The organism is Buttiauxella sp. WJP83 (genome assembly GCF_027594725.1).
Taxonomy (GTDB): domain Bacteria; phylum Pseudomonadota; class Gammaproteobacteria; order Enterobacterales; family Enterobacteriaceae; genus Buttiauxella; species Buttiauxella selenatireducens.
On record NZ_CP110080.1, the window covers coordinates 3,453,014 to 3,510,684 of the forward strand.

A 57,671-nucleotide genomic window follows, 5' to 3' on the forward strand; every position below is an offset into this window, starting at 1 on the left:
CCGCTTTCGTTCCACTGCCTGCAACCCATGCTGGTGCGCTGCCATTCGAGGGCTTGTGCATTAACACCCAATGAGAATAAGTGTAACCATTTGACATCAATTCATATTTTGCATCGGTGTATAAAAAAAATGAAAATAAATGAAACAAGATGTTTATTCGCACTGAAAAATATCTTATTGTTCGCAATACATGCAGCGTGCCGTGCCGTATAGCCCGCCAGTGGAGGCGTAGAATGATCTTTTTAGGTGAATTTCACGCTAAGTTTGTAAATTTAATGTAATAAACAAATATTCATTTTCAGAAAGCGCCATTTATTCAAGTAATCGGGGGTTTCGTATGGTGATGTCAGGCATGGTTCAAAATCTTAATACGCAGATGAATCTGGAGTTTTCTGCGTCTAATCTTTATCTACACTTAAGCGACTGGTGTTCAGAAAACAAACTGATTGGAGCTGCAAATTTTTTACGAGCACAGGCGCAGATCAATGTAACACATGTCATTAAATTGTTTGATTATATTAAAAAATCAGGTGACCACCCAATAGTGAGCGGCACACAGTTTGGTGATGAACCCTGCTCAACCCTTGAAGATTTGTTTCAGAAAATCCTGGGAGAACACCTGAAACTCTCTGCGACTCTTGTTGAATTTACCAGAGTAGCCAAGTCTCTGAACGACGACAGCACCGCACACTTTCTTTTCATCATGAAAAAAGAACACCAACAGAATGGTCTGCTGCTGCAAAACCTCCTGGATGAAGTACGAATTTCACACAAAGCGGGGTTATGCATGCAACAAACCGATCGGCGCTTGATGAACATGGTCAACAAGCAACTACATTAAGAACCCCTCCCAAAAAAGAAGAGTTAATGTTCCGTCACAAAATTAGCGTAGGTGGAACAATCGCTGCTGCTTACCGGATCACTCAGCAGAACCGGTAAATAAACAGTCGTGAAGTGTGCGGGTGGTTGGCAAATGACTGCAATTGAATGGTGGCGTTCCCTTTCAGGATGAAAGGGTGCGTATATTCTCTATCTAAAACACAGCGTTACACATAAGCAGTTATATCGTGCAATAAATTTCGGAAAATACAGGATTTCTACGTTGAAAAAGTATTTTGGGAAACTTTTTGGAGTGCTGAAACCTCTTATATGGCTGCTTATTCGATCGTTTATAATGTCTGTTTTTATCCTTCCAGCACTTAGCATGATACTTTTCATTATCATAGCGGTGCTAAACTGGATGGGGTTTCACGAAATAAGAACCGCAATGACAAGTCATATACTCCAGGTGTGTTGGGCTGGAATAATCATTTATTTATTTTTGTGGCGACTGCTCGAATATATAAAAGAACAGCGCCACCAGGATCAATAATATCTATTATATAATAACGGCAGGTCTAACAAATGAGACTGTATTTAAAATCATGCACTTGACCGAATAATAAGTTTAACGGGTAACAGCTCATTCTCACCTTCTGACATTGCCACCAGCATTTCGACAGCTCGTTTCCCAAGGGTGACTCTGTCAATCGCAAGCGTTGTGAGAGCCGGTGTGACATGCCTGGCGAGTTCAATATCATCAAAACCGACGATACCCAAATCTTCCGGTACCCGAATCCCTTTTGACTGACAGTAGTTCAGCGCCACAATGGCCGCGGAGTCGTTGTAACAAAACAGAGCATCGGGTGGCTCAGGCAGCGCCATCAGCTCATCGAGTGCATATTCCAAAGACTGGGTGAGCTCGGTGAGTGATGGAGCCGTCACTTCGTACTGCGGAGACATCAGCATACCCGCTTCAAATAACGCCTGCCGGTAGCCGCGTTCCCGCTGCCGGATGCTGTAGTGCGCAAGGCTGCTCGCCAGAAAAGCAATTCGCTGGTAACCCCGTTCAATGAGGTGTTTTGTGAGCAACATACTGCCCTGGTAATTGTCCGGGTTAATGCTTTGCATACCCGGGATTGCATGATCAACCAGGACAAGGGGCAAAGGCATTTGTCTTATCTCTGCCAATATCTCTGGTTCAATAAAACCAACGCACAGCAGCGCATCAGGGGCGTGCTGTAACACTTGCTGCGAGATGTTATCGGTCGGCCCAATGACGAGAAAACTCAGTGCGATGCTACGTTCGCTGCAGGCGTTTTCGACAGAGAGCAGGAGCGGAGAATAAAAACTCATCGCATTTGCCGTGTTGTGCTGCCGGTGGAGAATGAAAAGGATTTTTTTAATCTTGCTGTCCTGGAGTCGGGTAAAATCATAGCCGAGCTCTTTTGCCGTTTGTATCACGCGTTGCCTGGTTTCATCGCTCAGACCAGGACGGTTATTCAGCGCGCGTGAGACAGCCCCAGCCGATACACCTGACTTTTGAGCAATGTCCCTGACTCTCACAGCCTTCAGCATGCTTCTCCTGCCCTTCTTAATATTCAAAAATAAACGGTAATGTCACATTTTAACCCAGTCTGCGGGCCGCATCACGTCCTAACCAGGCCGCACCCCGCACACCGCTGCTGTCCCCGTGCATCGCAGGTACGATTGGTGTTGAACAAGATGTATTGAATATATACCTGCCCACGTCCTCTGTCAGATGGCTGAACAGAGCCGGGTAGCGTGATACTCCCCCGCCGATAACAATAATATTCGGGTCACAAATGTTTATGACAGAGGCCAGCGCACGGGCGAGTTGGTCCCGGAAAGTCTGGTAAAGCGCAACTGCCGCCTTGTTTTCTTGTTCGATGAGGGCGAAAACACCTTTTGCATCGATGGCTTCCCGCTGAAGCAGCCCATACTGACGCGCCAGCCCCGTTCCCGAAATAAATGACTCAGTGCAATTAAATTTACCGCAGTAGCACTGAACTGCCGGTCCATCGTCACGCTCGTTGTAAAGCGGGAGTGGATTATGCCCCCATTCTCCGGCATTACTGTTGTGGCCACGCCAGAGAACCTTATCCATAGAAAGCCCACCGCCGCACCCTGTCCCTAAGATTGCGCCAAATACGCTCCTCGCTTCTGCCCCCGCTCCATCGGTGGCTTCTGACAACGTGAAACAATTCGCGTCATTATCCCAGGCTACCGGTTGTTCCAGTAAACGCTCAAGATCATGGATCAACGGGTTCTGGTTGAGGACCACAATGTTTGAATTTTTGATGAGCTTTGTTCCGACATCTTCGGTCCCTGGCAGGCAAATACCAATGCTGACAGGCTCCGCGACTGATTTGCGCATCTCCTGAATAAAGCTGACCAGCGACGTCAAAAATCCTGTGTAGCACGTCTTAACTGTAGGGATTCGCTTCGTCACCAGTGCGTTCCCGAGAGAGTCCAGAATGACCGCTTCCGTTTTCGTCCCACCAATATCCAGCCCCATGCTTAGCACGTAATACCTCCACTATTCCATTGAGTAAACAGCCGTTTCTGCTCGCTATCCTAATCGTAAACGTTGCGATTAAAACCGGAACATTTGTTGATAGTGACAGTAATCACATAAACAAAATAACTAAATACAACTCGTTTACTAAACAAAAACAAAAGCCATATGATTGGCTGCGTTACTGGAATTCACAATGCTCATCAAAGAGATAAGCACTGAACTTATCGAAACTTATAAACAACGAAGCAACAGGGAAGCCGCATGAAACTCAAAACTGAATTTTTATCCTTTCCGGAAGATTTCTGGTGGGGAAGTGCATGGTCTGCCGAACAGGCTGAAGGCAGGGGCAATACGGGTAAAGGGCGTACTCAGTGGGATATGTCCTGGGATGCGCACCCAAATCGCTTCTATCATGCCGTGAATACCGACGTGACGACGGACTTTTTCAATCGCTATGTCGATGATATTCAGTTGATGAAGCAAACCGGTCATAACTCATTCCGCTTGTCTATCTCCTGGGCTCGTCTGTTCCCCCAGGGCGCTGGCGATGTTTGCGCTGAAGCCGTGACGTTCTACCGGGCCATGCTGAGTGAAATGGTGGCTCAAGGCATCAAGCCCTTTGCGAACCTGTACCATTTCGATATGCCAGAAGAGATGATGAAGATTGGCGGATGGGAAAACCGAGCCGTTGTCGATGCTTACGTCAATTTCTGCGCCACCTGCTTCCGTGAATTCGGCGATCTGGTCTTCCATTGGTTTACGTTTAACGAACCACTGGGGCCGGTGCTGGGTGGGTACATGGAAGATTTCCATTATCCAAACGTTATCGACTTCAAACGCGGCGTGCAGGTAGGCTTCAACACGATTCTCGCCAGTGCCCTGGCAATCAAAGCGTTCAAAGAACATCAGACTATTCATCCGGATCGCAGCAGCAAAATCGGCATCATTCTTAATCTGAGTCCGACCTACCCACGCTCTGAAAATCCACTTGATGTTGAGGCCGCGGTATATGCAGATCTGTTCTACAACCGTAGTTTCCTCGATCCGTCAGTTAAAGGGACTTTCCCGGAAAAACTGGTTGAAACTCTGCGTCTGCATGATCTGATCCCTTCTCACACCGAACAAGATCTCTGCGATATTCGCGACAATACGGTTCAGATTTTAGGTCTCAACTACTACGAGCCACGCCGGGTGAAAGCGCGTACTCACGCCGTCAACCCTCGCTCCCCGTTTATGCCGGAATGGTACTTCGAAAGCTATGTCATGCCTGGCCGTAAGTTCAACCCGCATCGAGGATGGGAGATCTACGAGCAAGGGATTTACGATCTGTGCATCGATATCCGGGACAACTACGGCAACATCGAATCCTTTATCTCTGAAAGCGGTATGGGCGTATCAAACGAAGAGCGCTTCATGCGCGACGGTCAGGTACAAGACGACTATCGCATCGGTTTTATCCAGAACCATCTGGCTTACCTTCACCAGGCGATTACCGACGGGTGCAACATTAAAGGCTATCACCTGTGGACATTTATTGACTGCTGGTCATGGATTAACGCCTACAAAAACCGCTATGGATTAGTCAGCCTTGATCTGGCCACGCAGCAACGCACCATCAAGAAAAGCGGCGAGTTTTATCAGGCATTGAGCCGGGATAATGGTTTTTCTTTCAACGGGCTGTATGTTGATTTTTGAGGCGAATAAGCAATGAAATTACTTGATCAAGCGGTTAACGTCGCCCAGCGCATCGGCGGGCAGGTCCATTTGCGCTCATTGCGCGATGCATTTGCCACCTTAATGCCATTCTTTGTACTGGCAGGCCTGATGGTGCTTCTCAACAACACCCTGATTAAACCAGAAGGGATCCTCTCCGGCATTATCAGCAACGCGACGCTCACCCATTGGCAACAGGTGGGGAATTCCATCGTTAATGGCTCGCTTAACTTTATTTCGGTGCTGATTGCTGGGGCGATTGCCTATCACCTTTGCCAGAACAAAGGGTATGCGGATCCTATTGCACCGGTATTGCTGTCCATTGCGACTGTCGTCATTTTCATGCCGGAAAGCATTCATTTGACCGACGTACTGACGCAGAAAAGCGTGACCGTAACGGGCGGGATTTCATTCGCTTCGACGGGATCGGCCGGGATGTTTGTCGGGATCCTGACGGGCCTGGTGGTAACTTCGCTGTTCATCCGCTTAGCGAATGCAAAACGATTGCAGGTCAATATCAGCGGCGGGGCCATTCCACCGGCGGTTGTGCGTTCATTCAATACGCTCATTCCCATTATGCTGACGATGATTATCTTTGCCCTGTTCTCCTTTGCAGTGAAAAGTCTCAGCGGAATGGACGTCAACACGCTAATCGCAACGTTGATACAGCAACCCTTAAAATCCGTAACGACCAGCCTGCCGGGATTCCTGCTGATTACCACTGTGGCTAACCTCTTCTTCTCAGTGGGCATTCATCAGGGCGTTATCTCTGGCGCATTGCTGGATCCCTTCTTGCTAAACAACATGCAGGAAAACACCCTCGCGTTTGCTCAACACCAGGATATTCCCAACATCATCTGTATGGCGTTTAAAGACACCTTTGGGGTGATGGGCGGTTCGGGGAATACCATTGCGCTGCTTATTGCTATTTACCTGTTCAGCCGGAAAGCGGATTACCGTGACATTGCGAAGCTCTCCACTGCCCCCTGTCTTTTTAATATCAGTGAGCCGATTATTTTTGGGCTGCCGATAGTCTTTAACCCGGTGCTTATCATCCCGTTCGTCCTGGCTCCCGTCATCAGTTTAACGACAGCTTATTACGCGACGGCCTGGGGCTGGATTAACCATGTGACGGTTCAGATCCCCTGGACTACGCCACCGATTATCTCCGGATTTCTGGCAACAGGTGGTGACTGGCGCGCGTCTGTCCTGCAGGTTTTTCTGATTGCAATCACCGTTTGCTTCTATCTCCCGTTCCTCAAATTTGCTGAGCGCGTCGCGATGGCGCAGGCTGCATCATCCCAAGGATAAAATCATGATTAAAATAATGCTCGTTTGTAACGCCGGTATGTCCACCAGCATGCTGATGAATAAAATGGTTGAGGCGGCTAAGCAACAAGAAATCGACGCTGAAATCTGGGCCATTCCTGACGCTAAGCTCAATGAGGAGTGGAAAAAAGCTGACGTTATCCTGCTGGGACCGCAGGTGAGTTATCTTAAATCGCGTGTTGAGACGATAACCGCGGGTAGCGTTCCTGTAGAGGCGATTCCTATGCTGGATTATGGCCGTATGAACGGGCCGGGTGTGCTTGCTATGGCCATCAAAATGAAAAAATAACGCCTGATTAGTCGTCCTTCATATACAGGGAGTCTCGGCTCCCTTCTCAACTCCCCTTCATCCCTTCTCTCATCTTTCAGATATCCAACATCGCTTCCAATTCTCCGCTATAAAATCTGTAAAAGTAGACATTCGACGTTTTTTCGTCTAAAAGTTCTGCGGTTGGCATTAGACAAAACCAGCTATCTCATAATAATTGCTGAATGTTAAAGAGCGGAAAGTCAGATAACCGCCGGGCATTTCACGACTCATAAAAACAACGACACACTTTATTTTGGAGAATTTATGCATTCCTCGGTTAACAAAAACGAGAGCCGAACCTTCTTCGGTCACCCTTATCCGCTAGGCTCACTCTTCTTCACTGAGATGTGGGAGCGTTTCTCATTTTATGGGATCCGTCCCTTACTCATTCTGTTCATGGCGGCGACGGTTTACGACGGCGGCATGGGCCTTGCTCGTGAAAACGCGTCGGCAATCGTCGGTATCTTTGCAGGCTGTATGTACCTGGCCGCATTGCCAGGTGGTTGGCTGGCGGATAACTGGCTTGGGCAGCAGAAAGCGGTCTGGTACGGTTCGATTCTCATTGCCCTCGGCCACCTGTCGATAGCGTTGTCCGCCGTGTTTGGCAACAACCTGTTCTTTATCGGCCTGATGTTTATTGTTCTTGGCTCTGGCCTGTTCAAGACCTGCATCTCGGTCATGGTGGGAACGCTGTATAAGAAAGGTGATGCGCGCCGTGACGGCGGTTTCTCACTGTTCTATATGGGCATCAATATTGGTTCGTTTATCGCGCCGCTGGTTTCCGGCTGGCTGATAAAAACCCACGGTTGGCATTGGGGCTTTGGTATCGGTGGTATCGGTATGCTGGTCGCGCTGATTATCTTCCGCGTCTATGCCGTTCCGGCGATGAAACGTTACGACAGCGAAGTAGGCCTGGATTCCACCTGGAACAATCCCGTTTCGAAGAAAAACGGTGTGGGTGCCTGGTTGCTGGTACTGGCAGCCGGTGTGGCCATTGTCGTTACACTGATAGCTCAAGGCGTTATCGTCATTAACCCTGTCGCGGTTGCCAGCGTGCTGGTGTACGTGATTGCGGCCTCCGTTGCCTGCTATTTTATCTACTTGTTTATGTTTGCAGGCCTTAACCGGAAAGAGCGCGCCAGACTGCTGGTTTGCTTCATTCTGTTGGTTTCTGCGGCCTTCTTCTGGTCCGCATTTGAGCAGAAACCGACCTCGTTCAACCTGTTCGCTAACGACTATACCGACCGCATGATCGGCGATTTTGAAATCCCGGCAGTGTGGTTCCAGTCAATCAATGCGCTGTTTATCATTTTACTGGCGCCGGTATTTAGCTGGGCATGGCCGATGATGGCGCGGAAAAACATCCGCCCAAGCAGCATCACTAAATTTATCATCGGTATTCTGTGTGCGGCTGCGGGCTTTGGTCTGATGATGATGGCGGCACAAAATGTTCTGAACAGCGGCGGAGCTGGCGTATCGCCATTCTGGCTGGTGGGAAGCATTCTGATGCTGACACTCGGCGAACTGTGCCTGAGCCCAATTGGGCTGGCGACCATGACGCTGTTGGCTCCGGAAAGAATGCGTGGACAGATGATGGGGCTATGGTTCTGTGCCAGTGCGCTGGGCAACCTGGCGGCAGGTCTGATTGGCGGTCACGTGAAAGCTGATCAGCTGGATATGCTGCCTAACCTCTTCGCACGTTGTTCCATTGCGTTGCTGATCTGCGCGGCTGTACTGTTCGTGTTGATTATTCCAGTACGTAAAATGCTGGAAAATGCCCAGGTGAAGACGGAAAACAAACCGGTAAACCCGGCTTAATCAGTAATAAGGCCGATCGAGAGATCGGCCTTATTGTTTAAAACAGTGATGAGCTGCCATCGAGCATCACAAAACGAGATAACACCACCAAAACCACGATATTCAACACCACACTGATAATGAAGTAAGTTTTGAATGGCTGCTTTTGCGTTTTATGGCGAAAGAGCTGCTGGCCCAAAATGGCGCAAGGCCACCCTCCGACAAAACCAAACATCAGCAAAGTCGACTCCGGCACTCGGCGCCAGGCTTTTCGTGCAGCCATTTTATCCGCACCGTAAATCACCAACGTCAGAATGTTGGCCAGTAAGAACCAAATCACAATGGGGTAAGGCAAAAACAGGCTTCCTATTGCTGCGAAGGCCAAAAGCAAATAACAGAAACGATTGAGGTTCATACCGTTAACCACAGGGTTCTCAGCTAAAAAAGATGCGCGATTATAACCGATTAAGAAAGCGGTGAGTCATCTCCCTGCATTGACATCCGCCTGGTCAAAGGCTTCACTATTCCGTTGTTGTCAATAAAACCTGCCCGGCGTTTCAGCAGGCGAGTTCGCGTTTGAATAATCAGAACAACATGACGTTATTAAAGGGATGAATCATGAATAAATGGAAAGACAGACGGAAAGTTTTCAATAAGCGCAGCCCTGGGCTTGTTATCGCAGGACTGTTATTAGCCGTATCACAAGGAGCAGTTTCAGCATCTTCGTCAGAATCGTTAAGTTTCACGCATAAAGACTGGGATCTGGTTTGTGATAACACCCTAACCTGCCGTGCGGCTGGCTACTCAGCAAACGATGTTGATCCTGCGGCAACGGTCCTGATAACGCGAACCGCAGGGCCATCGACGCCGGTGACCAACCAGGTAATGCTTGGAGATTATGACGGCGAAGCGGCAACCAAAACGCCCGGGGCACCACAACTGCTGATAGATAAGCACTCTCTTGGCTCGCTTTTAGCGATCGATGGTGATGCCTGGAAAATGAGTGAAACGCAATTCACCGCCTTTAAGCAGGCACTGCGCCGCGACAGCAAAATCAGCTTTAAAAACAATCTGCATGAATACCCTTTCTCCGGCGCGGGCTCCAGCGCGGTATTGCTGAAAATGGATGATGCTCAGGGCCGCGTGGGCACGACCGGTGCGCTGATAAAGCAAGGGAGCAACAGCGAATCTAATGTCAAAATGGCTGTTCCGCAGCCAGTGATAGTGAAAGCCCCGGTGCGCGACATAAAAAGCCGTGACATGACTCCTCAGGAAACCGCGCTGATTAAACCGGCGTTGCTCGATCTTGTCGGTAAAATTAGTGACTGCGATGACCAGCGACTCAATGAAACATGGCAAATCGCGGGCCTCAATGAAAAGCAATCACTGGTCATTGCACCTTGCTGGATGGCGGCATACAACTCTGGCGATGTGTATTTTGTCATCAGTAATGATATGTCGAGCCCCCCTGTACTGGTGACAGACAGCGCAACCTCCTATGAGGATGGCATTGTTGGATTTTTCATGAAAGGCCGGGGATTGGGTGACTGTCTGAGTCTGCAAGAATGGGCATGGGATGGCGAACGTTTCGTACCCAGTGCGGCACAGGATACCGGACGTTGCCGGCTGATCCGACCGGGTGGCGCATGGGAGTTACCGACACTGACCACCAGAGTCGTCACACGCTGAGCCATAAAAAAGCCCCCTGGCTTTCAAGAGCGAGGGGGCTTTTATCTTTACTGGGACTTACTTCTGCGGACGCATCGCCGGGAACAGGATAACGTCGCGGATAGTGTGGCTGTTGGTAAACAGCATCACCATACGGTCGATACCGATACCCAGACCCGCCGTTGGCGGCAGGCCATATTCCAGCGCGGTCACGTAGTCTTCGTCATAGAACATCGCTTCGTCGTCACCAATCGCTTTCGCGTTCACCTGCTCGAGGAAGCGTTCAGCCTGATCTTCAGCATCATTGAGCTCGCTAAAGCCATTACCGATTTCACGTCCACCGATGAAGAACTCAAAGCGGTCAGTGACTTCCGGGTTCACGTCATTACGGCGCGCCAGCGGAGACACCTCAGCCGGATACTCGGTGATAAAGGTCGGCTGAATCAGGTGCGCTTCTGCCACTTCGTCAAAGATTTCAGTGACGATGCGGCCCAGGCCCCAGCTCTTCTCAACGTGAATACCGATAGATTCGGCGATGGCTTTCGCTGCATCGAAGTTATCCAGATCCGCCATGTCAGTTTCCGGGCGGTATTTCTTGATAGCTTCGCGCATGGTCATTTTTTCAAACGGCTTGCCGAAATCAAATGTCCGATCGCCATAAGGCACTTCTGTTTTACCCAACACGGTCAGCGCCAGAGTACGGAACAACGATTCAGTTAGTTCGATCAGATCTTTGTAGTCCGCATACGCCATATAGAGTTCCATCATAGTGAACTCTGGGTTATGACGAACGGAGATCCCTTCATTACGGAAGTTACGGTTGATCTCAAATACACGCTCGAAGCCGCCCACCACCAGACGTTTCAGATACAGTTCCGGCGCGATGCGCAGATACATATCCATATCCAGCGCGTTGTGATGGGTGATGAACGGACGTGCAGATGCGCCGCCTGGGATCACCTGCATCATTGGGGTTTCGACTTCCATAAAGCCGCGTTCCACCATGAACTGACGCATCGTGGCGAGGATTTTCGAACGCACTTTAAAGGTGTGACGCGATTCGTCGTTGGCGATCAAATCCAGATAACGCTGACGGTAACGCGCTTCTTGATCCTGCAAACCGTGGAATTTATCCGGCAACGGGCGCAGCGATTTGGTCAGCAGACGCAACTCGGTGCAATGAATAGAGAGCTCACCGGTTTGGGTTTTGAACAGCGTACCGCGCGCGGCAATAATGTCGCCAAGGTCCCATTTTTTAAACTGTTCGTTGTAGAGCCCTTCCGGCAGAGCATCGCGGGCGACATATAGCTGAATACGGCCCCCCATATCCTGCAAGGTAACGAAAGAAGCTTTCCCCATGATGCGACGGGTCATCATACGACCAGCAACAGAGACCTCAACGTTCAGGGAGACGAGTTCTTCGTTATCCTTGCCATCGAATTCAGTGTGCAATTGGTCAGAAGTATGGTCACGACGAAAATCATTCGGGAATGGGATACCCTGCTCACGAAGTTGAGCCAGCTTTTCACGGCGGGTTTTCAGTTCATTATTAAGGTCAATTGCCTCATCGGCACGTTGTGCTTGTTGTTCAGACATGTTGGTTCCTCATAACCCTGCTTTCATACTTGATTTCAGCCTGATATCACTCAGACGTAAACAAACTAAAGTTATTTCATCGACTTTCTACACTATTACCAGAATATCCTCCTCCTAACTATGACGCAGTGCAAGAAGCAGGCTTACACCTGCTCTCTGTATGGGTAAAAATTAATCGCCTCGGGATTCATGCAAACACGGGACCGGTGGAGAAAACATCAGCCGGGCTGCGATAACCAACAGCACAATCACCGCCACGCAGCCAATCGTCCACTCGCCCATTTGCGAGAAAAAGTGCTGGTACGCGGCAATTGCGGTTTCACTGATATGTGACTCGGTAGTCTGTTGCGCCACCAGGCCCGCCAGCCAGTTCGCGACGGCCCCGGTCGCCAGCATATAGATTCCGGTCAACATGCCAGTCACGCCCGGCATATTCAGACGGGTGATCTGCGCCATGGCCACTGGGTCAATAAACAGTTCGGCAAAGCCCATCAGCGCAAGCCCCCCCACCATCAACCCCATTGAAGCGTGACCATCGACAGTGCCATGACGGGCATTGAGCGCCAGCAGCATAAATCCGCAGCCCATCATCAGCAGGCCAAAGGCAAATTTCAGCCACACGCGAAGTACGGAACGGGTCTTTCCTTCCGGGCGAATCAGCCACGCCAGCACCACGCCTCCCGCCATGACGGCAACAGCGTTAACCGACTGGAACAGCGCCGTCGGCACTTCAATATTGAGCAAGCGGCGGCTAACAAAGTTGTCGATAAACAGGCTGATAGAGCTTCCGCCCTGCTGGGCCAGCACCCAGAACAGTGTGCCCGTCAGCATCAGCAGAACGATTTGCCACAGCGCGCGACGGTGTTGCGGCGATGACACCATGATCCGCGCCACCATCTGGGCCGCAAAGATACACACGATTGCCAGCAGATAACCGGCCCCGTTATTTTCGAGTAGCAGCGTGAAAAACACCGGTGCCACACACAGCATCACCACCAACCAACCCCAGGTTGGCAGCACAAATTTCACCGCGCGCAACGCCTGTTTGTCGACACCACGGGTGTGGCTGAAATGGCGATGTCCGCTCAAAAAAATCAGCAGGCCGATAAACATGCCGATGCCCGCCAGTGCAAAACCGATATGCCAGCCATACCACTGCGCCGTCAGTCCACAGGCGATCGGGGCGGCAATCGATCCTACGTTCCCCGCCGCGTAAAGCAGCGAAAAACCGCCGTCGCGACGATGGTCGTCAGCGGCGTACAGTTCGCCGAGCAGGCAGCTGATATTGGATTTGAACAGACCATAGCCACAAATAATGATCGCCAGCGCGAGGTATAAGCTCCAGATTGAATCAGATTCAAAGCCCAGCACCACATGGCCGAGCGTCATCAGCAGCGCGCCGGCAATGACCGCCGTGCGATTGCCGAGCAAGCGGTCGGCAAGCCAGCCGCCAAGAATGGGTGTTACGTAAACCAGAGAAGCGTAAGCGCTGAAAAGACTGATGGCGTGGCTGTCATCAAAGCCAAGCTGATGGGTGAGATAAAGGATGAGTAAGGCACGCATGCCGTAAAAGCTGAAGTATTCCCAGATTTGAATCGCGACGATGTAATAGATCGCGCGCGGCTGTGAGGGTGTTTTCATGAGGTCTCCCTGGTGCGTGAAAAAAGGGAAGTGGCAAGCCACTTCCCCTGGAGCTTCAATTACTTGTTGTTTTCTTCTTTCAGCACTTTAACGGTATAACGACCATCCGCCTGGCGATATGCGCCATGGATATCGGTTTCGAAGCCCGGATAATGAGCGCCGATTTCGCACAGCATCTGCAAGAATTCCAGCACCGGACGGCTCTCTTCGGTGATCATTTCACCTGGCATGACCAATGGAACACCTGGAGGATACGGCAGGATCATGTTGGCATTAACGCGACCGACCATCTCATCGAGATACACTTCTTCGGTTTGGCCATGCAGCTCTTTCTGGAAAGCAACGAACGGAGTCACCATCATGCTTGGCAGCACTTCGAAGGCGCGGAACATCAGATCCGGCAGGTTGTGATGCGCAATCAGTTTGTGAATGTTCTGTGCCAGTTCCTGAATACGCATGTTTTCATAGAATTCAGGATCTTCACGGTACAGAGATGGCAGCATGTTTTTCACACGCAAGTTCAGGTCGAACGAACGTTTGAAATCGGTCAGCGCACGCAGCAGGCTCAGTGCTTTAGTTTTGTCGATACCGATGCTGAACAGGAACAGCAGATTGTACGGACCGGTTTTCTCAACAATGATGCCGTGTTCGTCGAGGTATTTAGACACGATGCTTGCCGGAATACCGAACTCATCCATGGTGCCGTCTTTCTTCATGCCCGGAGTCAACATAGTGACTTTGATCGGGTCAAGGTACATGTGTTCGTTATCGATGTTTTTGAAACCGTGCCATGCGCTGTCAGAGCGCAGCGGCCAGCATTCTGCACCATCGATATGTTCTGGCTGCCAGACGTCGAAGAACCAGCCTTCAGATTCCCCTTTCAGGCGTTTGATCTCTTTACGGAACTTGATAGAACGTTCAATAGAGCCATCAATCAGACGCTTACCGGAATTGCCTTTCATCATCGCAGCGGCAGTTTCGGTAGAAGCAACAACACCGTAATGTGGAGAAGTGGTGGTGTGCATCATGTAGGCTTCGTTGAAGGTTTCTTCGTTGATATCGCCTTTCACGTGGATCATGGAAGCCTGAGAGAACGCAGCTAACAGTTTGTGCGTAGACTGGGTTTCATAAATCACCTTCCCTTCCACACGGCCACCGCTCATCCCGCATTTACCGGCATAGATTGGTGAGAAGTTGGTGTATGGCACCCATGCAGAGTCAAAGTGGATTGATTTAACATCCAGGGTTTTCTTGATGAAATCAGTGTTATACAGCAGACCATCATAGGTGGAGTTGGTGATAACTGCGTGCACCGGCCAGGTCGCATTCGGCGTCTCTTTAACGCGTTTTGCGATAGTGGCGCGCTGGAACTCGCTCTGTGGAATACCACCGAGGATCCCGTAAGCGTTACGGGTTGGACGGAAGTAAATCGGCGTAATGTTGCTCATCATCATCAGGTGAGTCAGAGACTTATGGCAGTTGCGGTCAATCAGTACGGTGCTGCCCGCTGGAGCCGAGTACATACCGACGATTTTGTTCGCGGTTGAAGTCCCGTTGGTCACCATATAGCTGCGTTCAGCGTTAAAGACGCGAGCGATGTACTCTTCTGCTTCTTTGTGCGGGCCGCTGTGATCCAGCAGAGAACCCAACTCAGAAACCGAAATAGAGATATCTGATTTCATGGTGTTTGAACCAAAGAAATCATAGAAGATGCTGCCTACCGGGCTTTTCTGGAATGCAGTACCGCCCATATGGCCTGGAGTACAGAAAGTATATTTACCTTCGCGGACATATTTGAACAGCGCTTTGGTCAGTGGCGGCAGAATCGTGTCGATGTACTCATCGGTGTTCTGTTTGATTTTGTTTGCGATATCTTCCGCAGCACCCAGCGCATATTCGAAGAAGCGAACCTGTAAACGCAGGTCGTTCAGGCTAACGTCCAGTGTGGAGTAGGTATTCGCGAATGCGTACAACGGCATGTATTCGTTGCATTTGCTGATCTCTTCGCACAATTCCAGATTGTATTTATCCCAGTCGAAGATCACGCCGCACAAACGAGCGTTGTTTTCGATAAGCTTCAACAAATCTTCGCGGTCGTTTGGATAAACAATGCGGAAGTCCAGGCGTTCAAGGGCGCGATGCAGTTCACGGATAGGCTCTTCTTTAAAGTAGACGCCCATGTGATTCATGATTGCGATAACGTTCATAGTAGAATCTCCAGATATGGGGAGCCCCTCCCATCACGGTGTGACAGGTCAGGAAGGCGCTCCAGGAAAAGGGTTAGTGATTAATGCGCGTCAGCGGTTGAGCTGTCGGTGGCGTCGTTAGCGTGTTGACGCTGGTGCATTTTGCGACCGTAGAACATCAGGATGATAAGGCTGACGATAAAGGTCCCGGCCAGTTCGAAGGAACTTGCACCCATCAGGGCGATGAAGCAGAACGCGCAACCCAGTACAGAACAAATCAGGCTCACGAAGTTGCGAATGTTGAAACCTTCGAAGCGAATCAGGTCAACGCAAGAGTAGAAGTAAGGCAGCATGGTCAGCAGTACCGCGATACCGGTCAGTTCACCGAACAGGTCAGACGCTTTACCACCGCTGGAGTTCATCAGGGTGATCAGTACCATCAGCGCCGTCATTTTCACCGCAGCCAGCAGCAGGCCTTTCTTCGGAATTCCGTTGTTATCCACCTCGCCGTAAATTTTAGGGAAGTTACCGTCGCTTGCAGCACGAACACCCGCCTGGCCTACCAGCATCATCCAGGAACCCAGAGAAGTCAGACATGCAAAGGCAGTGAATGCAGAAACCATCGGAGCTGCCCAGCCGCCAAGGATAGTTGACGCACTGATAGCGAACGGAGCACCTGATGCAGCCATCTGAGCCGCAGGATACATACCGGCAATAACTTGAGTTGCAGCGATGTAAACGATACCCGCCATCGCCGTTCCCAGCATGGTTGCCAGCGGAACGGTACGTTTTGGATTTTTCACCATACCGGTACTGACGGCTGCGGATTCAACACCCACGAAAGCCCACAAGCAAAGCAGGATACTTTTAATGACCGCGTGGCTGTCAGTGGTGTTGGAGGTGTTCCAGTTTGCCTGATAGGTTGCCGCGTCAAACCAGTGCCAACCCACAATGGCGGTAATCAGCACCGGAATTAATACCAGTACCAAACCAATGGTTGTCAGGCGACTGACCCAGGTACCGCCGAGCATATTGACAAAGGTAAATATCCATACGATAGCAATACACGCCAGGCCTGCAGGAATAGGGTCATTCAGAACAGGGAAGAAAGTAGAGAGATAAGAAACAGCGGTAATACCGATTGCCAGGTTACCAATCCAGTTTGCGTGATAATAAAGCACGCCAGTCTGGAAGCCGAATGCTGGAGATATTTCCCCGGCATAGGCAATTGGGCCACCTTGTTGTGGATTCTTGGTTGCCAGTCGGGCATAGACATAAGCCAGAGACATCGCACCAATAATTGAAATAACCCAACCCCAAATAGCAATACCACCAATACCTGCGAGGTTAGCAGGTAATAATGCGATACCGCTCCCCATCATATTACCGGCGACAACGCCGGTACATGCAAATAGCCCGATCTTCTTGGCAGAACCCATGTTTGCTTATCTCCTAAGTTTATTTGGGCGGTACAGGCAATCCTGGTGAAACATGTATTGGCCCGACCCACTGCCGATAAGGTTACTGATTCAGAAAAAATAAGTCCTAAAGATAAAGTGAAATATCACCAAACATCAGACAAATGATAAGTTGAGCTTTTTCAATTAACATATAAGGATGACATGTTGATATCAAAAAAACATAAACAACGTTTATTTACAGTAACTTACGTCACGCTTACTGAGTTAAAATAGTGTTGTGTTATCGCCGTAAAAAGATAAACATAGATAACAATTGGGTTGCTCATGAGAAACATAAGTTTAACCTCATCATGCCCAATATCCTGAGCATGATGAGGGTTTACTTATTCTGAAGCGAGGAAGTTGTCGAGATAAGGAACTACGTTGGTAACGGAGGTCTGGAATACAGCGTTTTGAATCCAGTAAAAGGTATTATCACCCGGACGTAAATTGAAAGCCGTCAGATAAGCATCTGCCGCTTCACGGTTCTGGCCTTTCATCTCGTAGACTTTGCCTAGCAGCACGTAATTCATCCACGACATTTCCATCTCGATACTGGTATTAATGGCACTGTATGCCTCATCGATTTTCCCCTGACCTAACAGATAGACCGTTTTAATTTGATAATAAACCGCCAGATCTTTAATTCCCGGCATCTCTCCTAGCTGTTTTATTTCGGCATACAGCGTATTGAGTTGTTCTTTATCCAGCGTTTGTTGTGAATAGCGTAAAACATCCACCAGCATTTTTTCTGCAAACGCGTAAGAAAAGTCAGGAGTGTCTTTAATCACATCATCAAGCAGCTGACTGGCTTTATATAATGAATCAACATCACCATTCATTAATAGCTGATGCGCCTGATAAAAATGCGTTATCGCCGAGCTTTGTGACGGCTGATAGAGCTTGAGCATCACCTGCATCCGGTCCGGCCACGGCTGCTTCAGGGCTACCGACAGGCTATTCAACAGGTCGCTTTGGATCGTCAATTGGTTGTCGCTGGTGATGAAATAACGCTTGTCCATCATCGTTGAACCATCGGCGTTATCCACCAACTGCACGGACATAAAGCACTGCTGCGCGCGATAGTGCCGCTGGTTGACGAACTCGATGGTCAGCGTTTTACCTGAGCTGCTTGGCTCATTGGTGTTGTAGTTGGTTTTATCATGCACCATAAAGGTGGAGAACGTGTTCAGCGAGGTCGTCATCAGGCTGCCCAGCCCGACCGCGTAGGCGTCCTGCGATGCCCAGTTGGTACAGGTGCCGCCCTTGACCAGATGGATATCAATATCCCGCGGATTCAAAAGCAAACGGGCTTTATTGCGCGGTTTTGGCGAGTCTATCGTCGAGAGCGCAACCAGCGCGACACACGTTCCTAACGCCAGCAGGAACAGGAGCCAGACCCAAAAAGTCGAGGCACGCTTAGGCTTCTGCGGTTTCGCGGATGGCGGCAAGCTTTGCGGTAATTCTGCGGCAGACGCGGGGTCAGCAAGATCCGCAACCGCGGCAGACGCCGATTGCGCAATAACAGGCGCTGGCACTTCACCCTCTTCCGTACACCAGACAACCGGCACCGTCAGCTTATAACCTCGCTTCGGCACCGTCGCGATGTATTCCAGGCTACAGTCTCCGCCATCTTTCAATGACTTGCGTAGCTCGGAAATACTCTGCGTGACGACGTGGCTAGTGACCACGTTTCGCGTCCAGACGTTATCGATAAGCTCATCCCTGCTGAGCACCTCATCAGGGTGGCGGGCAAAGAAAACCAGAAGATCGATTAAACGCGGTTCAAGAGTAAGCTGACGTCCCTTCCGGCTGATTTGGTTATCAGAAGGTGTTACCAGCCACTCCCCCACACGAACTACAGGTTGTTGCATAAAAAAGGGCCCAACGAGAAAAGGCCGGATGATAACACAATTCCACCCCCTATTTTTGATAGGGGTCATTACCTCAACGCATTACATATCACTATGTTTATTAAAAATAAACGTTTTTTATATCTAAAATTGATAAGAAATGCCGCACTAACAACCGCTAAAATTCTTAGGGCATTTCACCCTTCCGCGAGCCGCTCCCCCGTCTGCGCATCAAACAGATGAACCGCTTCACTGTTGGCTTCCAGATACAGAGTCTGGTCATGACTGGCACGAATACGCCCCGCGAACTGCACATGCAGTGGGAAACCGCTCCAGTCGATGTGCAGCAAACTGCTCTCACCGGTGACTTCCAGTAAGCGCAACGTTGCTGCTGGCAACTCACTTTGCGCAACGGGTTTTAAATCGTGCGGACGCAGCCCAAGCGTCACGGCTTCGCCTTCACGGGCGTTGGCCTTGCGCACCCACTTCTCCGGAAGCCGGAACCACAACTGATTGCAGGCCACGCCCGGTTTTCCGTCGATATTCTGGAATACACCTTTTAGCAAATTCATTGGCGGCGAACCGATAAACCGGGCCACAAAAGTGTTCGCCGGCCTGTCGTAAATCGACAATGGGTCGCCCTGCTGCACGATAAAACCGTCTTTCATCACCACGATGTTATCGGCAAGCGTCATCGCCTCGATCTGATCGTGTGTCACGTACACCGTGGTGGTACGAAACTGCTGATGCAGCGATTTAATTTCCGCCCGCAGCTCCATTCGCAACTGCGCATCCAGGTTGGACAGCGGCTCATCGAACAGAAAGACTTTGGGATTACGCACCAGCGCACGCCCCATCGCCACACGCTGGCGCTGACCGCCGGATAAATCTTTCGGCAAGCGTTTTAGCAGATTGGCAATGCCCAGCACGGTCGCCGCCTGCTGCACTTTCGCCTCTTGTTCGGCTTTGGGCACTTTCTTCACCTGCATGTGGAATGCCATATTCTCGGCAACCGTCAGATGCGGATAGAGCGCATAACTTTGAAACACCATCGCGATATCACGGTCGGCAGGGTCGAAATTATTGATCTGCTGCTTATCGAGCAAAATGTCACCGTCGGTCAGTGACTCAAGCCCAGCCAGCAAGCGCAGCAACGTCGATTTCCCACACCCTGACGGCCCGACCAGCACGGTGAAGCTACCGTCCGGAATGGTGAGATTCAGCGGTTTTAGCACCTGCACTTTGCCGTAATTCTTGGCGACGTTTACCAGTTCAACCAGAGCCATTCAGGTCTTCTCCACGAGGCCAAAAAGCGATTGCCAGTCAGGATAACGGCGCGGGGAACTGCTGATCGCACACCCCGCCACGCTCACACCCCATTGCAACGCGGTAGCAAGAGGCTGTCCATAAATCAGCGCAGATAAAAAACCGGCATTAAAACTGTCCCCGGCACCTATGGTGTCGACCACCTCAACCGGCTGCCCAGGCTGATGCAGCGTTAGATTCGCTGCCCATAAACGCGCGCCATCGGGCCCACACTTCACGACGCAAAATGCATTTTTTGGCATTTTCGCCAGCAAGCGCCGCGCGGCCTCATCAAGCGCAGATGTCTCTGCCAGTCCAAGGGTTTCGACTTCATTGAGCAGCAGCGCATCACAAAACGGCAGCCAGGTTGCAGTTTGCTCACGCAGGGCATTGCTCCAGTCCTGCGGTGGCCAGCCACTGTCGACGGCAACGAAATATCCGCGATCTTTTAGCGTTGCCAGCAATTGTGGGTATTCGGCATACAGCGCAGTACACAGCCAGGTGCCGCACAGTAATACCCAGTCGCCAGGCTGTGCGGCTTGCGGGATCTGCGCCAGAACATCCTGCATAGAAAGACGGACGATGTGTCCCTGGTTACTGAAAAAGGTGCGCTCGTGGTCGGGATGCGTCACGCCGAACGTCAGCGACGTTTCGCACTCATAGGTTGGCCAGTGTGGTGCACTGTCAGGAAACAGGCTCGCCAGCCACGGTGTGAACTGATCGTTGCCCTGATTGGCGACTAAACGGTACGGCGATTCCAGTGCCGCCAGCGCCAGTGCACAATTTCCAGCGGATCCTCCCGGGCGCAACGAACTGCTTTCCAGCATCGCTTCGGTGCCTTTCTTCGGCCATTCACGCAGCGTACTCATGATTAAATCCACATTAATATTGCCCACCACGTACAGGGTGGCGCGGGTTTCTGGTTTCTTCATTATTTTGCATTTCCCATGATGCTGGCATTCATCCTTTACTGCCGCCGGCGGTGAGCCCGCTCACCAGCGTTTTTTGCAGCCAAAGAGCAATAAACAGCGGCGGAATAGCCGCAAGAATACCGACGGCGGCAATCAGGCCGTCATCGGTGGCACGCCCGGCGGTGAAACCCGCAATCGTGACCGGTAATGTCTGGGCGTTAATATTGTTAGTAAATAGCAGCGCGTAGAAAAACTCATCCCAGGCCAGCAACCAACCGAACATGGCCGAGGCGCCGAGTGCGGGTTTTGCCAACGGCAAAGTTATCCTCAGTAAAACTTGCCAGTAGCGCAACCCGTCAAGACGCGCGGCCTGCTCAATATCAATGGGCAGCGCATCAAACTGGTTTTTCAGCATCCAGGTCAGGAACGGGATGATCATCGAGCAATACACCAGAATCAGCCCAATGTGCGTGTTGAGCAGCGCCAGCTTTTCCAGAATAAAGTACAGCGGCAGCACAAACGCCACCGGAGGCACCATGTAAATCGCAAGCCCGCCAAACAACCAGAACTCGCGCCCGGGATAGCGTGAAAAACTGTACGCCGCAGGTATTGCCAGCAGCAGCGAAATCAGCGTAGCACCGCAGGCCACCAGCAAGCTGTTACCCAGAGCGTGCAGGAACAAAGCCCCCGGCTGCCCCGCTTCCAGGGTCAACAGACTGGCATAGCGACTGAAATCCCACTGGCGCGGCAGCCACTCCAGCGGAACGCGGGTCAAATCCTCCGCCGAACTGACGCTCATCAGAAACATCCAGAACAACGGCGCCAGAATAGACACGGCAAGAAGTGCGGCGGCAACATAACGTAGAATAAGCCGGATTTTCTGTTTCATTCGATGCCCCCCGAACGACGCTGGCGTAACAACATCACCATATAAATCAGAATCAACACGGCACAAATCAGCGTCATGAGTATCGCGTAAGCGGCCCCGCTTCCGGCGCGCAGATAGCTGAAAGACTCCTGGTAGACAAAGAAACTCACCGTTTTGGTACTGTCCAGCGGGCCACCACGGGTCATCACGTAGATGATGTCGAAAACTTTAAACGCATCGATAGTGCGTAAAATCAGCGCAACAGCCAGCGGGGCGGCAATCGCCGGGAAGGTGATTTTGCGAAAACGACGGAAGGCCGATGCCCCGTCCAGGCGTGCAGCCTCATATAAATCGTCCGGGATGGTCTGTAACGCAGCCAGCACCAGCAGTGTGACCAGCGGATAGTTCTTCCAGATATCAGCGAACATCACCGCATTAATGGCGGACGACGGGTCGCCAAGCCAACTGCGATAGTTATCAATCACCCCTGATTGAGTTAACAAGGCGTTGATGCTGCCGTAATCAGGGTTGAAATTCAGCCGCCACATGGTGGCGTTGACGATAGTCGGCAGCGCCCAGGGTAAAATAACCAGCACTCGCAGCACGCTACGCCCCCAAAACTGCTGGTTGAGCAACAGCGCCGTCAGCACGCCAATAATGCCCTCGAACATCACCGAAACCGCGGTGAAATAAAGCGTTCGCCAGAGTGCCTCGCGAAAGTCGGGGTCCGTCAGCGCATAGAGAAAGTTTTCGCTCCCCACCCAGCCTGGTGCTGTGCCATCGCCAATCAAACCCGCATCGGTAAAACTGAGCCACAGCGTGCGCACGAGCGGCCAAGCGGTCAGCAAAAACATCATGATCAGCATGGGCGCGAGGAGCAGCCAGGCCTGATGTTTCTCACGTTGGCGTAAAGTCTGCATATAATTCCTTGCCCGTCATCGTTCATCCATGACGGGCGTGTTGGCTTTTAAAAACCTAACGTAAACGATCGGCGGCGGCTGTTGCGGCTTCCATCCCCTCTTTCGCCGGGGTTTTCCCCTGCAAAACGGCCTGGATGTTTTGCTGCAATATATTCGACAAACGGGAGTAATCCGCCGTCACCGGACGAGAGAGCATCACGTTCAACGAGGTTTTCGCAGCGGCAATCAGCGGCTCCTGGCCTTTCTGTACGGCCGGATCGTCATAAGACGATTTCCAGATTGGCAGGCTCAGTTTGGCGTATTTGTCCTGAACCGGCTGCGAGGTCATATAGCTGATGTATTCCCACGCCTGATCCGGGTGTGCGCTGGCTTTGGCGATGCCCAAGCCCATCGAACCGTTCACGCCAGATGCACCGCCTGCGGTTTCACTTGGTGCTGGGATCACGCCAACATCACCCGCGACTTTGCTTTGTTTCGGGTCGTTTGCCATGTTGTACATGTACGTCCAGTTCAATGCGAAAGCCGCATCACCGTTGGAGAAGGACTTACGCACGTCCTCTTCCAGATATTCACGGGAGTTCGGGTTGGTCAGCCCTTTATCCAGCGTCTGTTTCATGTAATCGATCGCTTTCATTGAACCCGCATTGGTGAAGTTCAGCTTACCGTCTTGATAGAACTCACCTTTAAACGCCGACACCAGCGTAGTGTAGTCGCACAACAACGCTTCAGACTGCGACCAACTCCAGACCAGCGGGTATTTCACAATGCCTTTTTCTTTCAGGATCGCAGACTGTTTCTCAACATCAGCCCAGGTGGCGGGCGGTGTAGTGATCCCCGCTTTTGCCAGCATCGCTTTGTTGTAATACAGATATTTAGTATCCAGGATCCACGGCATACCCCAACGTTTGTCTTTGTAGGTCACGGTTCCGATCGCGCCGTCAAAAATTTTGCTGCTTACATCGGCCGGGATACGGGTCGTCACGTCCTGCAACAGGCCAAACTTGTTGAATTCCGCAGGCCAAATGGCGTCAAAAAGCACCACGTCATAACCTTTGTCTCCCGCCCCTCGTGCCGCGACAATCTTGTCGTGCAGAGCTTCGTATGGGACAAACTCCAGATTCACTTTGATATCAGGATGCTGTTTGGTGAAATCGGCGGTCATCGCGCGGATATCGGCTTCGCTGTAGGCGGCCTGAGTCATAAACAGCGCACTGAGCGTGGTTTCAGCAAGCGCGCTGGCGGTGTATCCCATCGTGAGTACAGAGAGGGCGCACAGGGTGGCCGCAGGGGTAAATCGTAGGCTCATCGTCATTCTCCGAAACAGGGTTAAGTTGATTAAATCAATTTGATTGCTTTAATTGACTAAAAAAAATGGCCCGGCCTTGAAGCCAGCCCTGCATCCCTGCCGAATGATGTATTGCTACTGGAGTGGTAAAAGCAAAATCGAAAAGCTTCATAATGAATAGTAACTGGCGAACATCATTAACATGGCAATAACATTCAAAGCTGTGATGCCACCGTCAAATTCAATTCATCGTATTTCTACCCTAAATAATTCGAGTTGCAGGTAGGCGGCCAGGGAGCAAATCCCCAGGAGCTTACTTAAGTAAGTGACTGGGGTTTGTGAGTGCAGCCAACACCCCTGCAGCTTGAAGTATGACGGGTATATAAAATCAATTTGATTGCTATATTACTGACATGGTTTCCCCCCACTGGATACATGGCCGTGATAACCACTTCTGGCACCAATCTTGAACACGCCCGCGCCCACAATCGTCGGGTCGTCATTGAAGCTATCCGCCTCAACGGGGAACTCACCCGTGCTGAAATCGCGCGACTCACGTCACTCACGCCCCAAACGGTGTCCAACATCGCAACCGAACTCGAACAGGTGGGCATTTTGTCCTCACACCTGCCGCGTCGTGCGGGCGGACGTGGCCAACCCGCAACACCGCTGACACTCAATCCTGATAGCGCCTATTCCATCGGCATCCATCTTGATCATCAATCGCTGCTGGTTGTGCTGGTCGATCTCACCGGGCAAGTCCGCTTTCGCAAACTTGTCCATGTGCAGAAACCTCAGCCAGAACCCACGCTTGCCCTTATCGATCACATACAGCAAGAAATGCGCCAACAGGTGAAAATCGACTGGCGAAAAATATTAGGCGTCGGTGTTGTCATGCCCGGCCCCTTTGGAGTTGAGGGTATCTCCTCACAAGGGCCAACCACGCTCCACGGCTGGGATAATGTCGATATCGAAGCGCGTTTAAGTGCGTTAACCGGGTGGCCGGTGACGCTAGAAAATGACGCCACGGTCGCCGCCATTGGCGAACGTTTTCACGGTGTCGCCAGGCAATTATCCTCATTCGTTTATCTGTATATCGGCACGGGCCTGGGGGCGGGGATCTTTACCGATGGGCGGATTTACACCGGGCATGCACACAATGCGGGCGAAATCGGCCATATGGTGGTGCAACCGGGCGGCCGTGACTGCTATTGCGGGAATAAAGGCTGCCTGGAACGCTATGTATCGTTACAGGCGGCGTACGAAGCCTGTGATCTCGACCCGATGACGGCCATGCCTGAAGATTTATTGAATGTCGATGAAACGCAAATCGAGAGTTGGCTGGATACCGCCATCGAACCCGCATGCCAGGCGATTAATATTATGGAGTGTGTGTTCGATGCGCAGTGCGTGATTATCGGGGGGATGATGCCGCAACCGCTGGTTGAAAAGCTGATTAACCGTCTGACACCATTGTATAATTCCGTGCGCAGCCGGTATCCGAAAACAGCCAGAATTCGCATTGGCATGTCCGGCAGCGACACGCCCGCATTAGGGGCAGCCGCACTACCGATATTCGATGAATTTAACCCGCAATATGAAGTTCTGCTGAAATAGCGGCGCGGAATAACCAGGATATATAAATATGCGGGGAGCGGTGACAATCCGCCCGCCCCCAGCAACGTTTCTGTCTATCACCCCTCTGGCATAGCCGAAGAATGGTGTGTCGAGATTTTCCACTCTTTGCCATCCCACGCGTAGGTGAAGGTATAACGCGCAGAAACAGTCGACTTATCGGCGAAAGTAAACGTGTAGGTACCGGTATCTATCGCCTTATTACAGCCCAGGCGAATGGTACGAGTGTCTATTTTCCCGGTCGGTTTTTTCGCGAGGAAGTGCTCAAAATAATCAATGCGTTCCGCGTCAGTTAAACGCGCCTGGTTAGAGACTGTGGGCAGCAAAACCGCATCGCTGAGGTAGTTTTCAGAAACCGTCTTCGCATTCCCCGTTTTCAGAGACTCGTTCCACTTATCAAACAAACCTTCAATTTGAGCTTTATCGACCTTCACACATTCGGGCGCAGGTGTGGATGCTGGTGCAGCAAAGACAGAACCGGAAAGTAGCGTGAGCGAAACGGCAAAACCAATGAGTTTATTCATTTTAATGATTCCACTATGAATTCACTGAATAGAATTAGCTGCATGCACTTAATGTGATAATTAGAGAAACCAAGAAGGAGAAAATATTTAATACGATGAAATAATTATGAAGTTTAGAATTATCGCCACATGTACTGCTTACTGATTTCTTCTCTATTGTAGTTCAGCATTCGCTCACCTGCTCCCGGCGCTCATAATCACCGGCAAGCGGATTTGCCACTGTGTAACGGCGGCGTGATGTTTGACGTTAAACACGGCGGTTCCCAGCCCGTCACTGAACAAGACTCAACCACTGGGCACCTGCCGGAAACACTATCATGCGTCAACATTCAGCCTGGCCTACTGAATGTTGACGCTATATCTAATCTTTTGGTTTAGCTAAAATTATTCATCCGGCCTAAATAATTCCATTCCCCTTTTTGCCCTTCAAACCAGATCCACATTTGTTTACATCCCTGGTCCGGAATAAATATTCTAAACTGCGGGTTTGGGCTTTGCGTGACGACTGTGCCAGAACATCCTTTGACGATTGTCTTCCCGACTTCTGTAAATTTCGTTGTCATAACCGAGCCGGGATAAATCTCACTCCATGTTCCATTACCGGCTCTTTGCCATGTTCGGATTCCTTTATTGAGGCCAGATGTATAATCAAACTGAAATGCCGTAACAGGTTTAGACTTTGTTACTACCACGACAGGATTAATCCATCGATACACATAGTTAACGGCTTTAAAAGTAAATATGCAAAGTACACCAAAACCCAACACGACAAGCGCTAATGTTATTCCCGAGAGGTTGCGCCTCTCTGTATGCAGGAAATTCACAAACCGATAAGCACTTCTAGCAACCGGCCGTTCTATTTTCCGAATAAATCTCACTCGATGATTAAATTCCTTTTTATAGGGTTTATCCGTATACATTACTTTTGCGTTATCTAATCCATATGGCATACGTCTATTGTTACTTCTTGCAGGTAATGGTACCAGTGCGAAAATAACCAACAGTAATAAAATAACCGAGGGGGTAAGCGCTAACATTGCAGGCAAAGCTTTGATTCCTTCATCTTTTAACGCACTCACTCCCGGAAAAATTAAATCACTCAAATCAAAATAAAACTGCCTGATCTGGATTGAGAATCCAGCATAGTAAAATGCGGCACCCGCAAGAGTTGATATCAAGAAATAAATGACAAACCAAAGAGTGACGAGATAAGCCACTCTCCAAAAAGCAGATTTAACTTTAACCCTCATATAAAGAAAAGAGGCAACAACACCGCTAAACAAAGCGATTGAAAAATAGCAAGAAAACATAATCAACAAAGGTAAAACCTCAGATAAAACCCCAGAGACACCTTCTATCTCCCCTCTATAAATATCTCTAATAAACCCTGTTTTTACAAAAATGGAGACCAGACACCCAGCTAAAGAAACAATAAAGAGAAGAATCATTTTACTAAATATAGAAGGGAGTTTAACCCCTTTGTAAATCAAGGATGAAGAGACTCTATTAATATGGTTCATAACCACCATTGAAATAACAACTATTAACACACCGGTACCTACAGTAAAGTAAAGATCACTCACAATATCATCGATGTTTTTAGACATAGAATCTAAATCATTAACATTAAGATATGATGTAATAAACTCAAATAAGTTATCTGAAACAAGAGATGCCGCACTGATAATTATGAATGATAAAGAAAATACCAGGCCGTAGTTGACTTTTACCCAAAGATACCCACTGGCTAAATTTTCTTTTCTACTTTCAGAACCCGGATGGAAAGAAAATAACTGATACTTCTTGGCTTTGCTTTGAGACAAGCGTTCGATAATACTTTTCCTGTACCCTGTCTGCGCAGCCAGTTCATCAGTAAGTAACTCCCTGACACGGATAAAATGGCGAGCAATCAATGTGACCGCAATAATAAACATTACATTATAAAGTATATTAAACAATGATTGTGGTATTGCTTTTAAAAAGTAACTAACATATGGAGTGAGATGTCCTTGCAACACAAATGAATAATCTAACCATATCCCCCAATAATGAACTTCAGCAGTAATAATTTTCAACAAACTGAGAGAGATAAATGCATAAGTAAAATTAAGAAGGTAAGTAATATACCAGGCATCTTTTCTGAAAATATGTGCACATTCATGCGCCACCACACCAGAAATATCTTCACCTTTGTTAAAAGACATCAGCAAACCTTTTTCAAGGACAATGTAGGGCCTGAATAAGTTGTACTGATAAAAAGCATTTCTACCCATCGTTGAGGTAGTAAGAATACGGATATTTTTGGCAGTGAGGTTTCTGCAAACACCCTCGCAAAATTTATTTATTGCTCGCTCATCCATCGGAAGTGGACACACACCATATTTAATGTTGCGACTAACATTTCTGTATATCCCAATGGCAAGTGATAAGACAATAAGTATGCAAACATCATAAACACCTGAAGCAGCGACTTTATCATCTATGATGATTTGATGAAATAATACAAATGGTCCATAGCCATAGTAAAAAATCAAACACATGATCAAAATTAATAAATTAACACCAACTTTTGTTTCATCATAGAATGAGAGAGGATCAATTCTGTCCATACTTTACCTCGATTCAGCCAGGTATAGTTTAACAATAATTGCATTAGCAATTACTTCGGCCGTCTCCCGCGAAATTTTATTTTTCAGGCAATAAGAAAAAACCAACTTCCTCACTTCATCCGGTGAGTGATTGATTTTATACTCTACATTCTTAGAGTTAGAATGACTGTCTTTAAAGTATTCTTTTAATTTATCCAGACTTATTGACACCATCTTCTCAAGAAATACAGGCGCAATGATCCCGAGAACATACTTGATAATAAAAAACAGTTGCTGCGAGGTATATTGCAATACCTCTCCGGAATCGAAAGCCCCAGGAAGTTCTTCCATATCCTTCATATCATGAGAATTATAGACGATCTCGCTGAGATATTTTTTCTCGGTGGGGTCTACATCATCCAAAGCAATCGACACAATATCCCAGGCTAATAAATCTTTTGAATTGATATTCATAACACCCTCGCGCAAACCATAGTCTGAATCAACAAGCGATAGCAGAATGAGAGTCAAACTCAGACAAATTGAGTTAACTACAAGTATAGTTTGAGCGAAAATGGCGCATCTAATAAAAAAAGATTATTTTCCCTTATTCACTAATGATTTTATTTGAAGCCTCGACGAAGAGGGTTTCTTCATCGAGGCTTCAATGACAAACTTCACCCATTGAATTACTTAATCTGCCCAAGCTGCTTGCGGATATGATGCTGCAACACCGCCAGCATGCTGGCACCCGACAGACCAATCATCAGCGCGCCATTCACCGCTTCCAGTGGGCCCAGCAGTTTCCACTGAGGACTCATGACGATGTCGCCATAACCCAGCGTGGCGAAGTTAACGCCTGAGTGGTAAACGGCTTCCTTCAGCGTGGAGAACTCCCCCAGCCACAGGAACAACATTCCCCAAAGCAAAATCTGTAGCAGGTTGCCAATCAGAACAATCATGATGATACCGAAAAGTGCCAGCACCCCTGCAAACATCCCTTCTCGTTGGTGAAAGCGTTTGATGTAAAAACGAATACAGCCGATAGACACCCACGACTGCAACAGCATATTTATCAGGATGACCGGCATCCCCGTCAGAAAAACCAGCAACATATTACTCTCCAGGGGTGGCTTCCACCGCGGGCTGGCCACTCGGGTGCCAGCGTTCAATAATCACAACACATGCCCAACCATAGAGGGCAACCGCAACATATAAAGAACAACGCATAGCTGATGCCAACCAGACGTCTTTACCCGCAGCACTATCCTGAATCGCCGGGCCAAACAAAATGAGACAAGTAACCCAGGCATTACTCCAGAAAGAAGGCGTGAACCGGTTCGCCACCAGCCGCACCATCCGTCGGCCAACCCACAGGCTGACCAGTGCCAGCCACAGCACCAGCATCAGTAGCGATGGCCAGATACTCAACCCGAACCACATCACCACCGCCAGTACTGCTCCCATCAGCGTCGAAAACACCAGCTCTCGCCCCACCTGCTTTGCGGCCAGCGTGTTGGTTTGCTGCGCCAGCATCACGGTCTTCATTACCGCCGGGATATAGAAAGCGGGGTTGCTCAAGGCCAGAAGCCAGACCGGTAACACAATCAGTACCGCGCGTAAGGCCAATTGGTGTGGAGAGTCAGGTGAAAGCGACACTTTCGCCGCCGCAGCCGGTGTGGGATGCGGAGGAAAGATCGCCAGTGCAAACCGGTTAACCACCGTACCGATAATAATGCCGAGGCCCATCATTTGAGCGATGCCGATGGCGAGTGATTGTTCGATAAGACCGGCAATCGGAATAATGGTAACTGCGGTTATCAGCAGCATCGCCTGAGTGCCTTTTCCCGCCAACCCCATCAACATCAGCAGATAAAGCAGCAAGCCGGTGAACAGCAGTGCAGGCAGCGGATAATGCGTCAGTAAGGGCACCATTAGCACGCCACCAATCATGGTCCCCATCAATACGATGCCAACCACGATCCCTTTTTTGATCGGTAACGGTTTGCCCTGACACAGCACAATCCAGGCCATGATGCACCCCAGATGGGGCATCGGTAGCGCGAGTCCAAAACAGACCAGCGCCGCAATGGCTGTTCCGAAGCCTATCCTCAGTACCGCGCGATCTCCGTTATGCATGGTGCAGCACCTTAGTAGATATACGAGAACAGGCTCATCAACCGGATGTAGATGCTACCTAAAAAGCTCATCAGGCCACTGCCGTTCGCGTACACCAGCACATCAGCTTGCCCACCCACCCGCAAACCTTCGGCTGGGGGGAAGTCATCTTTAGAAAACGCAATTTTCACGGGGAAACGCTGCGCCTGACGCAACCAATCGCGGTTATTGTCGACCGTTGGCAGCACGCCCGCAGGCTGGCTTTGGGAGGCACTGATGCCATAACCGATACTGCGCACCTGCCCTGTGAAGATATGGCCAGGCATGCTGTCGAGGAGAATAGCCACCTCAGCACCTGGCTTCACGTTGCCAATGTTGTTCTCGGTCATGTCTGCGCTAATCCAGACATCGTTAATCGCCACCAGCGTCATCACCGGTGCGCCTGCCCCGAGGAACTGGCCAATATCAGTGCGCAAATCCGTTACCAGGCCACGGTTGGTGGCCACGACGACGGTATTTTGCCTGTCCAACTCGGCCTTCTTCACTGCTGAACGCGCACTCAACAGTTGTGAGTTGTTTTCACCCGCAAGGCCTGCCGCTTCAGTGGCACGGCGTACATCCGCCGCGGCGGCGGCCATCGAGCTACGCGCGGTTTCACGTGTGGCTTGCGCTACTTCAAGACGACGCACTGAAATCGTACCAGGGTCTTCCCGATACAGACGCTCCTGGCGTTCAGCATCTTTAGCCGCATTCTGGTAAGCGGCTGTCGCCGCCTGCAAACCGGCTTTGGCGGCAACAATCGTTTCAGAGTTTGCCTTGACCGAACTCAGAACCGTTTCATAATCCGAACGCGCTTTTGACAGTGCGATGTCGTAAGGCTCTGGATCCAGTTCGAACAACCGATCGCCAGGTTCTACCCGTTGATTGTCCTTCACATACACTTTCTGGATCTGGCCTGAGACTTCTGCGGATATTGGGATCACAAATGCCTGAATTCTGGCCTGAGAGGTATAGGGCGTGAGCCTGTCGGCCGCTAAATACCAGCAGAGCAGTAAAACGATCACGGCGAGGAGCGTTAACACGCCGCGACGACTGGCTTTTCCCGCCGGGGATGAGGGTTCGGTCATTGCTGTTTACCTTCTTTAAGATCGGTTGCTGCTGGCAGAGGAGCATCAAGCAACGGGATCCAGTCATCCCGCTCACGTAAATGGGCATCGGTTTCTTTGTCTACCAACGGACGCTGACGCCCTTTCTCCCAGCCACCACCCAGTGCTTTGTAGAGCGTAATCAGATCGCGCATCAGTGCGCCACGGCTGTTCACCAGACGCTCCTGTTGATTGAACAGCGCTCTTTGCGAATCCAGTACACGCTGGAAGTCAGCCATCCCCTCGCGATATTGCGTATTGGCAATATCCAGAGAACGGTTAGCCGCCTCCCCGGTTTGGGTCAGCAACTCGATTTCATCTTTGCCATTGGCGTAAGCAGTGGCCGCATCATCAACTTCACGCGCGGCCTGGAACACGGCATCCCGATAGCGTTCATGCAGTTGCAGGAATCGAGCGTCTTGTACCAGCACCTGATTACCGAGCCGCCCTTGATCGAGCAGATTCCAACTGAAGGTCGGCCCGGCGGCCCAGGATAACGAGTTGCTGCCGCCATTGCGTCCGCTGATCCCGACGCTGCCGATAAGCGAAATTGAAGGATAGAGTTCGGCTTCTGCGACACCAATAAGTGCCGACTGAGCAGCCAGCTGGCGTTCGGCGACGCGCACATCAGGCCGACGGCGTAACAAGTCGGCGGGCAGCTCTGACACCAGCGACAAATTGCCTTGCGGGAGCTCACCTGTATTCGTCGCCATTTCTGGCAGCGGGCCGGGTTTTCGTGCCAGCAGTACACTCAACGCGTTCTGGCTCTGGCGAAGACTGGTTTCAAGCTGAGGGATACTGGAGAGCGTCGACAAGTATTGGGTTTTCGCTTGTTGCACATCCAGTTCGGCACTGTTGCCGCTCAGGAACAGTTTCTCTGTGATCTCGAGGCTGCGTCGCTGAATTTTGGCGTTGCTGCGCGTGATATCCAGGCGCGCTTCTAGCGTGCGGATACTCACATAAATCTGCGCCACCTGTGCAGCCATCAGCACTTGAATATCATCGTACTGAGCAAGCGTTGCGAAGTAACTCGCATCGGCGGATTCAACACCGCGCTGGAATTTGCCCCAAAAATCAATTTCCCAGCCCAGATTGAAGCCTGCGCCATAGTTGGTGCTTGAAATGTAACGGTTATCACGGTGCTGGCCGCCAGTAATCACCTCACCACTTCCGATGGTTGCCTGCGGGCCAAGTAAGCTCTCAGCAATCCCCAGTTGGGCGCGTGATTCCAACAGACGCAGCCCCGCAATCTTCACGTCAGGGTTTTTGCGTAAGGCTTCATTGATAAGCGCCGTCAGCGTGGGATCGTTGAGTTGAATCCACCACTGGTCGTAGTTTTGCGAGGATGTCCGGGAAGAGATGCCCTGGGTGGTTGGCTGCCACTGGGTCATTTCCGGAACGTTTGGGGCCTTATAATCAGGCCCCAGAACCGTACATGCGGACAAGACCAGGCAGGCGCCCCCTGTTAACAGGAAGCGCCCAAAATGACTGTCATTGAGCATCTTTTCCGCTCGCCGCCAGGCCATCTGGACCCTGGTTTACCCAGGCCATGAAGATACGATAACCGATGGAAAGCAACGTCGCCCCGACGAACATACCCAGAATACCGCTGGCTGCCATGCCGCCCAGCGCACCTAACAGCACCACAGGCATCGGCGCATCGACACCGCGTCCCAGCAGCAAAGGTTTCAGCACGTTATCGGCCATACCCGCAATCAGCAGCAGCACGGTAAAGACCACATTCATCACCATACCGTGATCGCCATTCATCCACATAAGGGCAATAGCCGGAGCCGTGACCAGGATAACCGGTACCTGAGCGATACCCAGAATCAGCGCCAAAACAAAGAAGATACCCACCGCAGGAATACCCGCAATGGCCATGACAACCCCAGCCAACAGTGCCTGAATGAAGGCGACCCCGATAACCCCCATCGCAACGGCACGGATAGTACCGGTACACAGTTTGGTCAACGCAAGGCCACGTTGTGTATCAGTGATGCGTATGGCAATGCGATCGGCGCTCAAGGCACCCGCTGCACCCCAGGCCATCATGATTCCAGCCACGATGAAAGAGAAGACAAAACCAAGCAATCCCCCGCCCATACTCGCCAGCACACCCACAACCTGTTTAGCGATATCCCCCAGTTGTGGGCGATAGCTGCTGATGAGGCCAGGTAAGTCAGTCGAAGCCTTGAGCCACAAAACGTACACTTTCCCACCCACTACCGGGATCGACGCGATGTGAGCAGCAGGTGCAGGGATAACCAGGTTATCGCTGCTGACTTTTTCCACAAGGCTGCTTACGCTGTCACCCAAAGAGGTGATCATGGCGATGGTTGGCAGCACGATTAAGACAATGCCGAGCAGCACCAGAGCCGTGGCAGCCCAACCTTGTTTGCCTCCCATTCTGGACGCGAAACGCTGATGTAACGGATACAGTGTGACCGCCAAAATAAGCGCCCACAGCAACATATTCATGAAAGGTGAAAGGACGGTAAAACAGAAAGACCCTAGCCCCAGGATAAGAACAAGCTTGATGAACATATCCAGAAATCTGGCAACCAGTCTTTTCTCGACGACGGTGGATAGTTCGTTATTTTCCATGATGAGGTTATTCCAATTAATAGTGACCACGTAGTTATCCTGACCTGGCACAATAAAGGCAGGCCAGCTAATAGCTGGTATTGCATTAAAATAGGCGAGCGATTATTACAGTAATAGGAATGTACTCAATACTCATTGAATTCACTCCACTATTTCCATGATAGAACAAACAGGCACACTTGCAAAGAATGGGCAGCACGGAGAGAATGAATAGTTTAATACATTTATATAAACACAATATACCGCATAACAATGCTGCAATTGTATTTATAAATGGTATTTATAACTACATCAATGGCAATTAATCAGAATTAAAATCTGTAAAAGGTCATTTTTTACTGACATGTGTTATGTAAGCAGTTGTAATGCTTTTAACCAGAAGAAATACCCCTAAATAATGAGAGAGATAGCATTAACGGCCCAGCACTGGCCTGGGTTATATGCCACGTAGCACCTGAAGACTTCGTACTTTGGGATTATAAAAATGGCTAAATCCTACAAAGCCAAACGATAGAATCACTTACATCATTCAGTTAGCACGGTAATTAATCATTACCTTTAAAGTGCAATAAAACACAATGCATTTTTTATTTTTAAATAAACAAAAATAAACTGGAATAAATTTAATTTACTATTCAGACATCAATCACAGCAATGATAATAAACAGAGTCGAACTGATTTATTTTTAGTGATGGGCCTCTCTTTCCAAATCCACCCTACAACAGTTTTCCTATGACCGGTTAGCGTCCCGCTCACAAAGTCATCAGAAACTAACTTGTCGACTCCTGACAACTCAACAGCATTTAGCAGCATCCATTCGTTTATTTTTAAACAATAAAAAACTGGCAAAACTCAAAAACTGGACCATAGTCAATAGCGTAGGGATCGCATTGTATTTTCCACAACCAATAAAATGAGGTTTGTCATGAAAATAGCGCAAGTCATTATTGCAACATTAGCTTTGGGCGCAGTCTCTTTTAGCGCCATGTCCGCTGAGTTGCTGACTAAGGAAGCGTATAACAGCCATAAAGATGAGTATGTAAAAATCGGCACTATCACTACCAGCGGTGAAACGGCACCTAGTGATGCCAAAGCTGAGCTATCCAAAAAAGCTGATGAGTTGGGTGGCAAGTTTTACGTTGTGACGTCTGCTGATACCGAGAATAAAATTCACGGCACAGCCGATGTGTACAACAAGAAGTAAGCGCTGAACTGATTAACTGAAATGGGCAACTTGCGCGTTGCCCATTAGTCTATTTTCCCGTATCCCTCCATAGCAGACCACTTTCCCCACCCAAGTACCCTATACTTTGCCATCCGCACTTGATTGAAATACCTGAACAACACAGGTATCTGGGTTTATCTGATGTATATATCAACCCGTTTTAGAATCGTGATTCACCTCTGCGCTTTCTTGGTGGTGCTCTACAGCTTGACCATGATCCCTCCCATGGTGCTGGCATTAATCGAGAAAGATCGCAGCCTGTTTGGTTTTTTTTATACGTTTATCATCACTTTTTCCCTTGGCGGGATAGGCTGGGCTGTTACCGGGCGCACAAATATTCAGCTTGAAACGCGCGATGGATTTATCATCATCGTCTTGTTTTGGCTGCTCTTTTCGCTTATCAGTGCGATGCCGCTCTGGCTTGATGACAGCTACAATGTGTCACTTGCCGATGCCATATTTGAAGGCGTTTCGGGCATTACGACCACCGGAGCCTCGGTTTTTAACGACGTCTCAGGCCTGCCAAAATCGATTCTCTATTACCGCGCACAGCTAAATTTTGTTGGCGGGTTAGGCGTTATCGTGCTGGCCGTCGCGGTGCTCCCTCTGCTTGGCATTGGGGGGATGAAACTGTATCAATCTGAAATGCCGGGGCCATTTAAAGAAGAGCGCCTCACCCCACGCCTTGCCGATACCGCGAAAAGCCTGTGGCTGACTTACTTGCTGCTGGGTGCCGCCTGTACGCTGGCGTTCTGGCTGGCGGGCATGCCTTTCTTTGATTCGATTTGCCACGGCCTTTCTACTGTTTCACTTGGCGGGTTTTCGACCCGTACAGAGAGCATTGGCTTTTACGACAGCTACGCGATTGAACTGGTAGCTGGGGGGTTTTCGTTACTCTCGGCGATCAACTTCACGCTCTATTTTGTGGCTCTGTCACGCCGCAGTTTTAAACCGTTTATCAAGAGTGCAGAACTGCGATTCTTCCTGTTGGTCGCAAGCATCGTCATTCTGATTATCACCCTCGAAGTCTGGCGCGCAGGAATGTACTCCCTGCCCGCATCGTTTGTGCATGCCTTTTTCCTCACCAGCTCGATGATCACCGATAACGGCCTGGCCACGGCTGATTACGCCTCCTGGCCGGTACACACCATCGTTCTACTGTTGTCGGCCAGTTTCTTTGGCGGCTGTGTGGGGTCAACCTGCGGGGGGATTAAAGCGCTCCGTTTCCTGGTGTTATTTAAGCAAAGCCGCCATGAAGTACATCAACTGGCGCATCCGCGCGCCATTATGAGTATTCGTGTGGGCAACTCGCCGGTTAACGACCGGGTATTGCGCTCGGTGTGGAGCTTCTTCTTCCTCTACGTCGTTTGCACCTGCTTTTTTATCTGGATGCTCAATCTACAGGGATATGACCTGTTGACCTCATTTGCCACCGTCGCGGCTTGTATCAACAATATGGGGTTGGGATTTGGGGAAACGGCCGCAGGATTTGGCACGCTGAGCGATAGCGCAAAATATCTGATGTGCGCCGCCATGCTATTAGGGCGACTGGAGATTTATCCGGTATTGATTCTGTTATCAAGAACGTTCTGGCGTAGTTAACTGGCTGGCAATCATCCTGCCCTTTTTACCGGGCAGGATGTTTCTCTTTACACGCTAAGCTCGCCCCAAACCAAATTGCCTTTATGGAAGGTGGCCGTACGTGGCGAGATACGCGCGACGGCTTCGGCAGAACACGATGCATCCACCAGCACGAAGCTCGCTTCATCCTGCGCTTTTGGCCACACGCGTTCGCCCTTGTCGTTAAGCGGCAGCACGTTGCCAGTGGCAATCGCCAGCGATCGGGAAAGGTTCTCTTCACTCACGCGCATATAAAGCTGCGCATACAGGTTAGCTTTCTCCAGCATGTCGCCCAAACCATACGGCGACCAGTGGTCGATAACGCTGTCGGTGCCGGTCATCACAAACACGCCCTTTTCTTGCAACTGCTTGAGTGGCATATGCATGGTGCCAATCGGCACCGTAGACGCGATGGTGATTTGTTGCGCGGCCATACGCGTGGCAATAGCGTCCACTTCTTTTTCGTTCATCATGGCCAGCGCAAAAGCGTGGCTAATGGTCAGCTTGCCCTTCAGCTCCGGGGTTTTCTCAACGGTTTCCACCATGTAATTAACGGCGGCAATACCCGCAGGGCTGGTTTCATGCAGGTGAATATCCACGCCTTTTTTGTAGTCGATAGCAATCTGGAACATGGTATCTAACGATTTTTCCATCGCGCCGTCGACGTTAGTCGGATCCAGTCCACCTACGTAATGAGCGCCCGCTTGCATCGCGTCACGCATCAACGCCACCGAGTTTGAATGCAGCAAACCATGTTGTGGGAACGCCACAATTTCACAGCTAAAACCGGCTTTGCGGCGCTCTAACACGGCTTGCAGGTTTTCCAGATTTTTCAGCCCGGACACCGGCTCTACGTTGCAGTGGCTGCGCGCGATGGTCGAGCCTTTCGACTGAATCAAATCAATCAGTTTTTCTGCGCGTTCCTGGGTGACCGGTTGCAGTTCCGGCAACAGTTTTTGCTCAAGGGCAATCATATCCAGGATGGTGGTGCCTGCCGGACGTGAATGCACGCGCCACGGCCCACCGTAAAACGTTTTATCCAGATGAATGTGCATGTCACGCATCGCGGGGAGCAGCAGTTTGCCCGACGCATCATAGTGTGGCAGCGTGGCGTCTGGATGCTGTTTATTTGCGAGCAATGCCGCAATAACGCCGTCTTTAATTTCCAGCGTTTTCAGTTCGGTTTCCGTTCCCACGACATTCTGCCCGTCGCGCACAAACCCTGCTTCCAGCAGAACGTTGTCGAGGTAATAATGCGATTCTTTAATGGCACTCATGCGGTTATCGGTCTCACAAACGGTGGCTGCGGGTTTTGCAGCATACGCCATTGAACCGGTGGCACCAAAAAGTGCGCAGGCCGCAGCCACTTTTGTCCCACCGCTTAAAAACTCGCGACGGCTTTTTTCTGCATTATTCATCGATTTCTCCCGCTATTCAGCATTAACGATATGAGTCCCGGTTTCGCCACGCAGTGCGGCGGGTAATTTTTCCGGTGTGGTGATAATGACGCGCTTGCCGCCGTTACGCAGGAACGCAAGGCTGGCGGTGATTTTCGGCAGCATGCTTCCCGGTGGGAAATGCCCCTGCGCGCTAAATTGTGCCATTTGCTCGACCGTCACTTCGTCGAGGGCTCGCTGTTCTGGCTTGCCAAAGTGAATACACACTTTCTCAACGCCGGTAGTGATGACCAAAATATCCGCCTTCACTTCGCGGGCCAGCAGCGCGGTCGAGAGATCTTTATCGATAACCGCATCCACACTTTGATAGTCGCCCTCTCCGGTGCGGATCACAGGAATGCCTCCGCCGCCTGCGCCAATCACCACAAAACCTTGTTTGATAAGCGCACTAATGGCATCGGCTTCAACAATGCGTTGAGGTTCCGGTGAGGCCACCACCCGGCGGTATCCGCGCCCAGAGTCTTCGACAAACTGCCAGTCAGGGTGCGCGATTTTCAGCGCTTCACACTGCTGAATGCTGAAGAACGCGCCAATCGGTTTAGTGGGATGGGCAAAGTTCGGATCGTTGGGGTCCACTTCCACTTGCGTAATCACGGTGACCGCTTTTTTATCGCCCTGTTTCCCCAGGCGATTATTAAGCGCCTGTTGAATCAAATAACCGATGCCGCCCTGGGTATCTGCCACGCAGTTTGCCAGCGGGGTGAGCGGCAGCCCTTCTTTCTCATGGGCGATTTCCGCACGGCGCAAATCTAAGCCCACTTGCGGGCCATTGCCGTGCGTCAGCACAATGTCGTAATCCGACGAGAGCATTTCCAGCACCGTCTGAGCGACTTCTTTTACTGCCACTTGTTGATGTTCAACCGACTGGCTGGCGTTGTCTTTGATGATGCTATTGCCGCCGATGGCGACGACTACGAGTTGTTTCATGTGTTATGCCTTGTAGGGTTAGTCGCCCTCACCCCGGCCCTCTCCCCCAGGAGAGGGAGAACACCGGACAATCCCCTCTCCCCCAGGAGAGGGAGAACGCCGGACAGTCCCCTCTCCCCCAGGAGAGGGAGAACGCCGGACAGTCCCCTCTCCCAGGGGAGAGGGTTAGGGTGAGGGGAGAAAATTAGCTATCAGAAACCGGCGTCACGGCAGTCGCCGCCGCTTCACGTCGGTCCAACACATGCTTCACCACAAACATTGCGCCCATCATCAAATACGCAGTGACGAACATCAGCGAACTGCCCTGCGCAATGCCGACCATCGGCGCGTGGATCACGCCAAACAGAGCCAGCAACGCACCAACTGCCGCCGCAATCGCGCCACGTAACGGTTTGTTGATAATGGCGAAGATAGCCACGCAGCCCCACAACATACTGGCCAGCGGCGCGCCGTTACCCAAATGCACCAACCCTTGATAAAACACGCCTTTGTGAGCCAGCGCTTCCGGGCCGATTTTCGCCGCCGACGTTCCTGCGGCTGCCATCACGCTATTCACCATGGTCAGCGCCCAGTTGGCTATCCACGGGAACAGGCAGATAAAGATAACTGGTACCTCAATTTTCGGCGTTTCGCGCACCACCTGGTTGGCGGTGACCACACCGATAAACACCAGAATCGGCACAATCGCGGTCATCGGAATAATGGCGAGCATGAACGCCCCCAACCCGAACAACGGCACGATAAACATCGTCACGCCTGACGCCAGCGTATAACCGATACTTGCGCCCATTGCTTTCCAGCCTGCGTGACCGACATACACCGTGACCGGGAACGGGTTCCCCATCAGACAACCGAGCGTTGACGCCAGCCCGTTGGTCAGCATCACTTTACGCGTGTTGTATTCATCCCCTGCGGCGTGAGCACTTTCGATGTTTTCCAGGTCGAAAATGTAGTTCGCCAGGCCCAACGGCACTGCGGATGCGAGGTAAGGCAGCGCATGTGGCAAGCCTTGCAGGAAGCTATCAACATGAATCGATGGCGGGTTAAACCCGAACGATGACATTGACGCTTTGATGGCTTCCGGACTTTGCAGACCTGAAATCCAGGCCAGCGCCGTACCGGCAACCAGCAGCAACAAACCGGTCGGAATGCGGGCAAAAATAGGCTTTTTGCCAAACCAGTTAATGAAGATAAGCAACAGCACGATGAATGAAACCGTTGGTGCTTCGAAAGCCTGCAACATCGGGTTCATAGCCAGTAGCAACAGACCCAGACCAGACAGACACGACAGCAACACGGTACGCGGGATCATCTTGCGGATGGTTTCGCCAAGGAACGAACCGCCCACCAGAATCATCGCTTCAACAAAGCACCACACCAGGCCAATCTGAATCGCAAACTCGGCATCGCCCGTTTGCTGATAAACCGGCATCAGCACCAAAAATGTCACGGTAAAAATCGACGGCGCGCTGGGTCCGGACGGCAGCGCGGTGACGTCTTTTCGCCCTGTCTCTTTTGCCAGTTGCAAACCAAACCATGCGTAGCACACGCTTGCGACCAGTACCGCCAGCCCGAAGGCTGGCGCAATACGTCCATAAACAATTTCTGTCGGAATACCCACCACAAAAATGAGCAACCCCATCATGGTCAGCAAGTTGGTCAGGTTGTTAGTCATTAACCCGAAATACGCTGCCCAGTCACCACGTTTCCACTCCAGCTTGATGCTATTCATTGCTGTGTCCCTCAGAAAGAGTAACGCCCGCTAAAGGCGAGCAGAGCCTTCTCAAAACATTCAAACGGCGGATGCACAATCCCGGCGCCAATCATGCCAATACCCGCATCTTTGTGGGCAATGGCCGTGTTGATCACCGGCAAAATGCCGCTGTCGCCGACGCGCGTGATATCAATGGCGGTCGGGATCCCCATAAACGACAGCAACGGAATCGTGACGTTAGGGTTTTCGCCGAGGGTTATCTCGCGCATCTGGCGCGAAAAATCGATGGCTTCATCCACGGTGCCGCCCACTAGTGCGACAATCGCCGGTGCCGTCGCCATGGCGAAACCGCCAATGCCGTAGGTTTCGGTTATCGCGCTATCACCGATATCCAGGCCGGAATCTGCGGGCTTGTAACCGGCAAACATCGGGCCGATAACCTGCTGCGCCGGGCCGGTAAACCAGTGGCCTGGCAAGCCGCTCACGCGCAAACCGAACTCCACACCGTTACGCGCCATGGTGGTGACGACGGTGCTGTACTCGATGCCGTGCGCCGCATCCATCGCCGCTTTACACATTGCCATCCACGTTGGGCCGGAGAAGTAGTCGCTGCTGGCGACAAAATCGAATACCTCTTTTTGTTGCGCCACGGTGAAGTTGGTCTGGATAATCCACGGCGTCAGTGCCTGAATCAACAACGTCGTGCCCGCATTGTTACGGTTGTGACACTCGTCGCCCATATGCAGCGCTTGCGCCAGCATCAGACGTAAATCGATCTCTCCAGCGAGCTTCATCGCATCGCGCAGCATTGGGCCAAGCACATCGCGCATCCAGATAAGACGGTCGATCACGCTCTGGTCGTTGGCACCCATGCGCAGGATCTTCGCCATCTGCTCGCTAAGGTTGGTGTAAGCGCGGTTGCCGTAGGTTTTGTTCTCGACGATATGCATAAACATCGAAGCGGAAGTCACGCCCGCCATCGAGCCTACGCAGTCGTGTTCGTGGCAAGGTGAGAAGATAATTTCGCCCGATGCGGCAAGCTCTGCGGCGTCTTCCAGGTTTGCGGCAAGCCCTTCAAAGACTAACGCGCCGGTAACCGCGCCTTTCATCGCGCCGCACATTTTTTCCCAGGCAACCGGAGGCCCGGCGTGCAAAATCGTATTGCGGGTCATGCCCGGCACCACGTTGATCGCCTGGTCATAGCCGATCAGCACAGGATGGGACTGGATGATGCGCTCAACGGCAAGCTTGTTGGCCGCCGCCACTTTTTCCGCAAGCCCTGGGGCTGCAATGGCATCCAATGACTTAACCACGTCTAAATTGCCCTGCCCCGGCGGCGTCCAGTCCAGTTGAGTCACGGGGATGTTCTGCTTTTTCAAATCGTCGCTAAACATCGCAATACCGACGTTAATCACGTTCAGCGGTTGGTTGAACAAACTCATTGTGCATTCTCCTTGCAGACAAACTCACGTGCCAGCAGACCGGTGTTGGTGCTACTGCTTGCCCAAATCACGCCCGCATCCGTCAGCATCTGGCACTGCTGGGCAAGTGAAGGGGTGTCCAAATCCGTACCCAGGACGTAACCCAAAATCTCCAGATGACGCCCATCGCGTGCAGCAATGGCTTTCGCTTCTTTGATGGCATCAAGCATCACGCCAACAGGGTCTTCATGCGAGCCGTAACCCAGCACGAAATCCATCGCAATCACGCCGACTTCAGGATCACGCGCTTCTTGCAACAGGCGGCTGATGCGGTTGGTTGGATCAATCATCGGGTGCGGTTTGCCGTTGGTGAAATCGTCGTCACCAAAATCCAGGAAGGTGTGGGCAATGCTGACATTGACGTCTTTGAGGCGATATTCCGGGTTTGGCTGGATATTGCTGTAAACGTCCGGGTATTTTTCCAGTGCGGCAAACATCGCTTCGTCGCACAGCGTACCGCCGCAGAACAGCGCACGAATGTACTTCTGTTCAGGCTTCAGACGGGCACGAACTTCTTCGATAAGCGGCCAGTTAAGCGGGTGGAGATCCAGAGATTCCTTTTTAATACCTGTGAGCAACACGGCTTTTAGCGCGGCTTCTTTAGTGGCACGGGCAAACTGTAAGCCCGGTTCATCTGCGCGTGTCTCTTTTGTCCCGAGGAAGCAGACAACAACTGGCTTGCGGCAAGCCTGCGCACGCTCCAGCACTTTACGCGCGACGCTTTCAGCTGGCGGTTTTGAGACCAGCACAATCACTTCGGTTTGTGCGTCATCTTCCAGCATCTGAATCGCATCCAGCATCATGATGCCGCCGATTTTCTCGCTTAAATCACGTCCGCCTGTGCCGATAAGCTGAGAAACACCCCCGCCAAACTCGTGAATACGCACGCTGAGTTCCTGGCTGCCGGTTCCCGACGCGCCCACGATACCGATAGATCCGCGACGCACCGCATTGCCAAAGCACAACGCCGCGCCATTGATAATCGCGGTGCCGCAATCTGGCCCCATCATCAGCAAGCCTTTGCTGTGCGCGAGTTGTTTAAGTGCCAGTTCATCCTCAAGGGAGACGTTGTCGGAAAACAGCATCACGTTGAGATTGTTTTCCAGCGCCTGGCGCGCTTCGCGGGCAGCAAATGCGCCGTTAACAGAAATCACCGCTAGGTTGCTTTCAGGCACGTTGTGGCTTGCGCTGGCAAGCGTTGCGTATCGTGCTTCGTGGCGCGAACCACCGTTGTCTTTTCGCGTGAACAACCCTTCGATGGCCTCAAGTGTGGCCTCGTTTGCTGCGTCGCTGGCACCTTTGACAACGATCATCAGATCGCCATTGTTGGCCTGTTCGAGCTCATCGTTTAACAAGCCAAGGTTTTTCAGCACGCCTTTGTTCATCTCGGTGGCCATCGCCACAAACGCCTGTTCAACCCCTTCCAGCTGGTTAGCTTTGGTTGAGATGGACATCAGTGAGACAGAATCAAAATAGGTATTCTTTTTAATCACAATCCTGGTTGACATGATTTCCTCCGTCATATCGGGTCAACGCGAAGGCATCTGCCATGCCGCAAAGCATGTCACAACCTGAACTTGACCCTATTTTTTTAATTTCATTAATAAACTGCTGAATATTTTGTTGTTCGCCGTTCAGTGCGTGATAAATAAAATTATGGATACTTTCACGAAAGCGTTGATCAATAGCTTCCCGCAGCGTAATGGCACTGAGAAGCGTGGTTTTATTCCTGGCTCGTGCTAATACAGAAATAAATAACGAGCGATATTTATTGGCCGGATGCCCGTTAATAAATAACACCGCACTTAATCCGGCAAGATAATCATCGCCCGTCGGCGTTAACCCAATACCTAACCCCAGCAACGCGGTCATTTCATTTTCAATAGCAATACAATTATCTTCCCGTAGCGCTAAAATAAGTTTCGCCCGGTGTAATTGCAGCAAGCGACTCATTTCCTGATGAAAAATATTATTGCCCTGAAAATAAAATAATGACGAACTGTGCATCACGCTGGCCAGGGTGATTTGCGCCAGATTTTGCCAGTCAATTTCTTGTCTACGTTGTGGGCTCAAATAAAGTGCATCGGGTTGCCAGCGTGTAGCGTGTGATAAATCAATGCGTTTATCGTTGCCAATATCAATGCCGTTACTGTGAAAATTTACCCGCTCACCGGGTCGGAATAGGTCCTGACAATGCTCAAGTGCTAAACGGCAGCTGTTCGGTGCGTTATCACAATGGGTGCTGAGCAAGGTGACAATCTGTTGCCTGTCAGGGAGGTGAATATTCACCGCCCTTGAAAACACCTGCTCAACATAACCGTTTGTAAAAGATGAATTTAAAAACGCACTATCTGCCGTTATAGCCAGGAAGCACTGCCGCTCAATCGTGCCTGCGATAGTGCATCTCCTGTGTTTTACGCACCGGCGTTTACCAGCAATTCAGCAATCTCGTGATAGCCTTTATCCCGCGCAAGCGTCAGCGGAGATTTGCCGTATTTGTCGGTCATATGCGGATTCGCACCATGGTCCAGCAGCAGTTTGACGATCTCTTGCTGCTTAGGGCCACCGTCATTAAGCACGATGGCTTCCAGCAGCGGCGTCCAGCCCACAAAGTTTGTGTGATTGACGTTTATTTCCGTGCGCGTCACTAATTCACGCACAATCTCGACGTGACCTTTTTCGCTGGCAGGAGTAATTCCAACACCACCAAAACGTGATAAAACATTCAGATCAGGATTTGCCGGTAATATCAGGCGCAATAAGGTGAGATCGTTATTCAGGCAACTCAGTAGAAAAGGATTAAAGCAAGTTTCATCTTGTTTATTAATATCAGCACCGGCTGCGATTAAATAATCGATGCAATCATATTTTTGGTGCAAACTGGCGAGTGTAATTGCGGTGCGCCCCTGGCGATTAGTGGCATTAATATCCACGCCATCATTAAGGCATTGTTTTAGGTTTTCTAGTTGCCCTTGTTCGGCTGCATTTAGAAATTCTGCAATGAGTTCTTTCTGAGACATATCCATACTCCCAACCTTTGCTATTTCCGATGAACTGAGAATAGCAACACTCTGGCGTTATTAACATCCGTTTAAAAATCATTCATCGTTAATGACAGCATTGTTGAATAGAATTCAACAATGTGGGTAAAATGTGCTTCAGCGCAATGTTTTACCTATGATAAAACCGTTTTCACCACACTTTAGTACCGACTACCCAAGATAGGGCTAGCCCTTGTCGGCAGCGGGGAAAACAGGATTCAAGAAGTGTGATACTCTTCAAATCAGTTGTAACGGCAGTGTTAAATATGGTTCAAGGCTGGATGGTGGATCATAAGGAATACAAATACATTCAACAATTCGTCGGCCCAGGGAAATCGCGTCATGAACTCCATTTTCACCGAAGAAAACCTCCAGGCTTTTACCACCACTGCCCGTTACGCCAGTTTCAGTAAAGCCGCCGTAGAGTTGGGTGTCACTACGTCTGCGGTCAGCTACACCATCAAGCGAATTGAGACTTACCTCGATGTGGTGCTGTTTGTGCGTAACACGCGCAGCATCGAACTCACCGAGTCAGGCTACTATTTCTATCGCAAGGCGACTGAGCTGCTTAACGATTTCCATGCCATCAAACGCGGTGTCGATACCATCTCGCAAGGGATTGAGGTGAAGGTGCGCATCTGCATCAATCAGTTGCTCTACACTCCGCGCCACACCGCAAAACTGCTACAAATTCTTAAGAAACAGTTCCCCACTTGCCTGATTACGATTACCACCGAGGTCTACAACGGCGTGTGGGACGCGATTATCAATAATCAGGCGAATATCGCGATTGGCGCGCCGGATACGTTGCTCGACGGCGGCGGTATCGACTACACCGAAATCGGTGCCATTCGCTGGGAATTTGCCATCGCCCCGACCCACCCGCTGGCGTTTATGCCGGAGCCGATTTCTGAAAGCCAGTTGCGCCTGTATCCCAATATCATGGTGGAAGACACTGCGCTGACACTGAATAAAAAAGTGGGCTGGTTGCTGCACGGCCAGGAAGCGATTCTGGTGCCGGATTTTAACACCAAATGCCAGTGCCAGATTTTGGGTGAAGGGGTGGGTTTTTTGCCTGATTACATGGTCCGTGAAGCGCAAGAAAGCGGTCTGCTGGTCACGCGCCAGATAAACAACCCGCGCCAGCATTCACGCATGTTGCTGGCAACCCAACACGCCGCCACCGGGCAGGTCACCCAGTGGATTAAAAAGCAGTTTGCGGCGGGTGGGTTACTGGCCGAGATTTATGGGGATTTGCTGCATCGGGAGTAGCAGGGAGATCAATCTACGGGTGTGGTTCTTGTTGTAAGTTTTGCGGATTGCGTTTTGCACAAGGCTTCATTTTATTATGTTACGGGCCCCCAGGCAGTAGCCATAGTTAGGCGGCTACTTACCGTAATCAATAAAATGAATGTAAATAGGATTTCTATCTACTACTCCTACTTTTTCATCCTCAAGAGCAGTTTTTCTTAGTTGAATGGAAAAAATTTGCTCTTCTTTTGATATACATTTTTCACGCCCAAAAACACCGTTCAAGCAATACTGATAATCACCAATCCAGTAATGGGTATCTCCTACATCAATTGCACGCTCAGTTTTATTATTCAAAAAAATAACACTATCGCATTCGGATGTAATAAGGGGCGATTTCTCTAGTATTTTATTACTATATTTAGTCCACATTCCTTTCTGGGCATAACGAGATAAAGGTGCATCATCAACTAAAACAACAGTTGATTTACAGTTCCAGCTTTCACTTTTCTCAGTGTGCTGATAGATACTGCTAACTTCCCCCTGCCTTAGGAAATATGCGTGCAATATATAAAGCACTGCAAAGAAAAATGTAGCGACAATAATTTTAAAATATTTCATCCCGTTATCCTTCTATCCATATACTGAAATTTGCTTCATTAATAAATGGTTTGAAACCATAGTTTTTATAACGTTGTAAGATAAACCATGAACAGAACCAGGATGAAATTTCAAAGCCCTTTCCGTTTACATCATCAACATCTAATCCAAAATGGTCCTGGATTTGGAATACCAATCTAATATGGAATTTTTTTTGGTGAGAATTACTAACGTTTTTATCTATGATTTCGAAATCATCAAGGTATATCTTAGTCGAGTAGGTATCATGGATAGTAATTCCAAGCCCATTAAACCAGTCTACATTATCAAATTTAGGGAGTTTAATTTGTTTGATATCATTATTTATAGCTTTCAAATCTGATTCAGATAGAGAACTAAAGCCATTTAAGTACAGTTTTTGTATAATAGATTCTCTAATCTTAGCCACGCATTCCTTTGTAGTCTCATGCTCCAAAAATGCCATATTAAGCAGTTCATGTCTTAGCACTCCGCCTTCATTCTTTCTGAATTTTTCAAACATGATCCTGATGAGAGGAGCGTATTCGCCCCACGCGGTCCAGTAGGCCATACTGTCCATGCTGGCAAAGTGCTCATTAACCGTTTTCTCAAAATCAAACAGGTTAAGCTTAAATTCCTCACCAAAAACATTCACCCGATTCAGTTTTCCCTGCACCAGTATCTGTTCTTTGGTTAAATCACCGTATTGCATATCGTCAACGGTGAAATCATTCATTTTTTTGCTCTTAACTCCATTAGCGCTGTAATAGATGAGTCGACGCTCTGCTTTCTGTAGCTGGATAATCAGGCCGCGAGGGTCGAAATGCCAGATCAGACCGTTTAACTCCTTCTGAATTTCCACCGGGAGTTTATCGAAGAAAGACTGTGCCTTAGCATGCTCCTTCAGCTCACTGTAACTTTCATCATTCATGGGTTTAGGTAGCGAGTCATTCTGTGCTTTCAGCCATGAAAAGCGGGTATCAAACGACGCAAAATTCCACTCCAGCGGGAATTTGCAAATAAACGGAATAAAATCAGCATTCTGCTTCTCCCGCGCTTTCTTAATGATCGCCGAATTGCACTGACCGTCTGGTGTTAGATCATCATCAGCAAGGGTCCAGCCTGCCCAGTCAGGGAAATCCGCATCCGTCCAGGTATTCACCTTTGGGGACGATACATCAACCCATCCTTCACCGCCGGGGTAAGCCACCCTAATCCATTCACTGTATGTTTTATGCCCGCGGGCTGCCGATGAAGGTTCGCAGATGTAATCAACAGCCATGGCCGTTTCCCCAACGCTTTGGTAATCATTGCCGACCTTATGCAGCGTTTGAGTCCGGGATCCTTCATGGGCAATATAGAGCGCTTCAGAGGTGATGCAACAAGGTGATGTGAACAAAGCATAAGGCGTGTCCCCCTTATAAATCGCTGTCCCTTCTGGAAGAAAGAAATAGCGATAACCATAAGCGGGTTTTGCTCTCCCTGGCGCGGTAACATCAAGATTGCCGTGATCACGTCCACACAGCATCTTCAGCATTTCGGAAGAGCAACACATCTGGAAATGGTACGCATTGCTTCCGCTGACCATACCGGATGTGCCAATAATCTGTCCTCGTCTGACGCGAACACCGGCTTTATCCTGAATTTCGGGTCGTACCTGGTTCATGTGCATGGTCAGTGAGTAAAACACACACGATACCGGGGCTTCACCAATCAGCATTTCATGCCGAATCAGGACGCATCCGTTATCTGTTCCGCCATCATAGTTCAGCGGTTTCTGATCCCGCTTTTCGGAAGGAGCAGGAGGGTTCGCATAAACAACCACGCCATCTGCAATGGCGCTCAGCGGCATGGTTAAAACATCGGTATCGGTATGAGGTATATGAATGCCACCGTGCCACGACTCAACACCGTTTACAGGAAAACCACGACGCGGGTCTACGGGCATAGCCCGCATTATCCATGCGGCATAATCTTCATTGACCCTACGAGGAAAAAGGATTGGAGGTGAAATGTGCATAGAAGCTTTCCTTACTTATTAATCCACTCAAAGCGCAAAAATAAATGAGATGACAGAACGGTGCAGGATAAAAAAACTAATCTCTGTCGGAAATAGTGGCTCAGGCATCTAAGCAGTACGACACACAGAAATAAAAACCAAAGAAAATCAATTTATTATAATTTTAAAATTGTGTAATTTTGAGGATATTCCGAGAACAACTCACTGCATAGGGTGGAAATACAGAATCAGCCCCTGCTATGGCAAAAGAATATAATTTTTCATTCTTTTCCAGATCAGGGACTGATTTGCAGTCTTCAATTCAGGCGGCGGGCGGGTTACTGGCCGAGATTTATGGGGATTTGCTGCATCGGGAGTAGCGAGGTTTACCGAGCGCTAACGTATTCGTGCAGTAAAGCCTGCCACGCCTTCGCATCGCCAAGGTACTGCCCGACCGGAAGGACATGGAGCTGGCCTTGCGCATCTTCCAGCACGAAGGTGGGGAACCCTGGCCCCTGAACTTTTGCCAGCAGCGCACGGCTCTGGGCGATATGGTCAGCAAGCGTAGTCGTCTCAATTAACGCCATTTCCTGCATAAACTCATCCACAGGGAATCCGGCCTCTTGTGCCAGCCCTTCCAGCACCCGCATATCCGCTACGCGTTTACCCTGTTGATAATGCGCAACCTGAATCAGGTGCAGCATCTCCAACCCTTGCCCGTCGAGCTTCTCAGCGGCGAGGATCGCACAGGTCGGCGGTGCTGAGTCCATCATCGCGGTGGTATCCAGCAACAAACCGTTGATATACGCCTCGCCAAACGGCTGCCCGGTCATGGCGGCAATCCTTGCGTCATGCTCAATCACATGACCGCGCCATTGCGCATCAATTTTGCGACGATGGCTGCCCACCATCATGCCGCCACCATGCAGGGCGATGGCAAGGCCAGGAACCGCCCGGGCGGCATCCACTAGCGGTGCAGCACCGTAGCACCAACCGCACAGCGGATCGAAAATGTAATGCAGGGTCGTTGTGCTCATGATTTACCTCGTATTATTGCGGCCATTTCATTTCGTTTTTCAGCACTTTAGCGCTGAGTTCCAGGCTCGATTCATCTTTCAGATTTGGGTACTGTTTTTTCATCATCGCAATCAGTTCTGCCGAATCTTTTGCCTTGGGTAAAGCCACTTCCAGCGCGGTGAGGTAGTTTTGCGTGAAGGTTACAGACTCCAGCGTTTGCGGCGCACCCGGTAAGAAATGGCCCGGCACCACGACTTTCGGCTTCAGAGCTTTAATGCTTTCCAGCGTTTGCTGCCAGTCGGCGCGAGACTTCGCGGTTTGCGTATCCGCGACCCATAAATGAATATTATTGCCGGAAACCGGCACTCCACCGACGACCGCTTTTAACGCAGGGATCCAGACAAAGGTACGATCTGCCGTGTTGCCTTTCACTTCAATCTGATGCCCGTCAACGGTAAAACGGTTACCCGACAACGGCTGCGGGACGATAATCGTCTGCGGCGCATTGTCTTTCAGAATCGGCCCCCAGTACGCCAGCTTGCCCTCTTTTGAAGACTCAATCGCGTTAATCGTTTCTGGGGTTGCAACAATTTTAGCTTTCGGGAACGCGGCATGAATTTTATCCAGACCAAAATAGAAGTCTGGGTCTGAATGGCTGATATAAACCGTGGTCAATGTTTTGCCGGTGGCTTTAATTTTCTTTACCAGTTGTTCGGCATCGTTACCCTGGAATTGAGCATCGATCAGCACCACTTCATGGTCGCCGCTGATGATTTCAGAGGACACCGGGAAAACGCTCTTTTCGCCGGGATTATAGACGTCCATCTTCAATGGGCTGGCGGCATTCGCCCAGGTGCTGACGCCAATAAGTGCCAGTGCCAGTAATGGTTTTTGATTTTTAAACATGGTCGATGTCCTGATTGGTCATAAATGATGGGCACATCTTACGTTGCACAAATCGAGACAAAAACCCGATAATAAGCAACTATTCATTGCGTAAATCGGACGAATCATGGATCGCCTTACGGCAGCAAACGTCTTTATCACCATCGTCGAACGAGGCAGCATGATTGCCGCCGCTGAACACCTTGAGATGTCGCGCGCTATGGTCACGCGGTATCTGGCGCAAATGGAAGAGTGGGCGGGCGCCCGGCTTTTGCATCGCACCACACGCAAGTTGAGCCTGACGGACGCGGGCGAGCGTACGCTGGCGCTCTCACGCAAAATGCTCGATGTAGCGAACGACATAGACCGGGTTGAAGACTCGCAAAGCGATGAAATTCGCGGCTTATTACGCATCACCTGCTCGCAATCGCTGGGACAAACCGCGTTGGTGGGTGCTGTGACTCAGTTCCTGAAACAGCACCCGTTAGTGACGGTTGATTTGCAGATGAACAACCGTACGGTGAATCTGGTGGAAGAGCGCATCGATCTGGCGCTTCGCATCACCAATGAACTCGATCCCAATCTGATTGCCCGTCCGCTTTCAATATGCCAGTCCGTTGTTTGCGCCTCACCGGAATATCTGGCTGCGCACGGCACGCCGCAACATCCCGAAGATCTCGCCAGTCATAATTGCCTGACCTATTCGTGGTTTGGGAAAAGCCTGTGGTATTTCGAGCGCGACGGTGAACAATCAAGCGTCGCCGTCAGTGGCAACCTTAGTGCCAACGAATCCGTGGTGTTGCTGGCCGGGACATTACAAGCCGCCGGTATCTCAATGCAGCCGTATTATTCAGCCGCCCCGCTGCTGGCCACAGGTGAACTGGTTGAGTTATTACCCGACTACCAGCCACAGCAAATGGAGATTTACGGCATCTATACCTCCCGCAAACAGATGCCTGCGGCGCTGCGTTCAATGCTGGATTTCCTGGTGGAATGGTTTGCCTCAGATGAGCAGTGGCTGAAGATGATGCGTTAACGCGGTATCACTCAACCTGTATATATCCCTGCATCAAAAGTGGTTATTAAACGCGCATCTCATCTACCTCTTAAGGAGTGTTTCGCTACCCAATGTTTATTGGCTTGATTTTGCTCAATAACCCACCGGCAACTGTTGGTATTTTCGCGGCCATTCATACGTCATAACAGTGAGGTTACGATGGACGTCAGTCGCAGAAAATTCTTCAAAATCTGTGCCGGCGGTATGGCAGGAACAACCGCCGCGGTTCTGGGTTTTGCACCCAAAGCGGCACTTGCGGAGGTGCGCAATTACAAGCTTATGCGCGCGAAGGAAACCCGCAATACCTGTACATACTGCTCCGTAGGATGTGGATTGTTGATGTATAGCCTGGGCGATGGCGCGAAAAACGCTAAATCCAGTATTTTCCATATTGAAGGTGACCCGGATCATCCGGTCAACCGTGGTGCGTTATGCCCAAAAGGCGCAGGCCTGCTGGATTACATCCACAGTGAAACCCGCCTTCGTTACCCGGAATATCGCGCACCAGGCTCCGATAAATGGCAGCGCATCAGTTGGGATGATGCGTTTACGCGCCTTGCCCGCCTGATGAAAAACGACCGCGATGCCAACTTCGTTGAGAAGAACGAACAAGGCACTACGGTGAATCGCTGGCTCTCCACCGGCATGCTGTGCGCCTCTGCGGCCAGCAATGAAACCGGGATGTTGACGCAAAAATTTGTGCGCTCACTCGGCATGTTAGCGGTAGATAACCAGGCACGCGTCTGACACGGACCAACGGTAGCAAGTCTTGCTCCAACATTTGGTCGCGGTGCGATGACCAACCACTGGGTTGATATCAAAAACGCCAACGTTGTGATGGTGATGGGCGGCAACGCCGCTGAAGCGCATCCGGTGGGTTTCCGCTGGGCGATGGAAGCCAAAAACAACAACGACGCCACGCTGATTGTGGTCGATCCGCGCTTTACCCGCACCGCTTCGGTTGCGGATATTTACGCGCCGATTCGCTCCGGCACCGACATTACTTTCCTGTCGGGCGTGCTGCTGTACCTGATTTCCAACAACAAAATCAACGCCGAGTACGTCAAAAGCTACACCAACGCCAGCCTGCTGGTGCGCGATGATTTTAGCTTTGATGACGGGCTGTTTAGCGGCTATGACGAAGCCAAACGCCAGTACGACAAAAGCAGCTGGAACTATCAGTTTGACGAAAACGGCTATGCAAAACGTGACGATACGCTGACCGATCCACGCTGCGTGTGGAACCTGCTCAAAGAACACGTCTCCCGCTATACGCCGGAAATGGTCGAACACATCTGCGGCACGCCGCAGGCAGATTTCCTGAAAGTGTGTGAAGTGCTGGCCTCCACCAGTGCGGCTGACCGCACCACCACGTTCCTCTATGCACTGGGCTGGACGCAACACACCGTGGGCGCGCAGAACATCCGTACCATGGCGATGATCCAGTTGCTGCTTGGCAATATGGGTATGGCGGGCGGCGGCGTGAATGCCCTGCGCGGGCACTCCAACATTCAGGGTTTGACCGATATCGGCCTGCTTTCCACCAGCCTGCCGGGTTATCTGACTCTGCCGTCTGAGAAGCAAACCAGTCTTGAAACCTATCTTGCCGCCAACACGCCAAAAGCGACGCTGCCAGGCCAGGTGAACTACTGGAGCAACTATCCGAAGTTCTTCGTCAGCCTGATGAAATCGTTCTATGGCGATGATGCGCAAAAAGATAACAACTGGGGCTTTGACTGGCTGCCGAAGTGGGATCAGTCCTACGACGTGCTCAAGTACTTCGACATGATGGATCGCGACAAAGTCACGGGATACATCTGCCAGGGCTTTAACCCGGTGGCTTCGTTCCCGGACAAAAACAAAATCGTTGCCAGCCTCAGCAAGTTGAAATATCTGGTGATTATCGATCCGTTAGTGACCGAAACCTCCAACTTCTGGCAGAACCACGGCGAGATGAACGACGTGAACCCGGCGGCAATCCAGACCGAAGTGTTCCGTTTGCCATCGACCTGTTTTGCCGAAGAAGACGGCTCGATTGCCAACTCCGGGCGCTGGTTGCAGTGGCACTGGAAAGGCGCGGACGCACCAGGCGAAGCACGCACCGACGGTGAAATTCTGGCGGGCGTTTACCACCGGATGCGCGAGCTGTATCGCACTGAAGGCGGTAAAGGGGCAGAACCGCTGCTGAAAATGAGCTGGCATTACGACATGCCGGACCATCCGGAATCCGAAGAGGTCGCTAAAGAGAGCAACGGCTATGCGCTGGAAGATCTCTACGACCCAACGGGTGTGCTGCTGGTGAAAAAGGGCCAGTTGCTGGACTCATTCGCACAACTGCGTGACGACGGTTCGACCGCATCCGCCTGCTGGATTTACACCGGTAGCTGGACGTCGAAAGGCAACCAGATGGCGAACCGCGACAACGCCGATCCGTCTGGCCTGGGTAACACGCTGGGCTGGGCCTGGGCGTGGCCGATGAACCGCCGCATTATCTACAACCGCGCATCTGCCGATCCACAAGGCAAACCGTGGGATCCGAAACGGATGCTGATCAAATGGAACGGGACGAAATGGGTCGGCAACGACATTCCAGACTTTGCCGTGACGATCCCTCCGGGCAGCGACGCCGGGCCGTTTATTATGCAGCCGGAAGGTTTAGGTCGCCTGTTTGCCATCGACAAAATGGCGGAAGGGCCGTTCCCTGAACACTATGAGCCGTTTGAAACGCCGCTCGGCACCAACCCGCTGCATCCGAACGTTATTTCGAACCCGGCGGCTCGCCTGTACGAAGCCGATGCTAAACGCATGGGTAAACGTAATGAGTTCCCGTACGTCGGCACCACTTATCGTTTGACCGAGCATTTCCATACCTGGACCAAACACTCGCGGCTTAACGCCATCGTGCAGCCGGAACAGTTTGTGGAAATCAGCGAGGGGCTTGCGAAATCGAAAGGCATTGCCAACGGCGACCACGTTAAAGTCAGCAGTAAACGCGGCTTTATTCGTGCGGTGGCGGTAGTGACGCCGCGCCTGCAAACGCTGAACGCGGGCGGGCAGGAAGTGGAAACCATCGGTATTCCGCTGCACTGGGGCTTTGAAGGCACGGCGCGTAAAGGCTATCTCGCCAATACGCTGACGCCGTCCGTCGGTGACGCCAACTCGCAAACGCCAGAGTACAAGGCGTTTCTGGTCAACATTGAGAAGGCGTAAGGAGCGAACTCATGTCCATGCAATCTCAGGATATTATCAAGCGTTCGGCTACCAACGGGATTACGCCGCCGCCGCAAGCTCGTGACTTCAAGGAAGAAGTCGCCAAGCTGATTGACGTCTCAAGCTGTATTGGCTGCAAAGCCTGCCAGGTCGCCTGTTCGGAGTGGAATGACATCCGCGATGAAGTCGGTCATTGCGTGGGGGTTTACGATAACCCCGCCGATTTGAGCGCCAAATCCTGGACGTTAATGCGCTTTAGCGAAACCACGCAAAACGGCAAGCTGGAGTGGCTTATCCGCAAGGATGGCTGCATGCACTGTGAAGATCCGGGCTGCCTGAAGGCGTGCCCGTCTGCCGGTGCCATCATCCAGTACGCCAACGGCATCGTCGATTTTCAGTCGGAACATTGTATTGGCTGCGGTTATTGCATCGCCGGTTGCCCGTTCAATATTCCGCGCCTGAATAAAGACGATAACCGTGTCTACAAATGCACCCTGTGTGTCGACCGTGTGAGCGTGGGCCAGGAACCGGCCTGCGTGAAAACCTGCCCGACGGGTGCGATTCATTTTGGCACTAAGAAAGAGATGCTGGAGATGGCCGACGAGCGCGTGGCGAAGCTGCAAAAGCGCGGTTATCCGCACGCGGGAGTCTATAACCCGCAGGGCGTGGGCGGCACACACGTGATGTACGTGTTGCATCACGCTGACCAGCCGGAGCTGTATCACAATCTGCCAAAAGACCCGCAAATCGACCTACCGGTTAACCTGTGGAAAGGGATCCTCAAACCGTTATCGGCGGCCGGTTTTATCGCCACCTTTGCCGGGCTGATTTTCCATTACATTGGCATCGGGCCGAACGAAGAGGTGGATGAAGACGAGGAGGAACATCATGATTAAGCAGAGCAAATCGATCGTCAGGACGAAATTTATCGACCGCGCCTGCCACTGGACGGTGGTGATCTGCTTTTTCCTGGTCGCACTTTCCGGTATTGCGCTGTTCTTCCCGACGCTGCAATGGCTGACGCAAACCTTCGGTACGCCGCAAATGGGGCGCATTCTGCACCCGTTCTTTGGCGTGCTGATTTTTGTCGCGCTGATGTTTATGTTTGTGCGTTTCGTGCATCACAATATCCCAGAAAAGCAGGACTGGCCGTGGATTAAAAATATTGTCGAAGTGCTGAAAGGCAACGAGCATAAAGTGGCGGATGTCGGCAAATATAACGCCGGACAGAAGATGATGTTCTGGACCATCATGAGCATGATTTTCGTGCTGCTGGTGACCGGCGTGATTATCTGGCGGCCTTATTTTGCTGATTTCTTCCCGATGAAAGTGGTGCGCTACAGTCTGC

Annotated in this window: 46 protein-coding genes (1 of these 46 cut by a window edge); 14 read left to right on the top strand and 32 right to left on the bottom strand. The window is 50.7% G+C overall.

Going from position 1 to position 57,671, the window contains the following annotated elements:
* Nucleotides 1–337: 337 nt before the first annotated feature.
* Nucleotides 338–841 (top strand): non-heme ferritin-like protein, encoded by a 504-nt coding sequence (locus tag OH773_RS16020; RefSeq protein ID WP_270139917.1) that lies wholly within the window; start codon nt 338–340, stop codon nt 839–841.
* A gap of 581 nt (nt 842–1,422) precedes the next feature.
* On the opposite strand, the gene OH773_RS16025 is transcribed toward OH773_RS16020, so the two are convergent.
* Both OH773_RS16025 and OH773_RS16030 read right to left on the bottom strand, forming a co-directional pair.
* Nucleotides 1,423–2,397, bottom strand: coding sequence for a LacI family DNA-binding transcriptional regulator (locus OH773_RS16025; RefSeq protein ID WP_270139919.1), 975 nt, complete (start codon nt 2,395–2,397; stop codon nt 1,423–1,425).
* A 49-nt stretch (nt 2,398–2,446) separates the two neighbouring features.
* A complete protein-coding gene (locus tag OH773_RS16030) occupies nt 2,447–3,358 on the bottom strand; it encodes an ROK family protein (RefSeq protein ID WP_270145908.1) in 912 nt (303 codons plus the stop codon).
* 264 nt (nt 3,359–3,622) lie between these two features.
* Here OH773_RS16030 and OH773_RS16035 point away from each other — a divergent pair, with 264 nt between their 5' ends.
* The 4 genes from OH773_RS16035 to OH773_RS16050 all read left to right on the top strand — a co-directional run bounded on the left by OH773_RS16035 (nt 3,623) and on the right by OH773_RS16050 (nt 8,531).
* Nucleotides 3,623–5,056: a glycoside hydrolase family 1 protein gene (locus OH773_RS16035; RefSeq protein ID WP_270139921.1), complete on the top strand. Its 1,434-nt coding sequence runs from the start codon at nt 3,623–3,625 to the stop codon at nt 5,054–5,056.
* Nucleotides 5,057–5,068: 12 nt separating this feature from the next.
* The gene (locus OH773_RS16040) at nt 5,069–6,385 is read left to right on the top strand and encodes a PTS sugar transporter subunit IIC (RefSeq protein ID WP_270139923.1); all 1,317 of its coding nucleotides are present in this window, start codon (nt 5,069–5,071) and stop codon (nt 6,383–6,385) included.
* A gap of 4 nt (nt 6,386–6,389) precedes the next feature.
* Entirely contained in the window at nt 6,390–6,692 is a 303-nt protein-coding gene (locus OH773_RS16045) for a PTS sugar transporter subunit IIB (protein ID WP_270139926.1), read from the top strand.
* Between the two features lie 285 nt (nt 6,693–6,977).
* The gene (locus OH773_RS16050; RefSeq protein WP_270139928.1) at nt 6,978–8,531 is read left to right on the top strand and encodes a peptide MFS transporter; all 1,554 of its coding nucleotides are present in this window, start codon (nt 6,978–6,980) and stop codon (nt 8,529–8,531) included.
* 37 nt (nt 8,532–8,568) lie between these two features.
* On the opposite strand, the gene OH773_RS16055 is transcribed toward OH773_RS16050, so the two are convergent.
* On the bottom strand, nt 8,569–8,925 hold the full coding sequence (locus OH773_RS16055; protein WP_270139935.1) for a DUF1294 domain-containing protein: 357 nt from the start codon (nt 8,923–8,925) through the stop codon (nt 8,569–8,571).
* 203 nt (nt 8,926–9,128) lie between these two features.
* Here OH773_RS16055 and OH773_RS16060 point away from each other — a divergent pair, with 203 nt between their 5' ends.
* Entirely contained in the window at nt 9,129–10,199 is a 1,071-nt protein-coding gene (locus OH773_RS16060) for a DUF1176 domain-containing protein (RefSeq protein WP_270139937.1), read from the top strand.
* 57 nt (nt 10,200–10,256) lie between these two features.
* Here the strand turns inward: OH773_RS16060 and lysS are convergent, their stop codons facing one another.
* The 10 genes from lysS to OH773_RS16110 all read right to left on the bottom strand — a co-directional run bounded on the left by lysS (nt 10,257) and on the right by OH773_RS16110 (nt 24,224).
* On the bottom strand, nt 10,257–11,774 hold the full coding sequence (gene lysS, locus OH773_RS16065; RefSeq protein WP_270139939.1) for a lysine--tRNA ligase: 1,518 nt from the start codon (nt 11,772–11,774) through the stop codon (nt 10,257–10,259).
* A 171-nt stretch (nt 11,775–11,945) separates the two neighbouring features.
* Nucleotides 11,946–13,415, bottom strand: coding sequence for a POT-type proton-dependent oligopeptide transporter (locus OH773_RS16070; protein WP_270139941.1), 1,470 nt, complete (start codon nt 13,413–13,415; stop codon nt 11,946–11,948).
* Between the two features lie 59 nt (nt 13,416–13,474).
* On the bottom strand, nt 13,475–15,622 hold the full coding sequence (gene cadA, locus OH773_RS16075; protein WP_183271186.1) for a lysine decarboxylase CadA: 2,148 nt from the start codon (nt 15,620–15,622) through the stop codon (nt 13,475–13,477).
* 80 nt (nt 15,623–15,702) lie between these two features.
* Nucleotides 15,703–17,040, bottom strand: coding sequence for a cadaverine/lysine antiporter (cadB, locus tag OH773_RS16080; RefSeq protein ID WP_183271187.1), 1,338 nt, complete (start codon nt 17,038–17,040; stop codon nt 15,703–15,705).
* 365 nt (nt 17,041–17,405) lie between these two features.
* Nucleotides 17,406–18,935, bottom strand: a complete 1,530-nt coding sequence (cadC, locus tag OH773_RS16085) for a lysine decarboxylation/transport transcriptional activator CadC (protein WP_270139945.1) — start codon at nt 18,933–18,935, stop codon at nt 17,406–17,408.
* A gap of 176 nt (nt 18,936–19,111) precedes the next feature.
* Nucleotides 19,112–20,200, bottom strand: coding sequence for an ABC transporter ATP-binding protein (locus tag OH773_RS16090; protein WP_270139947.1), 1,089 nt, complete (start codon nt 20,198–20,200; stop codon nt 19,112–19,114).
* Nucleotides 20,201–21,151 carry a carbohydrate kinase family protein gene (locus tag OH773_RS16095; RefSeq protein ID WP_270139949.1) on the bottom strand — a complete coding sequence of 317 codons (951 nt, stop codon included), beginning with the start codon at nt 21,149–21,151 and terminating at the stop codon, nt 20,201–20,203.
* A gap of 28 nt (nt 21,152–21,179) precedes the next feature.
* Complete coding sequence (locus tag OH773_RS16100; RefSeq protein ID WP_270139951.1) at nt 21,180–22,019, bottom strand: carbohydrate ABC transporter permease; 840 nt, start codon at nt 22,017–22,019, stop codon at nt 21,180–21,182.
* Nucleotides 22,016–22,918 carry a carbohydrate ABC transporter permease gene (locus OH773_RS16105; protein WP_270139953.1) on the bottom strand — a complete coding sequence of 301 codons (903 nt, stop codon included), beginning with the start codon at nt 22,916–22,918 and terminating at the stop codon, nt 22,016–22,018. The genes OH773_RS16100 and OH773_RS16105 overlap by 4 nt, the downstream gene beginning before the upstream one ends.
* A 55-nt stretch (nt 22,919–22,973) precedes the next feature.
* Entirely contained in the window at nt 22,974–24,224 is a 1,251-nt protein-coding gene (locus OH773_RS16110) for an extracellular solute-binding protein (RefSeq protein ID WP_270139955.1), read from the bottom strand.
* Between the two features lie 423 nt (nt 24,225–24,647).
* Here OH773_RS16110 and OH773_RS16115 point away from each other — a divergent pair, with 423 nt between their 5' ends.
* The gene (locus OH773_RS16115) at nt 24,648–25,820 is read left to right on the top strand and encodes an ROK family transcriptional regulator (protein ID WP_270145909.1); all 1,173 of its coding nucleotides are present in this window, start codon (nt 24,648–24,650) and stop codon (nt 25,818–25,820) included.
* 77 nt (nt 25,821–25,897) lie between these two features.
* On the opposite strand, the gene OH773_RS16120 is transcribed toward OH773_RS16115, so the two are convergent.
* The 8 genes from OH773_RS16120 to OH773_RS16155 all read right to left on the bottom strand — a co-directional run bounded on the left by OH773_RS16120 (nt 25,898) and on the right by OH773_RS16155 (nt 34,820).
* Entirely contained in the window at nt 25,898–26,362 is a 465-nt protein-coding gene (locus OH773_RS16120; protein WP_183271195.1) for an SgcJ/EcaC family oxidoreductase, read from the bottom strand.
* A 374-nt stretch (nt 26,363–26,736) separates the two neighbouring features.
* A complete protein-coding gene (locus OH773_RS16125; RefSeq protein ID WP_270139957.1) occupies nt 26,737–28,971 on the bottom strand; it encodes a M48 family metalloprotease in 2,235 nt (744 codons plus the stop codon).
* A 3-nt stretch (nt 28,972–28,974) separates the two neighbouring features.
* Nucleotides 28,975–29,424, bottom strand: a complete 450-nt coding sequence (locus tag OH773_RS16130) for a hypothetical protein (RefSeq protein ID WP_270139959.1) — start codon at nt 29,422–29,424, stop codon at nt 28,975–28,977.
* A gap of 215 nt (nt 29,425–29,639) precedes the next feature.
* Nucleotides 29,640–30,065 (bottom strand): ion channel, encoded by a 426-nt coding sequence (locus OH773_RS16135; protein ID WP_270139961.1) that lies wholly within the window; start codon nt 30,063–30,065, stop codon nt 29,640–29,642.
* 1 nt (nt 30,066) lies between these two features.
* Nucleotides 30,067–31,089: a DUF2955 domain-containing protein gene (locus OH773_RS16140; protein ID WP_270139963.1), complete on the bottom strand. Its 1,023-nt coding sequence runs from the start codon at nt 31,087–31,089 to the stop codon at nt 30,067–30,069.
* 11 nt (nt 31,090–31,100) lie between these two features.
* Complete coding sequence (locus tag OH773_RS16145) at nt 31,101–32,195, bottom strand: HlyD family secretion protein (protein ID WP_270139965.1); 1,095 nt, start codon at nt 32,193–32,195, stop codon at nt 31,101–31,103.
* Complete coding sequence (locus OH773_RS16150; RefSeq protein WP_333482169.1) at nt 32,192–33,739, bottom strand: TolC family protein; 1,548 nt, start codon at nt 33,737–33,739, stop codon at nt 32,192–32,194. Before OH773_RS16150 ends, OH773_RS16145 begins: the two co-directional genes overlap by 4 nt.
* A complete protein-coding gene (locus OH773_RS16155) occupies nt 33,705–34,820 on the bottom strand; it encodes an AI-2E family transporter (RefSeq protein WP_333482182.1) in 1,116 nt (371 codons plus the stop codon). The genes OH773_RS16150 and OH773_RS16155 overlap by 35 nt, the downstream gene beginning before the upstream one ends.
* Nucleotides 34,821–35,746: 926 nt before the next feature.
* Here OH773_RS16155 and yahO point away from each other — a divergent pair.
* Nucleotides 35,747–36,025: a DUF1471 family periplasmic protein YahO gene (yahO, locus tag OH773_RS16160; RefSeq protein ID WP_270139969.1), complete on the top strand. Its 279-nt coding sequence runs from the start codon at nt 35,747–35,749 to the stop codon at nt 36,023–36,025.
* 162 nt (nt 36,026–36,187) lie between these two features.
* Nucleotides 36,188–37,648 carry a TrkH family potassium uptake protein gene (locus OH773_RS16165; protein WP_270139971.1) on the top strand — a complete coding sequence of 487 codons (1,461 nt, stop codon included), beginning with the start codon at nt 36,188–36,190 and terminating at the stop codon, nt 37,646–37,648.
* Between the two features lie 47 nt (nt 37,649–37,695).
* On the opposite strand, the gene OH773_RS16170 is transcribed toward OH773_RS16165, so the two are convergent.
* The 7 genes from OH773_RS16170 to OH773_RS16200 all read right to left on the bottom strand — a co-directional run bounded on the left by OH773_RS16170 (nt 37,696) and on the right by OH773_RS16200 (nt 46,265).
* Nucleotides 37,696–39,084, bottom strand: coding sequence for an amidohydrolase family protein (locus OH773_RS16170; RefSeq protein WP_270139973.1), 1,389 nt, complete (start codon nt 39,082–39,084; stop codon nt 37,696–37,698).
* 12 nt (nt 39,085–39,096) lie between these two features.
* The gene (locus tag OH773_RS16175; RefSeq protein ID WP_270139975.1) at nt 39,097–40,050 is read right to left on the bottom strand and encodes a carbamate kinase family protein; all 954 of its coding nucleotides are present in this window, start codon (nt 40,048–40,050) and stop codon (nt 39,097–39,099) included.
* Between the two features lie 184 nt (nt 40,051–40,234).
* Nucleotides 40,235–41,782 carry a xanthine permease gene (locus OH773_RS16180; RefSeq protein ID WP_270139977.1) on the bottom strand — a complete coding sequence of 516 codons (1,548 nt, stop codon included), beginning with the start codon at nt 41,780–41,782 and terminating at the stop codon, nt 40,235–40,237.
* Nucleotides 41,783–41,793: 11 nt separating this feature from the next.
* Nucleotides 41,794–43,206, bottom strand: a complete 1,413-nt coding sequence (locus tag OH773_RS16185) for a DUF1116 domain-containing protein (protein WP_270139979.1) — start codon at nt 43,204–43,206, stop codon at nt 41,794–41,796.
* Nucleotides 43,203–44,753, bottom strand: a complete 1,551-nt coding sequence (gene fdrA / locus OH773_RS16190; RefSeq protein WP_270139981.1) for an acyl-CoA synthetase FdrA — start codon at nt 44,751–44,753, stop codon at nt 43,203–43,205. The genes OH773_RS16185 and fdrA overlap by 4 nt, the downstream gene beginning before the upstream one ends.
* On the bottom strand, nt 44,731–45,495 hold the full coding sequence (locus tag OH773_RS16195) for a DUF2877 domain-containing protein (RefSeq protein WP_270139983.1): 765 nt from the start codon (nt 45,493–45,495) through the stop codon (nt 44,731–44,733). The genes fdrA and OH773_RS16195 overlap by 23 nt, the downstream gene beginning before the upstream one ends.
* Before the next feature lie 164 nt (nt 45,496–45,659).
* Nucleotides 45,660–46,265, bottom strand: a complete 606-nt coding sequence (locus OH773_RS16200) for an ankyrin repeat domain-containing protein (RefSeq protein WP_270139985.1) — start codon at nt 46,263–46,265, stop codon at nt 45,660–45,662.
* Nucleotides 46,266–46,628: 363 nt separating this feature from the next.
* On the opposite strand from OH773_RS16200, the gene OH773_RS16205 reads away from it, so the two are divergent.
* Nucleotides 46,629–47,558 carry a LysR substrate-binding domain-containing protein gene (locus OH773_RS16205; protein ID WP_183271208.1) on the top strand — a complete coding sequence of 310 codons (930 nt, stop codon included), beginning with the start codon at nt 46,629–46,631 and terminating at the stop codon, nt 47,556–47,558.
* A 114-nt stretch (nt 47,559–47,672) separates the two neighbouring features.
* On the opposite strand, the gene OH773_RS16210 is transcribed toward OH773_RS16205, so the two are convergent.
* From OH773_RS16210 to OH773_RS16225, 4 genes are all read right to left on the bottom strand, one after another.
* On the bottom strand, nt 47,673–48,158 hold the full coding sequence (locus tag OH773_RS16210; protein ID WP_270139988.1) for a hypothetical protein: 486 nt from the start codon (nt 48,156–48,158) through the stop codon (nt 47,673–47,675).
* A gap of 4 nt (nt 48,159–48,162) precedes the next feature.
* Complete coding sequence (locus OH773_RS16215; protein WP_270139990.1) at nt 48,163–50,175, bottom strand: DUF3289 family protein; 2,013 nt, start codon at nt 50,173–50,175, stop codon at nt 48,163–48,165.
* Between the two features lie 365 nt (nt 50,176–50,540).
* Entirely contained in the window at nt 50,541–51,191 is a 651-nt protein-coding gene (locus OH773_RS16220; protein WP_270139992.1) for a DsbA family protein, read from the bottom strand.
* Nucleotides 51,192–51,204: 13 nt separating this feature from the next.
* The gene (locus OH773_RS16225) at nt 51,205–52,077 is read right to left on the bottom strand and encodes an MBL fold metallo-hydrolase (protein ID WP_270139995.1); all 873 of its coding nucleotides are present in this window, start codon (nt 52,075–52,077) and stop codon (nt 51,205–51,207) included.
* A gap of 106 nt (nt 52,078–52,183) precedes the next feature.
* On the opposite strand from OH773_RS16225, the gene OH773_RS16230 reads away from it, so the two are divergent.
* The 4 genes from OH773_RS16230 to fdnI all read left to right on the top strand — a co-directional run.
* Nucleotides 52,184–53,092 carry a LysR family transcriptional regulator gene (locus tag OH773_RS16230; RefSeq protein ID WP_270139997.1) on the top strand — a complete coding sequence of 303 codons (909 nt, stop codon included), beginning with the start codon at nt 52,184–52,186 and terminating at the stop codon, nt 53,090–53,092.
* Nucleotides 53,093–53,272: 180 nt separating this feature from the next.
* Nucleotides 53,273–56,323 carry a formate dehydrogenase-N subunit alpha gene (gene fdnG, locus OH773_RS16235; RefSeq protein WP_270140000.1) on the top strand — a complete coding sequence of 1,017 codons (3,051 nt, stop codon included), beginning with the start codon at nt 53,273–53,275 and terminating at the stop codon, nt 56,321–56,323.
* Between the two features lie 11 nt (nt 56,324–56,334).
* Nucleotides 56,335–57,219 (top strand): formate dehydrogenase subunit beta, encoded by an 885-nt coding sequence (fdxH, locus tag OH773_RS16240; protein WP_270140002.1) that lies wholly within the window; start codon nt 56,335–56,337, stop codon nt 57,217–57,219.
* Nucleotides 57,215–57,671: the 5' portion of a formate dehydrogenase-N subunit gamma gene (gene fdnI, locus OH773_RS16245; RefSeq protein ID WP_270145912.1), read on the top strand. The gene runs 197 nt beyond the window's last position; the window shows 457 of its 654 coding nt (coding positions 1–457); the start codon lies at nt 57,215–57,217; the stop codon falls past the right edge of the window. The genes fdxH and fdnI overlap by 5 nt, the downstream gene beginning before the upstream one ends.

Excerpts from the sequence above, each read along its gene's own strand:
- yahO (WP_270139969.1), top strand. The coding sequence starts at position 35,747 with ATGAAAATAGCGCAAGTCATTATTGCAACATTAGCTTTGGGCGCAGTC.
- OH773_RS16230 (WP_270139997.1), top strand. The coding sequence starts at position 52,184 with ATGGATCGCCTTACGGCAGCAAACGTCTTTATCACCATCGTCGAACGA.
- OH773_RS16070 (WP_270139941.1), bottom strand. The coding sequence starts at position 13,415 with ATGAAAACACCCTCACAGCCGCGCGCGATCTATTACATCGTCGCGATT.
- OH773_RS16095 (WP_270139949.1), bottom strand. The coding sequence starts at position 21,151 with ATGAAGAAACCAGAAACCCGCGCCACCCTGTACGTGGTGGGCAATATT.
- OH773_RS16055 (WP_270139935.1), bottom strand. The coding sequence starts at position 8,925 with ATGAACCTCAATCGTTTCTGTTATTTGCTTTTGGCCTTCGCAGCAATA.
- OH773_RS16090 (WP_270139947.1), bottom strand. The coding sequence starts at position 20,200 with ATGGCTCTGGTTGAACTGGTAAACGTCGCCAAGAATTACGGCAAAGTG.
- OH773_RS16185 (WP_270139979.1), bottom strand. The coding sequence starts at position 43,206 with ATGAGTTTGTTCAACCAACCGCTGAACGTGATTAACGTCGGTATTGCG.
- OH773_RS16110 (WP_270139955.1), bottom strand. The coding sequence starts at position 24,224 with ATGAGCCTACGATTTACCCCTGCGGCCACCCTGTGCGCCCTCTCTGTA.
- OH773_RS16050 (WP_270139928.1), top strand. The coding sequence starts at position 6,978 with ATGCATTCCTCGGTTAACAAAAACGAGAGCCGAACCTTCTTCGGTCAC.
- OH773_RS16150 (WP_333482169.1), bottom strand. The coding sequence starts at position 33,739 with ATGGCCTGGCGGCGAGCGGAAAAGATGCTCAATGACAGTCATTTTGGG.
- OH773_RS16105 (WP_270139953.1), bottom strand. The coding sequence starts at position 22,918 with ATGCAGACTTTACGCCAACGTGAGAAACATCAGGCCTGGCTGCTCCTC.
- fdxH (WP_270140002.1), top strand. The coding sequence starts at position 56,335 with ATGTCCATGCAATCTCAGGATATTATCAAGCGTTCGGCTACCAACGGG.
- OH773_RS16155 (WP_333482182.1), bottom strand. The coding sequence starts at position 34,820 with ATGGAAAATAACGAACTATCCACCGTCGTCGAGAAAAGACTGGTTGCC.
- OH773_RS16225 (WP_270139995.1), bottom strand. The coding sequence starts at position 52,077 with ATGTTTAAAAATCAAAAACCATTACTGGCACTGGCACTTATTGGCGTC.
- OH773_RS16120 (WP_183271195.1), bottom strand. The coding sequence starts at position 26,362 with ATGAATAAACTCATTGGTTTTGCCGTTTCGCTCACGCTACTTTCCGGT.
- OH773_RS16140 (WP_270139963.1), bottom strand. The coding sequence starts at position 31,089 with ATGCATAACGGAGATCGCGCGGTACTGAGGATAGGCTTCGGAACAGCC.
- OH773_RS16180 (WP_270139977.1), bottom strand. The coding sequence starts at position 41,782 with ATGAATAGCATCAAGCTGGAGTGGAAACGTGGTGACTGGGCAGCGTAT.
- OH773_RS16030 (WP_270145908.1), bottom strand. The coding sequence starts at position 3,358 with ATGGGGCTGGATATTGGTGGGACGAAAACGGAAGCGGTCATTCTGGAC.
- fdrA (WP_270139981.1), bottom strand. The coding sequence starts at position 44,753 with ATGTCAACCAGGATTGTGATTAAAAAGAATACCTATTTTGATTCTGTC.
- cadC (WP_270139945.1), bottom strand. The coding sequence starts at position 18,935 with ATGCAACAACCTGTAGTTCGTGTGGGGGAGTGGCTGGTAACACCTTCT.
- OH773_RS16100 (WP_270139951.1), bottom strand. The coding sequence starts at position 22,019 with ATGAAACAGAAAATCCGGCTTATTCTACGTTATGTTGCCGCCGCACTT.
- OH773_RS16175 (WP_270139975.1), bottom strand. The coding sequence starts at position 40,050 with ATGAAACAACTCGTAGTCGTCGCCATCGGCGGCAATAGCATCATCAAA.
- OH773_RS16135 (WP_270139961.1), bottom strand. The coding sequence starts at position 30,065 with ATGTTGCTGGTTTTTCTGACGGGGATGCCGGTCATCCTGATAAATATG.
- cadA (WP_183271186.1), bottom strand. The coding sequence starts at position 15,622 with ATGAACGTTATCGCAATCATGAATCACATGGGCGTCTACTTTAAAGAA.
- OH773_RS16145 (WP_270139965.1), bottom strand. The coding sequence starts at position 32,195 with ATGACCGAACCCTCATCCCCGGCGGGAAAAGCCAGTCGTCGCGGCGTG.
- OH773_RS16130 (WP_270139959.1), bottom strand. The coding sequence starts at position 29,424 with ATGAATATCAATTCAAAAGATTTATTAGCCTGGGATATTGTGTCGATT.
- OH773_RS16200 (WP_270139985.1), bottom strand. The coding sequence starts at position 46,265 with ATGTCTCAGAAAGAACTCATTGCAGAATTTCTAAATGCAGCCGAACAA.
- OH773_RS16220 (WP_270139992.1), bottom strand. The coding sequence starts at position 51,191 with ATGAGCACAACGACCCTGCATTACATTTTCGATCCGCTGTGCGGTTGG.
- lysS (WP_270139939.1), bottom strand. The coding sequence starts at position 11,774 with ATGTCTGAACAACAAGCACAACGTGCCGATGAGGCAATTGACCTTAAT.
- OH773_RS16165 (WP_270139971.1), top strand. The coding sequence starts at position 36,188 with ATGTATATATCAACCCGTTTTAGAATCGTGATTCACCTCTGCGCTTTC.
- OH773_RS16020 (WP_270139917.1), top strand. The coding sequence starts at position 338 with ATGGTGATGTCAGGCATGGTTCAAAATCTTAATACGCAGATGAATCTG.
- OH773_RS16045 (WP_270139926.1), top strand. The coding sequence starts at position 6,390 with ATGATTAAAATAATGCTCGTTTGTAACGCCGGTATGTCCACCAGCATG.
- OH773_RS16210 (WP_270139988.1), bottom strand. The coding sequence starts at position 48,158 with ATGAAATATTTTAAAATTATTGTCGCTACATTTTTCTTTGCAGTGCTT.
- OH773_RS16040 (WP_270139923.1), top strand. The coding sequence starts at position 5,069 with ATGAAATTACTTGATCAAGCGGTTAACGTCGCCCAGCGCATCGGCGGG.
- cadB (WP_183271187.1), bottom strand. The coding sequence starts at position 17,040 with ATGGGTTCTGCCAAGAAGATCGGGCTATTTGCATGTACCGGCGTTGTC.
- OH773_RS16205 (WP_183271208.1), top strand. The coding sequence starts at position 46,629 with ATGAACTCCATTTTCACCGAAGAAAACCTCCAGGCTTTTACCACCACT.
- OH773_RS16060 (WP_270139937.1), top strand. The coding sequence starts at position 9,129 with ATGAATAAATGGAAAGACAGACGGAAAGTTTTCAATAAGCGCAGCCCT.
- OH773_RS16025 (WP_270139919.1), bottom strand. The coding sequence starts at position 2,397 with ATGCTGAAGGCTGTGAGAGTCAGGGACATTGCTCAAAAGTCAGGTGTA.
- OH773_RS16125 (WP_270139957.1), bottom strand. The coding sequence starts at position 28,971 with ATGGACAGAATTGATCCTCTCTCATTCTATGATGAAACAAAAGTTGGT.
- OH773_RS16215 (WP_270139990.1), bottom strand. The coding sequence starts at position 50,175 with ATGCACATTTCACCTCCAATCCTTTTTCCTCGTAGGGTCAATGAAGAT.
- OH773_RS16035 (WP_270139921.1), top strand. The coding sequence starts at position 3,623 with ATGAAACTCAAAACTGAATTTTTATCCTTTCCGGAAGATTTCTGGTGG.
- OH773_RS16170 (WP_270139973.1), bottom strand. The coding sequence starts at position 39,084 with ATGAATAATGCAGAAAAAAGCCGTCGCGAGTTTTTAAGCGGTGGGACA.